This is a genomic window from Streptomyces sp. 2A115 (genome assembly GCF_052245575.1).
GTDB lineage: Bacteria > Actinomycetota > Actinomycetes > Streptomycetales > Streptomycetaceae > Streptomyces.
This window is the reverse complement of record NZ_JBQQCG010000085.1, coordinates 1-51,093: the sequence shown is the minus strand read 5'-3', so window position 1 is coordinate 51,093 and position 51,093 is coordinate 1. Positions and strand designations below refer to the sequence as shown.

The window sequence follows — 51,093 nt, the reverse complement described above, 5'->3', positions numbered from 1 at the left end:
CCGGGATCGAATGGGTGCGTGGAGGCTTCCCTCCGCAGGACCACAAACCGGGGGACCACGGCCTGGACATCCCCCACCCACCAGCCACGACAACCCGGCGAACAACGCCACAACCTCACCGGGACGGGAGTTCACGCGCCTTGACAACCCCGGCCCTCATGGGTGGGTGCAACGATAGGGCTTGCTGAGAGTCCTGTTGGCTGTATGGAGGGAAGCACTTCGCAGGCGAAGGAGCGTACCGGGTTCTATCCGCCTGTCCGGGCGGGGCGGAGGGCGGCGGCCTCGGAGTCGTCTCGCAGGCAGGGGCCGTTTCCACCGGTAAGGGGCCGCTGTTAGGGTGCGGTGCCGCACGGGGCGGAGTAGGGCGGGGGAGCCAGGTTGAACATCCGGTACAGGATCGAACAGGTCGCGGACATGCCGCCCGTGTTGGCGGCAGTCCTCGGGATCTTCGTGCTCGCCCTGTTCGTCGGAGTGGTGTGGGCGCTGCTGTGGCTGCCGGACCACACGAAGCTCAGGAGCCCGGCAGCCCGCGAGCGCGCGCAGCGTCGCAAGGAGAGCCAGAAGCAGCAGAAGAAGCTGCGTTCGCGTCGGGAGTCCCTGCAACGCAAGGCAGGCCGACGCTGATCGGCGCCCCTCATGCCGCGACGAGCCCGCCCTCCAGCCCAATCGCACCGCACCCCGTCCAGTGCGCGACCGGCGGTCGACCGTCGCCGCCGTGATGTCGATGGTGCCGCCGCACTCGCAGGGCCGTGCGGGCTTTCACGGGGTGGGTTGTCCGAGGCTTGGCCAGGACCGCGGCGGTAACGCCGGTGGTTAATCGGGACAGGCAGCGTCTTCTTTTCGTCGTTCCAGACATGCTGGATGATCCTTTCAGGCCCCATCCCGCGAGCTCTCGGCTGTGCATGGCTCCCGGGACGCAGGCTGGTTGGTGGTTGAGGCGCGCCGGGAACCTTCCTACAGGCCGTCGCGTTGCCACTCCACGGGCATCAACTGGGGCGTTCGGCCTGAAGCGCAGGTAGTGGACGTGATGAGGTCGACGTTCAGCGAGGGTTGCCGCGCGGACCGTCCAAACTCTGAGCAGTGGTCGCTGTGGACGTCCACCAACCCGCCTGTGGGAATTCGGCGTCAGAGCTGTGGGTGGTGTTTCCGGGGCGGCGGCTACCGTGAGCCACACGGATGACTCCGCGCACAAATCCCGCCGCCGTACGACTACAGCCGCGCCCTGTCCGCCGAGGCCATGGAGCCGACGCGGCACGGGCCTGGCTCGTGGCCCCGCGAACCGCCGACGACATGGCCGCCTGGCTCTGAAACCCTTGGGCCCAGCTACTGCTGGACACGGCCGTGTGAGCACCTTCCAAGTCTGTCCCCGGGAGCAATCGAGTGCGGGGCGTCAGTCATCCAGGCCCTGGTCCGGAGCTGCGCCGTCCAACGTGTTGCGGTCATGAGCGACGCGGAAACGCAGGTGTGTCACGTGCGGGGAGGCGAGGATCCTGGTCCGCTCCAGCTCGATGCCTTCCGTTCCCAGATGCTCGAACAGCCGGCGTCCGTCCCCCATGAGCACCGGCGCGATCTGGAGGTTGATCTCATCGAGGAGTCCCGCGCTGAGCGCCTGCTGAGCGATGTCCGCACCCATCAGCAAGATGTCCTTCCCGTCCGCCACTGCTTCCGCTTGCTGAAGCGCGTTCTTCACCCCGCTGGTGACAAAGGTGAAGGTCCCGCTCTTCATGGCGCGCCGGTGTTCAGCGCTGTGCGTGAGCACGAAGCACGGCACCGGGTAGGGCGTGTCCTGCCAGACGCCGACGCCCACATCGAATGTCCTTCTGCCCAGCACGACGGCACCTGTAGAGGCCGACACCTCCTGTGCCACGGTGGAGTCGACATCGCTGGTCGGTGTGTTGAGTATCCATTGATGCAGGCGCAAGCCACCCTGGCCCATGGGGTGTTCGGTGCTGATGTTCGGGCCGGCCATGAAGCCGTCGAGTGACATGGTGACGTTCAAAACCACTTTGCTCATGGGGATAAGTACCTTCCGGGCGGTTGTGTCGGGCATGCAGGGAGGCAGACCGTGGGGCGAGGCGAAACTCATCGGTCTCCCGCACAGCGATGAGCGGAGCCGTCGGCTGGCTCCCGCTTCGCGCGGGCTCGCGGACACGACTGAACGGTAAGGACCCTGGGCGGGGCTCGACATGGGCCACCGAGTTCCCCATCGCGCGCAGCAACGCCGCAACTACGCAACGCAGCTCGTGGCGTCCGGACGTTCATGGTCCGCACGGACTTCCGGTCGAAGTCCTCCTCGAGTGAGGGCGACCATGGTGTCGAGGTCCGAAAGTTCGTGCGCGATCCAGCGCAGGTGAATCTCGTGAAGCGGCACCGGGTCCAGGTAGCGCGGCTTCTCCCTGCCACGCCAGGCCGTGGGCCGAGAGGCTGGCTGATTCGAGCAGCGTGAGGTCTGGGTGACCCCCCGGCGGGTCATGCCAACATCACGGCACAGCGCACCCAAGGGCCCCGACCCGGGCCAGGGGCGACTTCCGCCCGGAGTATCCCGGGCAACCGTCGCGCCGTCATACTGTGGCGCATGCATCTCGGGGTGGTCGTAGGAATCCTTTACTGCCTGCAGTTCAGCCGGGAGCTGAGCGACGAGGAAGTCCAGCGCATCGCTGACATGGTCCTGGAGCGGCCGATCCATGACCTCACCATCGAGGAGCAGTACGCAGGGATCGAGGCGTCCCTCGCGGTGGTCGTCTGGGAGGAAGACCTGTCCTGGCAGCCGCATGACGAGCTGTCGATCCGGGACTTCCTGCGGCGTCTGCTGGAGCGTCTGGACGCCCTGCGGCCGTGGCAGGAGCCGCCGTTCCGCAGCCTCGGGTTCGGCCGCTGGGAGGAGTACAAACGCGGGACGCGGCTGGCCCACGTACGGCTGTACTCCCCGTCGCAGGACCCCATGCACGCGCGTTTGCGCACCGTACCCGGGGACAAGGACCGGCTACGGGGACTGGTGCTGCGTCTGCGGTCCGCGGACGAAGTCGCCCTGGTGGCACCGCCCCTGCCCAACGGATACGACGCGGTGCTGGTGGCGGTGCCGCCGCACCGGCCCGCCGCGAAGGTGATCGAGGCGTTCCTGACCCACACGGGGTATGCGCAGGACCGAGTGTCCCCGGCCGTGCGGCGGCCCTTGAGGTAAGAGGCCTGGGCGAGACGGGCGGCGCATCCAGGCAATCGGCGGCGGGGCGCAAGAGCTGAGCAGGGACTGGGGCTGTGGCAGGAGATGGGAGAGCAGCCGGGGCGAAGCAGTGCACACGGTGTACAGGGTGTGCGCGTCGATCGAGCCCACTGGTATGCCCCCGTCGGTGCCGGGCCGTTCGTGCCCCGCGCGCCCCGGTACCGACCTCACGCACGAGTGAGGTCGGCGTCAGCTCTTACGCCCGACGCCGCAGAGCACCGCCACCGCCACGTCGCTGACCGGCCACGGGCCAAGGTCGGGCCGCCACTTTGAGGTGGGCACTACGCCGGGCTCCACGAGGTCCAGCCCCTCGAAGTACGAGCTGATCTGCTCGGGGCTGCGGTTGGGGGCCACGAGGGCCTGCGCATCCTGCTCCGCGAGGAAGGCGTCTCCTTTCAACGCATAAATACCTGGAAGACCTCACGCGACCCCAACTACGCGGCCAAGAAGGCCCGGGTCGGGCACCTGTACGCGGTCGCCGACGGTGAGGTCATACCCGACGAAGGCGTACCGGAAGTGGTGTTCTGCCTGGACGAGTCCGGCCCGCTCAACCTCCAGCCGCACCCGGGACGCCAGTGGGCCGGACACGGCGGCAAACAGGACCCCGACCGCGAGCCCAGGCGTCGGCGGCGGGCGACCTACACCCGCCCGCGGCGTCCGGCACCTGCTCGCCGCCTACGACCTGGCCAAGGACAAGCTCTACGGCCACATCAAGAAGACCAAGAAAACCGCTCCAAATTCCTGAAGTTCTGCCGCTACCTGACACCCTTTACCCGCCGACGGTCCGCCTGGCGATCGTGTGCGACAACTACTCCCCGCACCTGACCACCAAGCGGTGCCGCCGGGTGGCGGACTGGGCTGAGGGGCCTCGCGTTTTCCGGACAGGCTTCTGCCGGGCGGCCTCGCGGTTCAGGTAGGTCACCCTTGATACGTGCTTGTTCTTCAGGGCGCCGAAGAATGATTCGGCCATGGCGTTGTCGAAGCAGATCCCGGTGCGGCCGGCGGATCTGCGGAGCCCGAAGCGATCCAGCGTCCTCCCCAACTCGGCTGAGATGTAGTTACTGCCGCCGGCAGATCGGCCAGCCGCCCTCTGGCCGAGACCTACGAATCTCCCGACGCACGCCGAACCGCGTCAGCAGGTAGGTCTCGCACTGCTGCCGGGTCCGGCCCCAGTCGATGGACCGCCCGGAGTTCAGCGGAACTGAGGCTGCTTCAGTCTGAACCTCAGCCGCCTCGGGCGTTGAGCGGCCGGTGGAGGCGGAAGCCCCCGGGAGCACGCTGGGCGGTTCGGAGGGCGGGGGAGGACCGAAGGGGGCGTGTATTTCGGGTCGTGGGGGTCAGGGGAGAGGTGTTGAGATGGTGCAGTGTGCCCTTTTCTTGAGGGTGTTGGTGGTCTATCTGCGCCAGTTGTGATGACTCTGATCAACACTTCGGGATGACCGGGCGTGACCGCTACGGGAGGAGCGGTACGCGTCGCCAGGGGAGGTCGAAGTCGGCTCGCCCATATCCTTGGTGTTTGAGGAATTTGACCCGATTTTCATGTCCCGCAGCCATCCCGCTGGGATACGGCAGGGGCAGACCGGTGGTCTCCCACGGCGTCGAGCGAAGTGAGCATCTCCGTGTGCGCGTCTATTCCGATTGGCGGCCGGGGTCGGCGGCGCGTTGGAGGAAGAGGTTTCGCTCGGCCTTGTTACGTGTCAGCTCTGCGGCCCGCCCGAACTCGGCGCGTGCCTCGTCTTGCCGGCCCATCCGGGCCAGCATTTCTGCGCGCACCGCCGGAAGCTGGGGATAGTTCTTGAGTGCCCGCTCCCCGGTCAGTTCGTCGACGAGGGCCAGCCCTCGTTCCGGACCGTCCGCCATGCCCACCGCGGCGGCTCGGTTGAGGAGGATCACGGGAGAGGGCTGGATGTAGGCAAGCACCTCGTACAGGGCGGCAATGCGCGGCCAGTCGGTGTCGTCCGCGGAGTGTCCCTGGGCATGGCACGCGGCGATCGCGGCCTGCAGCGTGTAGGGGCCGCCGCCCAGGGTCTCTGCACGGTCGAGGGCTTCGAGGCCGCGGCGGATGAGGAGCCGGTCCCACAGGCGCCGGTCCTGGTCGAGGAGGAGCACCGGCTGGCCGGAGGCGTCGGTTCGGGCCGGCAGGCGGGAGGCGTGCAGCTCCATGAGCGCCACCAGACCGTGTACCTCGGCCTCGTCCGCAAGGAGGGAAGCGAGAACGCGGCCCAGCCGCAGTGCCTCCTGGCACAGCGCGGGGCGTGCCCAGTCCTCGCCGCCTGTGGCGGAATAGCCCTCATTGAAGATCAGGTAGATGACCTCCAGAACCGAGGACAGCCGGTCGGCCATGTCGGCCGGGGTGGGCATCTCGAAAGTGACGCCGGCGTCGGCCAGTGCGCGTTTGGCCCGTACGATGCGCTGGGCGGCGGTGGGTTCCGTGATCAGGAAGGCCCTCGCGGTCTCCCCGGTGGTCAGTCCACCCAGGAACCGGAGGGTCAGCGCCGCCTTCGCCTCGGCGGACAGCACCGGGTGAGCCGCCGTGAACATCAGCCGGAGCAGGTCGTCGCCGATGTGGTCGTCCAACGCGGCGTCCAACTCGGCCCCGGCGTGCTCCTGCTGGATTTCCACGTCGCGACCGAGCAGGTTGAGCTTGGCCGCGTACCGTTCCCGTCGCCGCAGGAGATCGATCGCGCGATGCTTCGCCGTCGCCCTCAGCCACGGGCCGGGATCATCGGGAATGCCGGTCTTCGGCCACTGCTCCAGCGCGACGACCAGGGCGTCCTGCGCAAGCTCTTCGGCCAAGCCGACGTCTCGTACGAGCCTGGCAAGGCCCGCGATCAGCCTGGCCGACTCGATGCGCCACACCGCTTCCACGGCCCGATGGGTCGCGCGCGGGAGGTCTTCGGGATCGGTTGGATCGGCAGCTGCCACGCTGCCGATCCAACCATCCCCGCGCTAGGCGGGCGAGGCGAAGTCCTCGGGCCCCATCACCTTCAGGACCTCAGCGTCGCCTTCCCAACCCGGCCACAGGTCCCGGTGCAACTGCATGAAGCGTGAGGTCCACTCGACGACCTCCTCCTTGGTGCGTACCTCGTACAGCGCGTAGCTGATGATCTCCTTGGCCTCGGCGAACGGGCCGTCCGTCACGCTCAGTTTCCCCTCAGAGAGGCTGACGCGAGAGCTCATCGCTCCTGGGGCCAGGCCCGCGGTGTCCAGCAGGCTGCCGGCACTGGTCGCCTCCTCGCCGAGTTTGAGGATCGCGGCCATCAACTCGGGCGGGGGCGGTGTGGTTGGGCGGGCGGCCTTGAGCAACGCCAGGTATCGCATGATCGAACCTTTCGTGGTGTGGCGGGAGGCTATGCGGTTGCAGTGCGTGGGACGCAACCGTGGAAGTGGATTGAGATCATTGACATCCACGCCCAGGACAGCAGGATCGCCGCCGTGAACGTCAGGTTCGCCCAGCTGCGTCCGCCGCTGGCGGCCAGCGCGAGGAATCCCGCCAGGAACACGGCCCCGGTGGTGAGCGAGAACATCGCCCATCCCCGCAGGCCAGCGTCTGCAAGGTGTCGTGCCAGCACGAAGCACGCCACGACGAGGCAGACGAAGCCGATGCCTGCCAGCACGAAATGCACCACGCCGTGCCAGCTTGTGGAGGTGCCGCTGTCGGGCGTACCGGGGGGAAAGCCCAGCGCCGGGTCCGCGCGGAAGATCCCGGCTCCCATCGTGTTCAGTCCATAGATCGCCCACAGTCGGGGAGCCCAGGTGCACGCTCTGCCCGGGGGCAGGGCGCGGCGCAGGCCACCGGCTCCGGCGGTGACCAGCAGGCCGGTCACGATCAGGGTGGTCATCTGGATCCAGCCCAGGCTGCCGTTGGCGAGCAGGCTCCAGGCGTGCCGGGTGAGGTCGAAGCCCTCCCGGGTCAGTGCCTGGGTCAGCGACACCACGACGTAGAACAGCCCGGCGATGGCACCGCAGACCAGAAGGCTCCTCCCGGCCCGGGGGGCCGGGAGGCGGCCTTGCCCTGCGGCCTTCGCGGCCGTTGTCACCGTATTCGTGTGGGACATCGTCCCTGTTCCCTTCAATCTCCGGAGCTCGCGTATCAGCCCCTCTGACTGGAGCTCGAACGGGAAGACCAGGTTTCGACATCACACACCAAGATTTTTTCCAGACGACGTTTCGCCGCCCGTGTCCTCCTCGTCACCGGGGCCGGTGGGTCTGGCTCAGGTTGCCCACCTGCGACATCAGCTGTGCCGCTGCGAAGTTGCGGGCGCCGGTGGCGAACTTGCGGCACGTCGACAACTCGTCGGCCCAGCCCTCGCAGAGCGCGGAGATCTCACGCTCGGACGGCGGAACCCGGATCAACAGCTGCGTGGAGCACCGCTGCCGGTTCATCTCGTCGAGCGGACACCGCACAACGAGCCCGGTGAGACGGTGGATCTCGACGGCGTGACGGAGTTCCAGGTACTGGAAATAGACGGAAAGGGCATCGGCCTTGACTGCGATCTCCAACGCGCGGCGGGCCCGGGCTACTTGCACGAGCCGGACCCGACCGGCCTGCCGCCCCCGCTGGACTCCCTCGTGTTGGAGCTTGCCCAGCAGCGGCACGGCTACTCGACCCTCGGACGCAGCGACGATCACCCCTGGCTCTTCCCGGGCACGGCCGGCGGACAGCCCATCAGCAGCCGACAGCTCATGCGCAAGCTCACCGCCCTGGGCATCAAGGCATGGCCCGCCCGCAACACGACGCTGATGGATCTCTCTGCCGAGCTCCCCGCCGTCGTCCTCAGCCGCTTCCTCGGACCGCACGTCAACCGGGCCGAGAAGTGGACCAAGGAGGCTGGCTCGACACGTGCTGACTATGCCGCTGAGCTCTCCCGCCGCAAGGCATTCCGCAGGTCCAACAGACGGACTCAAAGTTTGTGACACGATCTTGTTGAGGTGTGTTGGTGGGGCGTGACCAGTAGGACCGGACGGCCCCGGTCCGCAGGTTCAGGACCATGCGCAGCTGAACCAGCTGGTCGCGCTCGGCCGCGCTTGCTGGATCGCGCCGGAGTCGTGCCGAGCCCAACTGCGCGACGATCTCGCCGCCGTGCCGGTGCTGGACGCACCGACGGTCACGACCGTGACTGCATGGCCGCCCCACAGCCGCTCCCGAGCTGTCGCCGGGCCCGTCCAGGCCGCGACACGTCTCTAAAAGGGCTCGAAGCATCCGGTGCTGACCGAGGCGCACGGCATTCCGTTGCGGGTGTCACTGACGGGTGGACACCGTAACGATGTCACTCAGCTCCTGCCGCTGGTCGACGGCCTGCCGCCGGTGGGGGGCAAGCGTGGGCGGCCTCGGCGCAGGCCTGCGGTGTTGTATGCCGACCGCGGCTACGACCACGACGTCTACCGTCGACAGCTGCGCGAGCGCGGCATCGTCTGGAAGATCGCCCGCCGTGGTCAGCCCCATGGTTCGGGCCTGGGCAAGGTCAGGTGTTGACGCCGCGTCGCCGACGAGCGCAGAGCCAAGTCCCGCCTTGCTCAGGCGGCTTGACAAGCACAGAGGCACCCGGGTTCCGTGGAGTCCTGGGCCCTCCAGCCTGTTTCCCACGGGATCACCGATTGTCCTCGATATGCCGCTCCAGAGGCCCCGGCTGTTCCCTGATCGGAAACGTCCAGTTCTTCACGGGTGCACCTGGAAGCGACGCCCGCAGCTACGGCATGCGGGCTCGCATACCGGTGACTACGCAGACCAAACCGACGACGGCGAGCAGCGCTCCTGTGACGCGTTGAACGGCGGGCTGCGCGGGGGGCAGTGTCGTCCGGCGCAGCCGCGCGGCAGTTGATCGCGCTCCGTCGGCAGGAGGTGGTGAAGGCGTGTCACCATCCCTCGGTAGTCCATGGCCCACAAGACTCCGAAGCTCAGCGCGAAGAGCCCGAGCGCGATGAGCACCAACGCTGCCATCGGATCCCGGCCGTCAGACGACACTTCGCAGCCAGCCGTGCGTGTCGGCGACCCGCCCGTACTGGATGTCCAGTATCCGCTCACGAAGCGCCAACGACAGCTCGCCCGGCTTCCCCCCGCCGATCATGAATGCGTAGCCGTCGCCCTTGATCCCCGTGACTGGCGTGATGACCGCGGCGGTACCCGCCGCGAACACCTCTGTCACGGTCCCGTCGGCGAGCCCTGCGCGCAGTTCCGCGAGGGGAACGGCCCGCTCGACCGGCGTCAGGCCGAACTCGGAGGCCAGCATCAGGACTGTGTCGCGGGTGATGCCTTCGAGGATGGTGCCGAGCGCCGGCGTCACCAGCTCGCCTCTGGTGGTGACGAAGAAGAGGTTCATGGCGCCGGACTCCTCGATGCAGGCCTCCTCATCCGCGCCGTCCACGTAGAGGACCTGATCGCAGCCGTGTCGCTCCGCCTCGGTCTGGGCGGCCAGGCTCGCGCCGTAGTTGCCCCCGCACTTTGCGGCACCAGTGCCGCCGACGGCCGCGCGGGTATAAGTGGTGCTCACCCACAGGGTCACACCACCGGGGTTGAAGTACGGCTGCGCGGGACAGGCGATGACCGAGTACACCACCCGCCTGGACGGCCGCACGCCGAGGAAGGCCTCTGCGGCGAACATGAACGGCCTGAGGTAGAGGCTCACCGTTCCCGTGCCCGCCGGCACCCACGGCTCGTCGGCTCGGATGAGTGCCTCGATGCTCGCGAAGAAGTCCTGCTCCGGCAGCTGCGGCAACCTCATTCGCTCCGCGGACCGCCTGAAGCGACGTGCGTTGCTTTCGGGCCGGAACAGCCAGACGCTCCCGTCCGCGTGCCGGTACGCCTTCAGCCCCTCGAAGATTTCCTGGGCGTAGTGCAGGACCGCTGCGCTCGGGTGGAGGGAGAACGGCTGGAGCGCCTGGATTCTGCGATCGTGCCAGCCGGCCTCCGGCGTCCAGCTTGCGAAGGCCATGTGATCGGTGAAGTGCAGGCCGAATCCGGGTGCGTCAAGGATGGCGGCACGCTGGTCAGCGGGCAGTGGGCTGGCCGTGCGCACCAGTGGGAACGCTGAAACCATGATCGAATCCTCTTGTTGACATGCCGCTGGGACCTGTCCGGGGACGGTCGGGAACGGTGATGGCGGGGAGGGTCAGACATTGGCCAGGAACACCGCGGGACGCTCCACACAGTCCGCGACGTAGCGCAGGAATCCGCCGGCGACGCCTCCGTCGCAGACCCGGTGATCGAAGGTGAGGGAGAGCTGGGTGACCTTGCGCACGGCGAGCGCGCCGTCGACCACCCAAGGCTTGTCGACGATGCGGCCGACGCCGAGGATCGCGGCCTCGGGGTGGTTGATGAGCGGCGTCGAGCCGTCGACGCCGAACACGCCGTAGTTGTTGAGCGTGAACGTGCCGCCGGTCAGGGCCTTGGGCGGTAGCCCGCCGGAACGTGCGAGTCCGGTCAGCATGGCGAGTTCGTCGGCCAGTTCGGCCGTCGTCTTCCGGTGGGCTTCACGCACGACGGGCACCATCAGGCCGCGTTCGGCCTGCGCGGCGAAGCCCAGGTGAATGTCGGAGAGGCGGACGATCTCGCCGCGCTCGACGTCCACCGTCGAGTTGAGCTCCGGGTATTTGCGGAGCGCTGCGACGCAGAAGCGGGCCAGCAATGCCAGCAAGCCGATCTGCCGCGTCGGATCGGCGACCCGAAGGACCTCTTTGGCCTCCATCAGAGCGGTGGCGTCCACGTCGACCCAGGTGGTGGCGTGCGGGATCGCGTTGCTGCGGGCCAGCTTCTCCGCCACGGCCCTGCGTAGGCCCCGCAGCGGGACGCGCTCGTCGGTAGTGGCCCCTCCTGCCTTCGTCGCGCGCCGTTCGGCGGGCCGCGCCTTCGCCGCTATGGCCTGCTCGACGTCACGGCGCAGGATCACCCCGTGCGCCCCGCTCGGTGCGACCGTGCTCAGGTCCACGCCGTGTCGCCGTGCCATTGCACGGACCAGCGGGGAGATCACCAACGGCGCGGCCGCCGGGTCGGTGTCGCGGTCCTCGGCCCGGGGGGACGCTGTTGCCGCCGGTGCGGTCGCCACAGCGGCCCGACGGCCGCGCCGACGGCTGCCGGTACCAGCCGGACTCGTCCCGTAGCCGACGAGGACGTTGCCGCTCCCGGCCGGGGCGTCTCCGCCGTGTCGTTCCGCAACTGACGCGGTGGCTGCAGCGCCGCTCACGGAGATCAGCGGGGCTCCCACGGGGAGCACAGCACCGATGTCGGCGTGCAATTCCAGCACGGTCCCGGCGTACGGCACGGGCACCTCGACGACGGCCTTGGCCGTCTCGACCTCGATGACCACCTGGTCGACTCCGACGCGTTCGCCCGGAGCCACCCGCCACGCGACGATCTCCGCCTCGGTCAGCCCTTCACCGAGGTCCGGCAGCCGGAACACTCTGGCCTCACGCACGGTTGTCATGAGGCCTCCGGCGCGAGGTGCAGGACGTCGGGCTGGTCGTCGAACTGCAGCCGGTGGATCGCGTCCAGCACTCGGTCCACACCGGGCAGGTACGCACGCTCCAGCTTCGGCGGCGGGTACGGGACGTCAAAGCCAGCGACCCGTACCACCGGGGCCTCCAGCGAGTGGAAGCAACGCTCCTGCACCCGTGCCACGATCTCGGCACCCATGCCCGCGAAGCCCTGTGCCTCCTGGACGACCACACAGCGGCCGGTTCGCCGTACCGACGCCGTCACTGTCTCGTCGTCGAAGGGAACCAGCGTGCGCAGGTCCATTACCTCGACGTCGATTCCGTCCCGCGCCGCCTCCGCTGCGGCGTCGAGCGCGATCGGAACGCAGGGGCCGTACGCGAGCAGGGTGGCGTCCCGGCCCGGGCGCCGGATCACGGCCCGCCCGGTCGGAGCCGCGCCCCGCCGCGCCAGGTCGGCGTCCTCCTTGGACCAGTACAGCTTCTTGGGTTCCAGGAACACCACCGGGTCCGGGTCGTGCACTGCGTCTCGCAAGAGCCAGTAGGCGTCCTCGACCGTGGCCGGAGTGGCAACCTTCAGGCCGGGGGTGTGGGCGTAGTACGCCTCGCTGGAGTCGCTGTGGTGCTCGACGCCGCCGATCCCTCCGCCGTAGGGGACGCGGATCACCATCGGCAGCGGCACACGCCCGCGGGTGCGGTTGCGCATCTTCGCCACGTGCGAGGCGATCTGCTCGAACGCCGGATACGCGAAGGCGTCGAACTGGAGCTCCACAACCGGCCGGAACCCGCCCATGGCCAGGCCGACCGCGAATCCCACGAGCCCTGACTCGGCCAGCGGCGTGTCGAAGCAGCGTCGCTCACCGAATTCGTCCCGCAGTCCGTCGGTGATACGGAAGACACCGCCGAGGCGGCCCACGTCTTCCCCGAAGGTCAGCACGCGGTCGTCCTCGCGCAGCGCGTCCCGCAGCGCCGCGTTGAGGGCCTGTGCCATTGTCACCGTACCCACGTCAGGCCTCCGTGCTCTCTACTTCGATCTGAAGAGAGCGCCGCTGCTCCTTCAGCTGGGGTGTCGGGTCGGCGTAGACGTGGTCGAACATCTCAAGCACGTTCGACGGGCCGTCCAGCTCGATCCTGGCCCGCAGGTCCGCCGCCAGCGCCTCGGCCTCCGCCTGTGCCACGCCGATCTCCTGATCGGTCAGTGCGCCGCGCGCACGCAGCCACGCCTGGAGCCGGGGCAGCGGGTCCGCGGTGGCCCACCGGCGTACTTCCTCCTCGTCCCGGTAGCGGCCCGGATCGTCGGCGTTGGTGTGGCCGTCCAGGCGATAGGTGTGGGCCTCGACGAGGAAGGGGCCACGCCCGGAGCGCGCATGTTCCACTGCCTCGTCCAGCACCGCCAGCACGGCCACCAGGTCGTTGCCGTCGACCTGCTCGGAGCGCACCCCGTATCCGACTCCCTTGTATGCGAGGGCCGGTGCCGCGGTCTGCTCCGCGAGCGGCACGGAGATCGCGTACTGGTTGTTCTGGATGAGGAAGACCACGGGGGTGCCGAAGACCGCGGCGAAGTTCAACGCCTCGTGGAAGTCACCCTCGCTCGTTCCCCCGTCCCCCACGAAGGCCATCACCACGCCGTCCTCACCCTTGCGCCGCAGGGCGTCCGCCATCCCGACCGCGTGCAGCAGCTGCGTGGCCAGCGGTGTGCACAGGGGTGCCACCCGGGTCGCCATAGGGTCGTAGCCACAGTGCCAGTCGCCGCGCAGCAGGGTCAGGACGTCCACCGCGTCCACGCCGCGCGCCACCACGGCCGCGGTGTCGCGGTAGGTGGGGAAGAGCCAGTCCTGCTGCCGCAGCGCCAGGACTCCGGCGACCTGACAGGCCTCCTGCCCCCGGCTCGACGGGTAGACGGCGAGCCGCCCCTGCCGGGTCAGGGCACTCGCCTGCTGGTCGAACCGCCGTGCCACAACCATCCGGCGGTAGGCCTCACTCAGCCTTTCGTCGGAGGGAGCGGCATACCCCGAGGGTGCGTCGGCCGCAGTTCCCGCCTCGGTGACGAAGCGCACCGGCACGGCCGAGGGCAGCAACTCGTCCGGCGCCGGTCGCGGACCATTGAGGTACGCGTCAGCTGTGATCGACATGGGGATACTCGCTTTCTGTACGGTTCGGGAGCGGCCGGGCACTGTCCTACGGGTGGACTGCGCCGGGCTCAGGTGCTTCCCCGGCCCGTTCGGGCCGCGCTCCCGACACGCTGCCTGGCCTCCTGTTGATCCAGGTGCGCTCCAACTTGGCCACCACGTCGGGGCTGTGCATCCGGGCCGACTGCTCCAGCGCGTACCGGCTCATGTACGTGCGGAAGAGGTCTTCGGACTCCTCGGCCAGGTGCAGCATGCGACGGTTGGCGGGAACCGCGGGGTCGGCAAGGCGCTCGGTTGACGCCGCCACGGCCGCATCGACCGCTTCCGGCTCGACGACCTCGTCGCACAGCTCCCGGGCCTCGGGGCTGGTGGCCGCGACCTTCTCGCCGAAGAAGATCAGCCGTTCCGCCATGCGCCGCCCGACCACACGTCCGAGGCGCAGGTTGGCCGCGCCGGGGATGATGCCCTCCGCGAGCGCGGGAAGCGAGAAGTAGGCGTCGGTCCCGGTGACCACCCGGTCGAGGACCAGCGCCACCTGGGTGGCGCCTCCGATGGCGAAGGTGTCGATGGCGCCCACCCACGGCTTGCCGCCTGGGAGGCGGAGCATGCCGTCCGTCGGGCTGTGGTGCAGCCCGTGGATCAGCTTGCGGATGTACCCCAGCTCGCGGCGGAGCATGAAGTCGACGAACGATATCTGCCCGGTGTAAAGGTGGGTGAGGTTGATACCAGCGCCGAAGGCGCGCCGGCCGCTGTACCGGGGATGGGACAGGACGCTGCCGCGCAGCACGCCCACCGACACCGCATCGTCGAGGAGGGCGAGGTCGACGGCCGTCTCCAGGGCCTCGACCACCGCGTCGTCCTCGGCGTTGAGGACGTCCTGGTTGCAGATGGTCACCTCGGCCACGAAGCCGTCGCGGCGGATCACTGCCTGGCCGAGGTCCACATGGCCGGTCCTGTGGAAGTCGGGGAGCAAGTCGAGCGCGCGCGGGGTCGGCGCCAGCATCGACCGCAGGAGGTGCTCGCCCGTCTCCCGTCGGTCGAGAAGGTGCGCAAAGAGGATTCCCTGGTCGACTTCCCCGCCCGACTTCTCGGCCTGCGGCAGTCGGCGGTCGACGGACACCTGCGCGCGGGTGGGGACCAGGCCCGGGTAGTTCTCCGCCGCAGCGAACGCCAGTTCGTCCAGGCGGACCTGGCGGTTGCGGCCTTCGGTGAGCTCGTCGTAGAGGTGTCCGGCGTGCACTGAGAGGAAGGCGTGCCGGGTGCGCCGTGCGGCGTGCTCGACCCGGTCGACGTCGCCGCGTTCGGCGGGAGAGCGATCGGCCAGCGGCGGCATGGCCGCAATCAACTCGGCACAGGCTTCGGTGTAGGTGCTCAGCAGGCGCGCGTCTGCCGCGGCACCACCGCCGAACAGCGGGGACGCGGGCAGACGGCTGTCCACCATGCCGGACAGCTGCGGCGCTTCAGGTGATCGGGTTGACACGGCTGTGTCCATACCGGGTTGTCTCCTCATCGTTATCATCGCGGCGAGATGTTCCTCGCGCCCGTCATGCACGCTCAGCGATCGGCCAGGCCGTGGCGGGCGATCTCGGTGAAAAGGCCGCCTGACACGTCGTAGACCGCGTAGTGATCGCCAGGGCCCCGCCGGACGTCGAAGTCCCCGCCCGCGTACGCGCGCCAGCCGTCCATGAGCGACGGCGGCACCACGGAGTCGTCATCCGCCGCGAAGACCTGGATCGGGCAGCGCAGTGGCTCGCTGGCAGCGGGCCGGTACTCGGCGGCGATCCGCAGGTCGTTGCGCAGCACGTCGAGGAGTCGGCGGACGAACTCCGCGTGCTTCAAAAGGGGTTCGGCGATGCCGTTGGTCGCGCGCACATGGCTGAGGAGCTCGTCGTGCGGAAGCGTGTGGTACGACTCCTCGGCCGCGACGTGCGGCGGACGGGCGCCCGAGATCAGCAGCGCCCGCGGCAGCGGGTGCCCTCGCTCGTGCAGGTGCTGGGCCACCGCGTACGCCAGCAGACCGCCGAAGCTGTGCCCGAAGAGGATGTACGGCGGGCGCAGCATCGGCAGCAGCGCCTCGATTGTCCGCGCCGCCAGTTCGTCCATCGTGTCCGGCATCGGGTCCGCGACCCGGTTCTCGCGGCCCGGGAGCTGCACCGGGCAACACTGGACCGAGGCGGGCAAGTGTGTCGGCCAGAGGCGGAAGGCGCTCGCGCCGCTTCCCGCGTGCGGGAAGCAGAACAGGCGCTCGCCTTCGGTGCCGGGCTCGACGTGCCCGAGGAGCCAGGGTGTCTTGCCGTGGGTCACGCGACTCCTCGAGATCGCTCGATGAGTGCGGCGATCCCGGCACCCGTGCGGTTCTCCAGGAGGTCCACCAGGCTCAGCCCGCCGTCCGGAACCAGCTTTTCCAGGCGGGTGAACAGCTCGACCAACAGCAGAGAGTTGCCGCCCAGATCGAAGAAGTCCTCCTCGGCGCCCACGGTGCGCAACCCGAGGGTCTCGGCAACCGTGCCGAGGACCTGCTCCTCCAACGAGGTGCGCGGCCCGTCCTCCGGGTCGCCTCCGCCGCCGAACTCCGGTGCGGGCAGGGCCTTGTGGTCCACCTTGCCGTTCGAGGTCAGGGGGATCGCGTCGAGCCACACGAAGGCTGCCGGGACCATGAATGCGGGCACGCGGGACCCGAGGTGCTCCCTCAGCTCGGCGTCACCGGGGTGCCGGTCGCCCACCAGGTAGGCGGCCAACGCCTGTCCGCCGGGGGCGTCGGCACGGAGGACGGTGGCCACGGACCGGATGTCCGGGTGCGCGGCCAGGGCGGCGTCGATCTCGCCCAGTTCGATGCGGTAGCCGCGGATCTTGACCTGGTCGTCGCTGCGTCCGAGGAACTCCAGGTCGCCGTCCGGGAGCCAGCGCGCCAGGTCTCCGGTGTGGTAGATACGGCTTCCCGGCGGGCCGAACGGGTCGGGGAGGAAGCGCTCCCGGGTCAGCTCGGGGCGGCCCAGGTACTCGCGCGCCAGGCCGTCGCCGCTGAGCCACAGGTGCCCGGGGACTCCGGCGGGCAGTGGATTCAGGTCCTCGTCCAGGACGTATGCCTGGGTGTTGGCGATGGGCCGGCCGATGGGAATGGTGGGACGGCTGGTGTCGACTGCCGTGATGGGCTTCCAGGTCGCGAAGAGCGTGCACTCCGTCGGCCCGTAGACATGGAGGAAGCGGGTGTCGTCCAGATAGGGCAGGAGGTGCGCCGCGCTGGCGGGCGAGAGCACGTCGCCGCCCACGAGCAGTTGCCGGACACGCGCCAGCTCCTCGGGGAACTGTTCGGCCGCCACGTGCAGTTGGGGTGAAACGAGAAGCAGGGTCGTGATGCGGTGGCGTTGCAGTGCGGCCTTGAGCTGGTCGGGGAATGGAAGCCTGGAGGGCGGCAGCACCAGCGTGCCGCCGTTGAGCAGCGATCCCCACAGCTCGATCAGCGACGCGTCGAAAGAGAGCGGTGAGAGCTGCAGATGTGCGTCTCCCGGGCCGAGCTCGATGTAGTCCGGGCCCTTGACGAGCCGGGCGAGAGCTCGATGTGTGACGGCGACGCCCTTGGGGGCGCCCGTGGAGCCCGAGGTGTAGATGACGTAGGCGAGGTGTTCCGCCGTGGCCGGAACCTCGGGGTCGGTCCCGGGCGGTTCGACCGTCCCACTTGTGGACTCCGGCTCGTCGCGGAGGAGCACCCGGGCGGCGGTCCCGGTGAACGCGGCCGTGTGCTCCTTGTCTGTGAGCACGATGCGAGCCCCGGCGTCATCGACCACGTAGGCGAGCCGTTCGGCAGGGTAGCTGGGATCGAGCGGGAGATAGGCGCCCCCGGCCTTGAGGATGCCGAGCAGGCAGACGATCGTGTCGACCGACCGGGGCAGGCACAGGCCGACGGGCTGGTCGGGAATCACGCCCAGGCCGATCAGCTGGTGGGCCAGACGGTTCGCCCGTTTGTTGAGCTCCCCGTAGGTAAGCGTCACGTCCTCGTGCTCGACGGCGATCGCCGAGGGATTCTGTAGCACCTGCTCCTCGAAGAAGGAGGCCGTGGTGCGGTCGCGCGGGAAGTCGCGCGCGGTCTGGTTCCACACCGAGACCACCAGCTCGCGTTCGTCGGGCGGAAGCACGGGCAGGGTGGCGACCCGGGCGTCGGGCTGCCGGGCGGCCGCGGTGAGAAGGTGCTCCAGGCGGCGCACCAGCCGCTTCGCCGTGACCGGGGCGAACAGGCCAGTGTCGTACTCCAGCGTCCCGTGGAGTTCGTCGTCGCGCAGGTCGAGAGCGAAGGAGAGGTCGCGGGCGGCCGTGCCGAGGTCCAGGTCGACCGGGTCACACGAGGCTTCCGCATAGTCCGGCAGCCCGGCGGACTGCCTCCGGACGGCGAACTTGGCGGGCGCCGCTTGGCGGTTTGGGTCCCCGCACCGCCCGGCAAGCTCGGCGAGCGCGCCGGGCGGGAGGGTGGAGGAGTGCGCTCGTGCCCGGGCCAGCTCGGCACCGGCCTGAGCGACCAGCTCCCGGAACGTCGGGTCGCCGTCCAGCCGCAGGGTCAGCACAACGTCGGTCTCGGGCCTGCCGACGCGGGGGTCCGGGTCAGCCGGGAACGGGCGCACGGGCACCAGGAGCGGGACCGCCGACTGCGCGGTGTGGCGGGCGAGGAGCACGGCGGCGGCTGCATACACGGCGGCGGTGCCGTCCGGGGTCCCGGACAGCTCGCTCAAACTCCTGGTCAGGTCGGCTGGCAGGAGGAAACGCTCCACCGCGCCGCCGCGGGCGGACCGGGGCCGACGGGGTAGGTCCGTCGGCAGGTCCAGCACGGGGAGCGGCGACTGCGCCTGCCAGTACGCGAGGTCGGAGGCGGCTTGCACGGCGGAGGGCCGCGCCGGCTCCGGCGGCTCGACAGGGGCGAGGGACTCGCCCCGTCGGGCCGCGCTGTAGGCGCGCGCGTGCTCTACGAGGAAGGCGTCCAGCCCAACCGGGTCCAACAGCGAGCGGTGGGCGACGGCGACCAGGAGGCACTCCCGGTCGGCGACGCGCAGAGCGCGGATTCTCAGAAGGGGGTCGTTCGGGAGCGCGAAAGGCGCCGCGGTTTCCCGTACGGCCAGCTCGATCGCCTTGTCGGCCGACACCCGCAACTCGGCGAAGTCGACGGGCATGGCGTCCGGCGGCGACGCCTGACTGTCGTCCGCCGTGACGTGGGCGTCGTGCCACGCCGCGAGACGGACCGCGACCGGGCGGAGGGCGTCGCGTGCGGCCTCGCCGTCGAACTCACCCTCGATCCGCAGGCACCGGACCACGTGGTGGGTCGGGTGCGAACTGAGGCCAGGATCGGCCCCGTTCGGTGCGGTCATCGGGTGTGCCGGGGTTGTCACAGTGCTTCCTCAGTGGTCTTGCCGAGTGGCTGTAGGTCTCGCAGGCCGACCCCGTCAGGCCCCAGGACGGTGCGAACGGGCAGGCTCTTGATGCCCGCGATGAAGGTGGAGTGAAGGTGGCGGGGCTCTCCGGCGAGCTCGATCCGCTCGAAGTTCTTGGCGATCTCCTCGAAGAGCACGGTCAGGGCGAGCCTCGCCACGTGCGCGCCGATGCAGCGGTGTGCCCCGACACCGAACGCGATGTGCCGGTTCGGCTTCCGGTCCACCGCGAAGCGGAACGGCTCGGGGAACACGCTCTCGTCACGGTTGGCCGAGCCCAGCCACGCGGTGACGGGCTGTCCGGCACCGATGCAGGCGTCACCCAGCCGCACCTCGTCGATGGTGTGGCGCAGCGCGTGGTTGGCGGGCGAGGTCCAGCGCAGGATCTCCTCCACTAGGGAACCCGTGTCCCCGGAGGCCCGCCACCTGGCGTACTCGCCGGGGTTCTCCAGCAGCGCCAGGAGGCCGCCGCTGGCCGCGTGCGACGTGGTGACGGTCGCACCGATTAGGAGGCTGTAGGCGTTGAGGATGACCTCCTCGCGGCTCAGCGGCTCGCCGTCCGGCACGGCCCGCAGGAGCGCCCCGATCAGGTCGTCCGCCTCGGCCCGCTCCGGTCGGGACACCTCCGTGGCGAAGTAGAGGAAGATTTCGGAGTGCGCCCGGCTCAGCACCTGGGAACGCGAGGAACCTTCCGGGGCGTAATCCGGATCGGACTCCGCCACCGCCGCGTACGTGAAGTGCTTCAGCCGGTCCCAGGAGGACTCCGGGATCCCGAGCAGCAGACCCGCGATGGCGATCGGGTAGCCCGCGGCCTGGGCCGCGAAGTCCCAGGTATCCTCGCGGGCACCGACGGAGAGCAGCCGCCGGGAGAACTGTCGCAGCGCGGGCTCGTGGTCGCGGACCGCCTGCCGGGACACGTGCGGGGCCAGCGGATCTTTGAGCCGCTTGTGCTCCGGCGGGTCGGTGACCGCGAGCATTTTCCCGCCGGCGATGTCGGTCTGCCCGAGCGTCGTCAGGATGTTGCCCCGCGACGTCGTGAACTCGACGTGCCTGGCCAGCACCCGTGACACGTCCGCGTGTCGCGTGACGGCCCAGAATGCCGGCTTGGCGTCGACGGGGCACTGCCGGTGTACGGGATCCTCGGCGCGCAGCCGCGTCCACACCGGGTGCGGGTCACCGGTGCCGTAGAACTGCGGGTCGGACAGATCCGGTTCGGGACCGTTCTCCGCGGCCGGATCGCCAGAGGTTATGCGCATGCGTCAGCCTCTCTTTGCCACGAGTGGACGTACCTCGACGACGTGCTGGAGCGGCTCAGATGTAGTCTTCGGCGCCGCCGGTGCGGACCGTGTCGAGCGTGAAGCAGTGGAAGCCGCCGCCGAAGAGCCGACGGTGGCGGTGCTGCACCGGGACCACCGTGAAGCGGTGCTCCTCGAGCGTGCGGATGAGGGTCTTGCAGGCGTCGTTGACCATGACGGTGTTCTCGTCGATGGAGAGGACGTTGAGATCGATGTAAGGACTCGGCGGGATGGGGTCGCCGTTGGGGTACTGCGGGTAATCGCTGATCTGCGGGGCCGGCGGCACGATCAGATCCCACTTGCGCAGCGGTTCGGGCAGGAAGTCCGCCACGTCCGCCGAGCGCACCAGCAGGGCGCCCGGCCGCAGGGGGACCACGACGCTGTCGATGTGACTCTGGGTCAGCTTGTGCATCCGGTGCACCCGGAAGCGGCTTTCGAGGTGACGCTCCAGCCAGTCGCAGGCCAGGGCGTGGTTGGCGTTGGAGATGTTGACGATCAGGTCCCGGCCGAGTCGCAGGCAGTTCGCGGCGTCGATCATCAGCTCCACGCCCGCGTCGTACGGAGACGGCTGCGGGTTCTCCGGCATCTCGATGTTGGGCGCGGCGTTCTCGTTGTTCGGGTCGAACGAGGCGTCCGTCATCACCGGCCGGGGCATAGTCGTCCAGCGCGCGCCCTGGTTGAAGTACTCCATGAACACCGGCTTCAGGAACTGGTTCTCGAAGTACCGGTCGCGCAGCGTGGGCGGCGTCTCGATGATCTCGTCGCCCATGATGAGTGTGTTGTCACGGACGTTGAGCGGCGGAACCACCGTAGCGTCCCACGCCGGCGTGGTGACCTTGGTGAGGTCAGGGGCCGGCTCGACCGGGCGGTGGACCTTCACCGAGAGGGCCTTGAGCTGCTGGGCCACTCCCTCCACGTCCTCGACGAGCTCGTCGAGCAGGCGCTTCTTGAGGGCCAGGCGGTCGGGGTCGTTGCGCCGGGCCCGCGCCTCGCTCTCGCGCCACGTCGACAGACTCGGGAAGTACCCACGGGTGCCCGAGAGGTTGTCGCTGATGAACATGTCAAACGATAGGTCCAGGATCCGGTCGACGTACCCGTGTGCGGATCCGACGATGATCTCCTTGAGCGGAGTGAAGTCGTCAAAGCTGTTCAGTCGCATGTCAGAAGGCTTCTTTCTGGGCGGTGGACGTCAGAGATCCATTGTCGAGATCGCCTGCACCGGGCAGCGATTGACGGCTTCGTCCACGTCGTCGTGCAACTCGCGGGGCGGTTTCGCGTCGAGAAGGACGACCAGGCCTTCGACGTCGTCCTGGTCGAACACCTCGGGCAGGGCCAGCGCGCACTGGCCCGACCCGATACAGAGCGTCGTGTCCACGGACACCTGCACTTCGGTCCTCCGTCGTGGGTTGAGGGTCACCAGCCGACGGGCAGGCGGTGCACCCCGTACACACTCATGTCGGTGGAGAGCGGGACGTCCGCGACCGGGACGGCGAGGGCAAGCGCGGGGAACCGCTGGAAGAGCGCAGGCAGGGCCGTGCGCATCTCCATCCGGACCAGGTTCTGGCCGAGGCACTGGTGGATGCCGTAGCCAAAGGCCACGTGTCCGGTAGTGCGCCGGGTGAGGTCCAGCCGGTCCGCCTCGTCCTGAAACCAGCGCGGGTCACGGTTGGCTGCGGACAGCGAGATGGTGATTGAGTCACCGGCCTTGAGCTGCTGCCCCGCGAACTCGAAGTCTTCCAACGGCGCGCGCGGAACCCCGAAGTGAAAGACGGTGAGATACCGCAGCAGCTCCTCCACGGCGTTGTCGACGATGGATGGATCGGCCGTCAGCCGAGCGAGCTGGTCAGGGTGGGACAGCAGCGCGAACACGCTCAGCGCCAACGATCCCGTGGTCGAGTCGTGTCCCGCGGTCAGCAGCAGGACGCCGACTCCGGCGATCTCCTCCGTGTCCAGGGTCCCGTCCTTGGCCAGTGCCTGGAGGAGTCCGGGCGTCTCGCCGGGTTCCCCGCCGCCCGCAGCGATGTCGCGGATGGTGGCGTACAGCCGGTCCAGGGCCGCGGAGGTGTCCGCCGCGGTCGAGTGGAGGTTGAAGAGGATCCGGCTGTTGCGCTGGAACTCCGCACGGTCACCGGACGGGACTCCGAGCAGTTCGCAGATCACCTGGGAGGCCAGGGGCAGCGCAAAGGCCTCCACGAGGTCCACCCCCGGCCCGCCGCGCTCCATAGCGGACAGCAGCTCGTCCACGATCCCTACCAACTGCGGACGCAGCTCGCGCATTCGGCGCGCGGTGAACTGGCCCGCCAGCTGCTGCCGCAGCCGGGTGTGTTCCGGCGGGTCCATGTCGACGAGCCATCCGGGGGCAGCCGGGACGCCGAAGAACGGCTCAGTGCCCGGTCGGTGCACCGGCGCCCGCTTGAACTCCGAACGCGCGCTGAACCGGGGGTTGGTGAGCATCGCGCGGGCCAGCTCGTGACTGGTGACCACCCAGCCGACGTGTCCGTCGGGGTAGCGCATGCGCTGCAACGGCTCGCCGGCCTGCCACTCCATCAGCTCCTGGGGCGGATCGAACGGTTGGCCACGCTCGGTCGGGTACGCGGGCACCGGTTCCGCGGACAAGGGAGACCTCCTTCGGTGGGAAGCGGGCTGCGGAAGGATCAGACGAGGTAGTCCTCGAGCCCGCCGTCGCGCACGGTGTCCAGGGTGAAGCAGTGGAAGCCGCCGCCGAACAGCCGGCGGTGGCGGTGACGGACCGGGACGACGGTGAAGCCGTGCCGCTCCAGCTCGCGCATCAGCTCGGGACAGGCATCGTTGACCAGTACGGTGTCCGGGCTCACCGAGAACACGTTGAGGTCGATGTACCGGCTGGTGAGGATCAGGTCGTCGTCCTCGTACTGCGGGAAGTTGTAGCTCTCCGGCGCCGGCGGGAGGATGACGTCCCACTTCCGCAGCGGCTCCGGCAGGTAGTCCAGCACCGCCTCGGAGCGGCACAGCAGCGTTCCGGGGCGCAGCGCCAGCACCATGCTGTCGATGTGGCTGTCGCTGAGCTTGTGGACGCGGTGGATACGGAAGCGGCCCTCCAAATGCCGCTCCAGCCAGCCGACACCCAACTCGTGGTTGCGCGTCGAAACGTTGGCCACGATGTCATGACCGAGGCGCAGGCACTGCGCGGCGTCGAAGAGCATCTCGACGCCGACGTCGTAGCGTGACGGCTGCGGGTCCTCGATCGGCTCCATCGGACCACCGGCCGTGCTGGAGCGCGCGTACGACAGGTCGAAGGAGGCGTCGGTCATCAGCGGCCTGGGCATCACGGACCAACGGGCGCCACGCCGGAAGTACTCCTGGAACACCGGCTTGAGTAGCTGGGTCTCGAAGTACCGGGACCGGATCATCGGCGACGTTTCGATGATCTCGTCACCGACGATCAGGGTGTTGTCACGGATGTTGAGCGGCGGCACGACCGATGCGGACCAGGCCGGAGTGCGCACCGAGGCCGTCTCAGGGGTGACGTCCGTAGGACGATGCACCGTCACCCCGAGCGAAGTGAGGGTGTCGGCCAGTCCCTGCAGGTCCTCGTTCAGCTCGTCGACGTAGCGCTTCTTGACTGGGACCCGGGTGCCGCTGGCTGCCTGCTCCTCGCCGCGCGAGCGGAGCCGCGGGTAGTACCACTCCAGCCGGGCGGAGTCGTTGTCCCCGGCGATGTTGTCGTGGAAAAAAAGCTCGAAAGAAAGTTCACGCTCATGCGAAACATAGTTTTTCGCCGAGCCGACAATCACTTCCCTGAGCGGCGACCATTCATCAAAGCTATTGAGTGACATCGCCGATCCCCGTACGTATGTCTCGATATGAATTGCGAAAACTGGACAAACTGGCTGCAGACGACATGCAGATGACATGCTTACACGCCGCCCAAGCTGGCGCAATCGGTTTTCGGACATCCATTTTTGGACATGTGAATGTTACGTGCGCCACATCGTGATCTTGTTGACTGGCTACTCCAGGGCTGACAATACTGCCGTTGCGTAGCAGCTCATTTCCTTCACGGGACAGCCCGATACGTACCGAATCGACCGGAACCCACAGGTTCCAGGGATGCGGAGGCTCGAGAAGTAATGCCAAGCCAGCAAAAGAATAGCCCGGAGTACCAGCAGTTCGACTTCCTCATGAATGCGCCGGCCCTGTTCAACGCCGCCGCTACCGCGGCGGAACTGGGCATCTTCATCTTCCTTTCGGAAAACCCGGGCTCTGATTTCGAGGCCGTACGCGAGTTCACGGGCGTACCCTCGCACCAGCTCCGCGTCTTGCTTCAGGGCGTCTGCGCGGCCGGCCTGATGGAGCGGTCCGAAGGTAAGTACCGCAACTCTGCGGTGGCCGAGGACCTGCTGGCCTCCGACGAGCCCGACAGTTGGGCGCACACCCTCATTGGGTGGAAGGAGATCTATTACCCCGCCTTCGGCCAGATGACCAAGGCCCTCAAGGCCGGCACGAACACCGCGCTGGAAAGCTACCCCGGCGACGAGCCCACGCTGTACAAGCGGCTCACCCGCAACCCCGAGCTTGAAGCCGTGTTCCACAAGGCCATGGCGGCGTTCACGCTGGCCTCGATCAACGACCTCGTGGAGCGCGAGGAGTTCGGCACGGTCAAGCACCTGCTGGACATCGGCGGCGGCGACAGCACCACCACCGCCCGGCTGCTCGAGCGCTACCCCCAGATGCGGTCGACCGCCTTCGACCAGCCGAGCGTGTCCCAGCTCGCCCACGGCAAGGAAGCGCAGAAGTACCTCGACCGGATCGACCTTGTCACCGGCGACTTCTTCGACACCCCCTTCCCCGAGGGCGCCGACGCGGTGCTTTTCAGCCACGTTCTCGGCATCTTCTCCCCGGAGCAGATCGTCACCCTTCTCAAGAAGGCCTACGACGTGCTGCCCTCCGGTGGCCGGGTCTTCATCTACGACTACAACGTCACGGATGACGAGACCACCGGCATTTACGGTGCGCGACTTGGCCTCTACTTCAACATCCTCGCCAGTGGCACCGGAATGGCATACCCGGCCGAGGATTTTGAGCGCTGGCTGACCGAGGTTGGCTTCGAGAGGGCCAGCACCGTCTCCGGACTCGACTACGAGCACGGTTTCCACATCGGGACCAAGCCCTAACAAGAAGAATGTGGTGCGGCGCGGCTCCTGTGAATTCATCAGTCGGAGGGCCGTGCCGCTTCTTTGTGGAGAGACAGTCGAGGGGTGTCGAATGTTGATCAATAATACCCTGTCCCGATATTACGAACAGGTCCAGGCGGCACTTCGAGATCTGCTCGGCGGTGGCACGAGCGGGAACCCCGCCGAATTCACGCCCGGCGTCGAGTTGCCTCGCCTCACGTCGGCCGTCCAGAAATACCTTTCAGTCTCCGATGTCGCCGTCACGCCGCTGCCTTCCTACGGTGGCCGAAAACTTTCCCTGCTGGATCTGATGCGCAATCCGGCCACCATGACGACGAAGACATTCGCCTCGCTCGTCATCGTTGCCCGGGCCGTGCGGTTCATTCAGGACACCGGCGAACGCATCACGATCGTCACCCCCTCGTCGGCGAACAAGGCCATCGCGCTGCGCGACGCGGTGCTCCGCGCCATCAACTGCGGTCTGGTGGGGGCCGACCAGCTCAACATCGTGGTGCTGGTCCCGGAGGGCTCCGCCGCCAAACTGCGCCGCACCGAGCTGTTCACCGACGACTACCTGCGCTCACGCAACCCGATCGCGGTGCTGGGCGGCGACCGGACACCCGGCGCCGTGAAGGACATCGCGCGGGGGTTCGTCGACGCCCACAGCGAGGAGCTGGGCAGGGACTACAAGACCCACTTGTGGTACACCCTCCAGCTGGAGAACTACCTCGCCGCCGATGTCGTCCGCGCGCTGGCGGAGGCGGAGTTCTTCCCGGCGGCAGCCGACCGGCCGCGGCTGCACGCGCATGCCGTCTCCAGTGCCTACGGGCTCCTTGGACACGCCTACGGCCGGAGCCGACTGCCCGAGGCCGACCGGTCCGGCACACCCGACGCCCGCTACTTCCTCGTCCAGCACCTCGGCGCACCGGACATGGTGCTGAGCCTGTACCACGACGGCTCTACCGACCCGGGGAACATGCCCGCGTACACCTTCCAGTCCGAGGCCGGGCTGTACACCCAGCAGGAGGACCCGCGCTTTCCGGCCTTCACGTTCGACCCGCACGAGGCGCTCGACCCAACCTTCTACACCCGCAAGCCCCCGACCGCGGCCCGAATGAACGAGCTGATCCAGCGGCAGGGCGGAGGCGGGCTCGTCGTCTCGCTTGCCGAGTGCCTCCAGCGCTACGCGCAGGTGCGCGCCCTCCTGGGCGAGGCGGAGGTGCGGCTGCCGGCCGATCCGAGGGCGCTGCGCGAGTGGTCGCTGGTGATGGCGGTGGCGGGTGTTCTCAACGGAATCGACCGTGGCCTGATCACCGAGCAGGACATCCTGGTGCACGGCTCGGGGAGCTACGCGGCGCCGGACTTCGACGGCGTGAGCCTCCACGACACGCACCCCGTCGAGGACGTCCCTGCGCTGCACCGGCTGGCCCTGACCGCCGTCAAGCTCTGACGGCCCCTGTTCCCGTCCGTCCGCCGTCAGCGCCGAGGTGACGTCTCCTTGTCCGCAGCAACATCCGCCCCGCGCGCCCGTTTTCCGCAACGGGTGCGCATGCACGTCAGCTACCACTGGCGCAACAGTGGCAGCCCGCTCGTCACTGGCCTCCGGGACCGCTGGGACACCCGCAGAACCGCGGTCTTCCCGTCCGTCCGCTCGGACCTCGCCGATCTGTCGGTGGGGTACTCGGGGCTGCGCGAAGGGCTCGCCTACACCCTGGAGTTCACCGAGCTGCGACGGGAGGAAGGCCCGCGGCAGTCCGCGGTGCGCGTCTCCGGCCAGGTGTCGGGGAGCGAGCTGCGGAACCACGGAAGCCTGCCGGCAGCGGACATCCGCATCGTTGGCACGAGTGCCTCGCTCGCCCGCCGGATGCCGAAGGAGGCGTCGCTGCTCATTCCCATGCGCGTGCACTTCGTCATCGACTTCGACGGTGACCCGGAGGCGGCGCGCCGGGCGATCTCCAAGCGGGAGCGCTCGCAGTTCAACCGGGACATGCGACTGCACCACTGGGACTGGGCGTTGAACAGCTCGCCCGAGTGGTTCGACGCCTTCTACGACGACCACTACCGCCCCACCATGTTCCGGCGGCACGGCTCGCGCGAGCGGACCGAGGGCAAGGACGCCGCCTACGAGTGCCTGTTCCGCACCGGACGGCTGTTCATGCTGTCCCAGGACGGAGCGCCGATCGGCGGAGCCCTCTGCCACTGGGACGCAGCCCAGAAGGTGCTGACACTGCGTCTGCTGGGTGTCGAGGACGGTGCCGAGCGCCACTACGAGAGCGGAGCGTTCAAGGCGATCTACCACCTGCTCATCGGCTGGGCCGCCGAGAACGGCGTACGGCGCCTCGACTTTCAGGGCACCGAACCCTTCCTGAGCAAGGGGACGTTCCAGTGGAAGCGCCGGTTCGGCACGCGGGTGGTCATGCCGCCGAACCACTTCGGCGACAAGCGCCTCTGGCTCCAGGTGTGCCAGGACACCCCTGCCGTACGGGACTACCTCGTGGCCAACCCGACCCTCGCCGAGACCGAGGACAGCCTGCTCGAAGCGGTCTACTTCTTCGACGAGCAGCGGCCCCCGCGGCTGGACTACTCCGCGAAGGCCGCGGGCGTGGAGCGGATCCGCCATGTCGACCTCGACGCGTTCCTCGCGCCCCTGCTATGATCCAACCAGTCCTGGTTCTCAGGATCAGCTGCCCGAGATGAGTGGATCGGCGGACGTCACCGTCCTGTCGGCCCCGGGTTTCAGCGCGACGACCCACCTCCCCATACAGGGAGTTCGGTCCTTCCGGTCGACACCCCCCGGTCACCAGCCGGACAGGGTGTCGACCGTTTTCACGTTCCACGTCCGGCTCCCGGTATCCCGGGGCCGTGAAGCCAACTGCCCTGCCGCAGCAGCCCTGCAGCACACCGGACCGACGGGTCACCTCACCCGTCGGTCCTTCGCCATGGAGTCCGCTATGACCTCTTCTTCGCCGGAGAAACCGCCTCAGTCAATCGAGATCGCACGCGAACAGGCCCATCTGGACCTGCTTCACCACAGGATCGGCGTCCTGCGCGAGGACATCGGCCGGGAACTGCGCACTGTCCTGCGCGAGTCCGCCGGCACCGCCCAGGGCCAGGTGGAGCGCGGAGCCGCGGCGGGGCGGCTTGCCCGGCAGCTCTTCTCCCTGGGGGCGGCCGAGAACGGACTGTGCTTCGGCCGCCTGGACCGGACCGACGGTGACCGGCTCTACATCGGCCGAATCGGCGTTCCGGGCATCGGGCCGGACGACGACCCCCTGCTCATCGACTGGCGCGCCCCCGCCTCCCGGCCGTTCTACACCGCGACCGCGGCGGCACCCCAAGGGGTGCGTCTGCGCCGCCATCTGCACACCCGCGACCGGCGCGTACTGCGGGTGGACGACGAACTGCTCGCCGACACCGCCGCTGTGCCGGACGACGTCCAACTCTCGGGCGAGGCCGCCCTGTTGGCCACCCTCCGGCAGAACAAAACCGGCCGGATGCAGGACGTGGTCGCCACGCTCCAGGCCGAGCAGGATCGGATCATCCGGTCACCGCACGCGGGCATCCTGGTCGTCCAGGGCAGTCCCGGCACCGGCAAGACCGTCGTCGCCCTCCACCGCGCCGCCTACCTGCTCTACACCCACCAGCGGCTGGAGCGCAGCGGCGTCCTGGTCGTGGGGCCGAATCCGGTCTTCCTGGAGTACATCGGCCAGGTCCTGCCCGGCCTCGGCGAGACCAGCGTGCTGCTGTCCTCCGTCGGTGGGCTGTACCCCGGCCTCGCGGCGTCGGCCGAGGAGCCGTTGGCCTCCGCCGAGATCAAGGGGCGCCTGGCCATGGCGGATGTCCTCGCCGCGGCCGTACGGGCGCGCCAGGCGGCCGTCACGGCCCCGGTCGACGTGCCGATCGGCGGCGAACTCGTCCGGCTGGCACCGGACTTCCTGGCCGACGCGGCAGCCCGGGCCACGGGGGAGGGCCTGCAGCACAATCTGGCCCGGCCGGCGTTCCGCAAGATCCTCTTCGACGAACTGGCCGACCGGCTGGCTCGCGTCATCGGCGACATCGAGGCCGGCTTCGAGGAGGATCTGGCCGGCCAGATGGACGTCGGGGCCCTCGACCGGGCCGTGTGGGAGGACCTGGCCGGCATGTACGGGCAGGACGTCGCCATCTTCGACATCAAGGCGCGGGAGCCCGCGGAATTCGCAGAGCGCAAGGCCAACTGGCTGGAAGCGTTGCCCCGCGACCCGGTCGCCCGCCGGCTCCTTGACGCCCTGTGGCCGCTCCTCACCCCGGAGCGGCTGCTCACCGACCTGTTCACCGACCCCGCACGCCTGGCCGAGGCCGCGCCCGAACTCGGCGCGGACGAGCGGGCACTGCTGCTGCGTGAACCGGGAGCTGCCTGGACCGCGTCCGACGTACCCCTTCTCGACGAGGCGGCCGAACTGCTCGGCCATGACGACCGGGTCGAGACCGACCGGGAGGCGGCGCGCCGCGCCGCCCAACGTGAGTACGCCCAGGGCGTCCTGGACATCGCACGCGGCTCCCGGGACGAGGACGGCGCGGAGGAGCGGTTGCACGCCGCCGACCTGATCACCGCCGAACAGCTCGCCGAGTGGCATGTGGAGGCGGATCTGCGGACGGTCGCGGAGCGCGCGGCAGCCGACCGGACCTGGGTCTTCGGCCATGTCATCGTCGACGAGGCGCAGGACCTCTCACCAATGGCCTGGCGCCTGCTGGTCCGCCGCTGCCCCACTCGTTCTTTCACCGTCGTGGGCGACGCGGCCCAGTCCAGTGACGCCGCCGGAGCGACGTCCTGGCAGCAGGCCCTCGAACCGTTCTTCGGTACGCGCTGGCGACTGGAGCAGCTCACCGTCAACTACCGCACGCCTGGCGAGATCATGGCGGCGTCCGCCCGGGTGCTGAAGGCAATCGCACCCGAACTCGAACCGGCGCGCGCGGTCCGCCACGGCGCCGAACCGGCGCGCTGCGAAGGCACCACCCCCGAGGAGTTCCCGCTGCGGCTGGCCGCGATGGCCGCCGAGGCGGCCCGAGGAGCGAAGGGGCTCCGCACCGCGGTGATCGTCCCCTCCGCCGACCTGGAACGGCTTGCCGCCGCCGTCGCCGTACGGCTTCCCGCCGTCTCCTGGGGCATGGACGCCAACCTCGAGAAGGACGTCGTCGTGCTGAACGTCCGGCAGGCCAAGGGGCTGGAGTTCGACTCCGTGATCGTGGCCGACCCTCAGGGCATCCTGGACGGCTCCCCACGCGGACTCAGCGACCTCTACGTGGCGCTGACCCGGGCCAGCCGGACCCTGCATGTGCTCCACCCCGGCCCGTTGCCGGAGGTGCTGTCCGACCTGGCACAGGAGCCTTCCTGAACCGCTTCGCCCGGCCTCGCACGCGGTCCTCTCAGCCCGCCCGACCACCCGCATGCATGCGGGCAACGCAGAGAAATGACAGATAACGCTATGTCAACTTCGCAAGCCCTTCCCCTCCGACGGAGCGCCGGATTCCGGAACTTCTGGCTCTCCCGCGCCGTGTCCGGCCTCGGATCCGCCATCACCACCGTCGCCTTGCCCGTCCTGGTGTTCCAGGAGAGCCGCTCCCCTTTCCTGGTCTCCCTGGTTGCGGCCGCCGGAACGCTGCCCTACCTGGCGTTCGGTCTGATCGCGGGCGCTATCGCGGACCGCGTGGACCGGCGCGTCTTAATGATTGTGACCGACTGCCTGAGCGCCCTGTGCCTCGGCTCAATCCCGGTTGCCTGGGCCCTGGACGTACTGACGGTCGCCCACGTCGTCGTGGTCGCGTTCCTCTCCTCCAGTCTCTCGCTCTTCTTCGACGCCGGTGTGTACGGATTCGTCCCCGACATCGTCGGGAAGGAGAAGCTCACCGAGGCCAACAGTGCGATCTACGGCGCGGAGACCGTCGTCCGCATCGCCGGCAACGCCGTTGCAGGCGCTCTCATCGCGCTGACGAATCCCGTGGGCACGCTCGCCCTCGACGCCCTGAGCTTCGCCGGCTCCGCCCTGTTCATCCGGGCCGTCACCAACGTCCCTCCGCGGGTTGCCCGTTCGGGTGTGCGACCGGGCTTCCGGGAGTCCGTCAGCGAGGGGCTCCGCTTCCTGGCCGGCCATCCGACGCTACGGGTCATGACCGTGGTCGGCACGCTCCAGTCGTTCTCCGGCGGCGCCATCGTCGGCCAGCTCGTCGTCTTCGCCGACCGCGTCCTCGGCATCCACGGCTCCGACGGCCGCATCGGCCTGCTCTACATGGCGTGGAGCGCCGGCGGCATCGGCGGATCCCTGCTGCTCCCCAGGCTGCGGCGACGCTTCGAGGCCTTCCCGCTGCTTCTCTGGGTGCTGCCGGTCGGCGCACTCCTCGGACTCGTGGTCGTGCTCACCACCGACTGGCGGATCGCGCTGGTGGCGCTGGCGGTATGGGGAACCGCCTATCTGATCGTGCTGGTGAACACGATGACCTACTCCCAGGAGGTCACGCCCTCCGAGCTGCAGGGCCGGGTCAACACCACCCGCCGCATGATCTCCTCCGGGCTGGGAGTCCCGCTCGGCGCCCTGGTCGCCAGCAGCATCACCGTGTCCGTCGGCATCCGCGCCGGCATGGCCACGGCTGTGGTCTCCATCGCCCTGGCCGCGATCGTAGTCTGGGTGGTACAGCTGCGCCGCCTCCTGAGCCCCGCAGCCAAGGCATAGGTGGCCCAACGGCTCCGCGCAGCCCCGCCGGTCGGGCAGGGCGGCGCGGAGCCGTTGTCACTCATGGATCAGGCCCGGTCGACCAGCACCGGCCCGTCGAAGACCGCCGCGCCGTCCGCGCGCCGCGCCACGGTGACCTGGCCGGTCATCGCGACGAGGGTCCGCCGCTCCCCGGTGTAGGGGCGCCGTCCGTGGGACTGCAGCAGGTTGTTGACGACCATGAGATCGCCGCGCTGCCACGGGAAGGCGTACGTGCAGGCGTCGAAGGCCTCGCGGACCGGGTCCATCTCCTCGTCGGAGATCGGCGAGCCGTCGCCGTACGTGGCGTTGCGGGGCATCTCCTCCTCGGGGAACAGCTCGCCAAGCGCCTCCCGGGTGGCGGCGGGCAGGTTCGAGACATGGAAGAGGTGTGCCTGGTTGAACCAGCACTCCTCACCGGTGCCGGGGTCCGTTACCAGGGCCGGGCCGCGCTGCGAGGTGCGCAGTCCGTGGTCGGTCCAGGTGAGGTCGATGCCGCGCTCCGCGCAGTACCGCTCGACCTCCGCGCGGTCCTCGGTCTGGAAGGTCTCCTGCCAGGTCAGGCCCATCCCCTCGCGGTAGGACCGCTGGTACGCGATACCGAGCTTCCGGAAGCGGTCCAGCAGGTCGGACGGCAGGCGCCGGGTTACCTCGCGCACGTCGGCGAGCGGGGTCTCGCCCCCGGTCTCGGCAGACTGGAAGCAGGCGAAGAACAACCGGTGCGGGAAGACGCTGGCGTAGGCGCTCTCGTTGTGCTGGGTGATTGTCTCGGACGCCGGGTACTCCGTGGAGGTGTATACGCCTCCGCTGACGGCGCTACGGGGTGTCGAGCGCTCCATGTAACTGAGCAGCTCGCCGCCGAAGCGCCGTGCCACCTCGGACAGTTGCTCGGGGCTGTGCACGCAGTCCCGCACCAGCACCGCGCCGACGGTATCGAGCAGGCCCGTCAGCGCGGCGCCGTGCTCGACCACCCAGTCCTCGGTGCGTCCCAGCGCCGTCCCCGGTTTCGTGCAGGAGGCCTCGTAGACGATGAGCCGGGTACCGCCGGATCCCTCGATCCGGCCCGTGTAAGGCCCGAGCACCGGCGGCGGTGCCGTGTCCTGTGGCACGGTGGTTCTCCTTTTCCTCGTGAGTGGTGGTCAGCTCCGGTCGGCGGACGGCGCGGTCGTGTCCTCCGCGCGGGAGGCCATCGCCCTGACGCTTCCGGACCGGAACACGTCCGTGGGCGTCAGCGCGAGGCCGTTCCTGCGGGCTCGTGCCGACAGCTGGATGCCGAGCAGCGAATTGCCGCCGAGCGAGAAGAAGTTGTCGTCCGGGCCCACACGCTCGACGCCGAGCAGCTCCGCGCACAGATCGGCGAGCAGCTTCTCGGTCGCCGTCATCGTGGTATCCGCCGCAGCAGCCGTTGCGGCCAGCCCGGGCTTCGACGGCAGAGCAGCGACCAGGGCCGCGCGATCCACCTTGCCCTGGGGGGTCAGCGGCATCCGGTCGACAAGCACCACGGCGGACGGCACTAGGTAGGACGGGAGACGGCTCGCGGCGTACGCGCGCAGCCCTCCGGCCAGGTCCGTCCTCTCCCCGGTGGCATCGGCCTCCGGTACGACGTGCGCCACCAGGTGCAGCCCGCCAGGGCCGGACACTGGGGTGACGCAGACCTGAGCGACGCGGTGGTCCGCCAGCAGCGCGGTCTCCACCTCGCCGGGCTCGACGCGGTGCGAACGGATCTTCACCTGCTGATCCCTGCGCCCGACGAACACCAGGTTGCCGTCGGGGCGCATCCGGACCAGGTCGCCCGTCCGGTACATCCGCGTACCCGGCGTGTCGAACGGATCGCTGACGAAGCGCTCCTCGGTCAGGTCCGGCCGGTTCAGGTAGCCGAGGGCCAGCTGGTCTCCCGCGACGAAGAGTTCACCGGTCGCCCCGTCGGCCACCGGCCGCAGCTGTTCGTCCAGCACGCGGACGCGCACTTCGGGCGCGGGCCTGCCGATCGGGACGGGCCCGCCGGGCAGGTCGTCCTTCGGGTCGACACGGTAGGTGACACAGCCCACGGTTGCCTCGGTGGGACCGTACTCGTTAGTCACTGCTGCACCCGGCGCCCGACGGCGCCACGCGTCGAGCTGCTCGCCGAGCAGCTGCTCGCCACCGACGACCAGGTCAACGGTGGCGAGAGCCGACGGCGGCAGCCCATCCAGGACAGCGAGGTGACTGGGAGTCACCTTGAGGAAGGTGACAGGGCCGTCCGCCCCAGCGTCGTCGGCGGCGCCGTCCGGGTCGAGCAGCTCGGCGACGAGGATGGAGCCACCCGCCGACAGCGGTCCGAAGAGCGTGGTGACCGTGAGGTCGAAGGAAACCACCGAGTGCAGCAGGGCGGTGCCGGCAAGGCCGGGGTAGGCCTTGAGGGCCCACCCCAGATAGGCCGCCAGGCCGCGATGGGGCACGACGACACCCTTGGGCGTGCCGGTGGACCCGGAGGTGTGGATCACGTACGCCGGGTCCACCGCCCGTACCTCGCGCCCGCGTTCGTCGTCCGTCACCGCATCACCGGGTAGTGCTTCCAGGGCGTGCAGCGTGTCCGGGTCATCCATTTCCACCCGGGCGACCGTTGCCGCCGGTGTGTAGGAGCCGGTGGTGAGCAGTACGGCGGGCCGGGCGTCGTCCAGGACAGCGGCGACACGCGCCGCCGGATGGTCCACGTCCAGGGGAACGTAGGCGGCACCCGCCTTGAGTACCGCGTAGAGCGTGACGATCAGCTCGGCAGAGCGGGGCAGCGCGACGGCGGCGATGCCGCCGGGGCCGACACCTCGGGCCAGCAGGTGGCGTGCGAGCCGATTGGCCCGAACGTCCAATTCGGCGTAGGTGACATTTCGTTCACCCTCCCGCACCGCGAGCGCCGAGGGGTTTCGGGCCACCTGCGACTCCAGCAGTTCGTGGGCGAAGAGGACATGGTTCATGAGCTTGCCTCTCGGACTCGGACCTATCCCCCAGGGAAGGCGGCCGTCCGGCACGCGCGGTCTGTGTCGGGAGTGCGCGGCAACCACCCGCACGCGTCACCTGCGAGGGATGACGCCCCGCCGAGCGCCCGGGCGTCGGACGATGCCGTGCGGGCAGACGCACGACGGTGACGGACAACCCTTTTGGGTATCGGCGGGCAGCACCGCGGTGGAGTAGCAGCCTCATCTCCACGGCAGCTCGGCGAGCGCCTCAACACATAGGTCGCCCGCTATTAATGGCAGACACACGCATCCTTGGCAAGGGGTTATTTTCTGCCAACCCGATGGACGCACCGTAGGGGCGGCCGTACAGAGTACCTCGGGCCCCGGCGGTACGAATGGCGCTAGCCGGTCAAAAACGGAAATTGCCGACCGCGCGAGACATGGAGCGCGCAAGGGCGATCTTGCCTCCGGCGGATCTATGGTGTTCTATAGTCGGCGAAGGCTGTAGTCGCAGGTTCACTCCGGGGAGGGTCCTCTTGGCTAGCGTCATCAATTGGATATACCAAGAGGACGATCTAGAATTAGATGAGATTCTCGGATTCGAAGAAAGCCTCTCGAAGCGATACCTTCCCCTGGCTCAGAAGATAGGCTTTGACTTCCGCCTGATCAGGGCTGGCGAGATCATACTGTCCTGTATCGACAAGCCCGTGATGCGTTATCGCGGCGAGGATCTGCTGGAGGCCCGGCAGTGCTACATCGCCGAGGACATCAGCATGGAGCCACAGGGCCTCCAGCACATGCGTGCGATCTACCGGACGATCCACGCCAGCAACTCGGTCCTGCTCAACAGGTCGATCAGCGGCCCGGATTACCTGGAACGGGACAAGCTGGCGCTCCTCCAGCACGCCGCCAACCTGGGCTTGCCGGGCCTGAAGACCATTGCGGTGCCCGCCAAGAAGTACGCCCGAAAGGTCATCCCTGAGGTGGAGCGGGAGCTCGGCCCCGGCCCTTATATCGTCAAACCGCGCGAACTCGGCATGGGCGTGGGCGTCCTCAAGGTCGAGACGGACCAACAGCTCGCCTCTACGATCGATATCGTCTCGACGACCGGAACGGGCTATATCGTCCAGCAATTCCTTCCTCATTACGCAGATATGCGCGTGTTTGTTGTCGATGGCCGGGTGGTCACTTCGCTCAGCCGAAAGCCCCGGCCCGGTGGATATCTCGCCAGTATCAGCCAGGGCGGCTCGCTGGAAGTGAACGACGATCATCTCCAGGTCGAGGAATGGTGTAACAGGATAGCCAAGAGCCTGAATGCGGAATTCCTTTGCATCGACTGGCTCATGACAGATTCTGGGCCGATTCTGAACGAGTGGAGTACGGCCAGCGCTGGCTTCACACTCCTGCCAGAGCCGCAACTCACTCTGCTCGCCGACGCCTTTTTCGGCTGGATCAAGCGAAAATTCGAGGAAGGGAACTGACGGCGTGGCCGACGAGACCTGGTTCGGCACCGCGAAGCTGCCGGAGAAGTCGCGACTGGCGGTTCCGGAACTCACCGAGCACCTGGCTCGTACGCTGGACGACCTGGACTACCCGGTCAACAGCACCTCCATGAACCCGGTGGTCCTGCCACAGGAGCGCTACACGGAACTTTTCGACGCCACCCGGCAGTTGCTCCGGCTGCTTCGTCGCGCGCTCTTCGGAATCGCCCCGGACTTCCACGGAAGACTCCGCGCGCTCGGCGCGGTGGAGGAGAACTATCCGCTGTGGGTCCAGGGACCTCTCGAAGAGGCGTACGCGACGTGCATGACCCGCCCGGACATCGCCATCGGCCCGACAGGTCCCAAGTTCCTCGAGTTCAACATCGGTTCCGGTATCGGCGGCGTCGTCGAGACCTCCGTGCAGTCCGCAGTCTGGAAGGCCGCGTACGGTGGCGCCGACGCGGCACCCTTCCGCGCCACGCCGGACCCGCTCTCCGTACGAGACCAGATCTTCGTGCGCGCCGTGCGCGATCTGGGCACCCCTCCCGCCGTGGCCATCGTGGGGGCACTGCGCGAGTTCAACGCCGTACGCACCACACGATATTTCGATATTCAGGTCCAGTCGCTGCGCAACCAGGGCCTGCACGCGGAGTACTTCGAGCCCGAGCAACTGCTCCAGGGGCTCGGCCTGGGCGGAGGCCGCTCGACTTCCCGCTACCGGCTCGGCCTGCGGCACTTCACCATCTTCGACTGGACGCGGCTCGGGATCGATCTCGCACCGATGCGTTCCGCCCTGGACGCGGAGTGCTTCCTGATCGCCTCTCAGAGCGCCTACCTCGTCGCCAACAAGAAGGTGCTCGGCTGGGTCTCTGAAGGACTGCCGTGGATGACCGCCCAGGACCATGCACTGATCGAACAGTACTTGCCCTGGACCAGGACCGTTTCCGACCGGCCGGTGCGCTGGCGCGGTACCACCCGGCCGCTGCCCGAACTACTGCTGTCGGAGAGGGAGAACTTCGTCCTCAAGCCTGCCATCGGACTGGGCAGCCACGGTGTCGTCCTCGGCCGCCACGTCGACGATGCCACCTGGCGCACGACCTTGGACACCGCGCTGGGCACCGGCCAGTACATCGCGCAGGAATACATCGAGCCCGTGCCGTACCGCGTGGAACTACGCGAAGAGGGCAGCGAGGACACCTACGAGACGGACGTCCACCCGGTGCTGAGCCCCTTCCTCTTCGACGGGCAGCCCGGTGGCTGCCTGGTGCGCTACCTGCCGCCCGGCCGCGCGGGTGTCACCACCATCCAGGGCAACGGCGCGTTGCCATCGGTCGCGCTGCCCGTCTGATCCGCCAGGTCGCCCTCCCGACAGGAACGCGATATGACCACGCCTTTATCCGACCGCGCTGCCCGGTGGCTGCGCACACCCCGGCCGAGGCCGTCGGCGTCCGTCCGCCTGATATGCCTGGCGCACGCCGGGGGAACCGCCAGTGCCTACCAGGACTGGTCGCCGTACCTTCCCGACGGCATCGAGCTGTCCGTCGTCCAGTACCCGGGCCGCCACGACCGCATCGCGGAGCCCTGCGTGGACTCGATGGACGAGATGGCCGACGAGATCGCGGCCGCCGTACGGCCCCAGGGCCGGCAGGACATCGTGCTGTTCGGCCACAGCATGGGTGCCGCCGTGGCCTACGAAGTGGCCTTGCGCCGCGCGGAGCACGGACACCCTCCGCGGCAGCTGATCGTCTCCGGACGTGTGGCTCCGCACCGTCATCCGGGGGGCGACCTGCACACCAAGGACGACGACGCGCTCGTGGCCGAACTGCGCAGCATGTCCGCCACCGACCAGGCCGTGCTCGACGACCCCGAACTCATGGCCCTGCTGTTTCCGATGATCCGGGCCGACTACCGGCTCATCGAGCGCTACCAGCGCGAGGCACCGCCCCGGATCGACACCCCCATCACGGTCTTCCTCGGCCGTGCGGACGACCGGTTCCCACTTGAAGAGGCCGATGCCTGGAGGGAACTGACGAGCCGTAGCTTTGACCGCCGGGTGTTCGAAGGCGGCCACTTCTACCTCCGCGACCGTGCCCATGAGGTGGTGCCTGCAGTCGTTGAGGCCATCGGCACGACCACGACAACGCTTCAGGCGACGGACGGCGGCGCCCGAGGAGCCGACACATGAGCGACAGTACCGCAGCCACTGCCGTCTTCGACGCTCTCGTCGCCCACGACATGGGTCCTTACTTCGCCACTCCGTGCGGTGTGCTGGCACCACTGCTGGCCCGCTTGCAGGAGCGCGCCGACTACCACGTGGTGGCGCGCGAGGACAACGCCGTCGGGATGGCAGCCGGCGTGGCCCTCACCGGAGGCACTGCCACCGTGCTAATGCAGAACTCCGGGTTCGGGCAGTCCGTCAACGCCCTGGCTTCTCTGGTGGTCCCTTACCGCATCCCCATGCTCCTGATCATCAGCATGCGTGGAACTCCGCCGGACCCAACGCCCGAAAACCTCGCGATGGGGCGGCTGACCGCGCCAATCCTGGACGGCCTCGGTATCGAGCACGACTACCTCTCCGCCGAGACGGCCGACGATCAGATTAGGGACGCCCGACGCACGGTCGTGGAGAAGCGTCACAGCCATGCCTTGCTGGTACGACCCGACGAATTCGACTGGGAGGCGTGACCGTCGTGCCGTTCGACAAGTCCACGGCCATCGCCGAGATCCTGGCCACCGCGCCCGGGATCCCCACTGTGTTCACCACTGGCTTCGCCTCCCGGGTGGCCGCGTCCTTGGACGATCGGCCGAACCACTTCTACATGACCGGCTCCATGGGCCTGGCCCTGGCTCTGGGGACCGGTGTCGCCATGGCCTCGCAGCAGCCGACGATCGTCGTCGACGGGGACGGCAGCCTCCTGATGAACCCGGCCACGCTGCTCGCCGTGGGAACGGCACCGGACCTGTCCCTGGTGCACATCGTTCTGGACGATGGCCTGTACGCCTCGACCGGGGGTCAGCCCACCCCGGGAAGACACGCCCATCTGGCTGGGTTTGCCACTGCGAGCGGTTACCAGTCCGTGTGCGAGGCGACCAACCCGTCCGCTCTGCGGGCCCGGCTCGCGACTGCGCTCGGGGCTCCCTCGGCCGTCTTCATTCACTGCCCCGTCCAACCGGACGCGGCCCCGCCTCTGAGGCGTGTCACGCCGGACCTCCCAGGCGTCGCGATGCGCTTCTCGCAGTTTGTCAGGAGGGCCGCTGCACCACGCTGCTCTACACAGGATCCTGTCCGATCGACCTCTACCAGAGCCTGATCAGACCCCGCATGCACCTCCAGCACCGCAGCTTCAGCCGGACTTGGCCCTCGGACTTCGTCCCCGTGCGCGGCCTGTTCCGGGGACGGGGCATGGCCCCGGAAGCCGCCGGGCTCGCCCGCGCCGTGGACATCCACAAGACCATCCACGACGGCATCGCCACACGCCTCGTACCCAAGGGCCAGTCCCTGCTGCAGCAGACCATGAAGGAGACCGTCGTTCGCCCCTCGGAGCGCACGGCGACCCTGTACGACACACTTCTTCATGACCCTGCGCGCCTGTGGACGGTGACGGCATCACCAGCCAACTCCTGCGCAGACTGGACGCGGTGGCGTCGGACGTCGCCCCCCGGGGCCTGTACCCGCTGGGGCACGGCGGCGACGAACTGACCGATGAGGTATGGGAGTTCATCGGGCCGTACCTGCCGATCGGCGAGTACGGGCCGTTCCCCGAGCGGCTGCGGCAGCAGTCCGAGGGTGTGATCTGGCGGTTCAAGACGGGCGGACAGTGGCGGGAGATGCCGTAGTTCGGTGCCTGGTCGACTGTCCACAGCCGCTCCCGGCAGTGGCGTGACGCGGGTGTCTTCGAGGCCCTGCTGCTGGAGGGCGTGATCGCCCAAGCCGCGCAGCGGGGTGAGGTGGACCTGTCGTTGGTCAGCGTCGACTCCACCCGCGCGCGCTCACCACGACGCGGCTGGGATGCACCTGGGCGAGGACGTCCTCACCGCCCCGGAGAAGGCTGCCGCCGAGGCGGAGAAGGCCAGGCCCAAAGGGGCGTCGACCTGCGAGCTTGCACTGGTCTATAACACGTACGGTCATCACGTTGTCGTCACGGCTGGCGGAACCCGGCCACCGGGGTGGAGCCGGCATCCTGGTGAAGCCGTATTCATGCGCGCTCTTGAGCAGTGGCCGTCGCTTCCACGGAGACCTGCCAGAGCCGTGCAGCGGCTTCGGGGTCCATGGCATGGGCGGCTACGCCGCGACGCGTACCGGGCTGAGCGGGCCCGGCAACGTTGCAATTCTCGAAGTACCGGCCGCTGATGCCGTCGAGCAGTGGTGAGGTCGCTACCAGTACGGAGGTCGCGGCGCCTTGCCCGGGTGATTTCCAGGTCCCCGGCGTCCCGTTGCGGCCCCGGGCGCGCATCTGGTCGAGGTCCTCGCCAGTGACGTAGCGCCCCAGATTTGTCCGGACCGCGCCTGGCATCAGGGCGTTGACGGTGATGCCGTCACCGGCCCAGCGGCGTGCCGCATCGACCGCGAAGAGGATGTTGGCCGTCTTGGACTGACCGTAGGCGCCCCAGGGGTGGTACGGGCGCTTCAGGAAATGGATGTCGTCAAAGATCAGCGGTGAGCGTAGGTGAGCGTTGGAGCTGACCGCCACGACTCTGGCGCCATCCGCTGCGAGCGCCCGGTGCAGTCCGACGGTGAGCGCGAAATGGCCGAGGTGGTTCGTGGCGAACTGTAGCTCCCAGCCTTCAGGAGTACGCATCTTCGGCGTTGCCATCACCCCGGCGTTGTTGACGAGGATGTGCAACGGCCCGCCCCACGCGGCTGCGAAGGTAGAGACTGATGCCTGGTCGGCGAGGTCCAGCGCGGCGACGAGGACCTGCTTGCCGCCTGTCGTCGCGGCGATGTCCTCGGCGGCGCGATGCCCTGCTGCCAGGTTTCGGACTGCCAGTGTCACCTCCGCGTCTGCGACAGCCAATGCCCGTGCGGTCTCAATGCCGATGCCTGACGCACCGCCAGTCACGATGGCGCGGCGGTCGCTCAGGTCGATGCCGTTCACGACCTCAACCGCGGTCGACCGGGCGGTGAACGGGGTGCGGACGGGCGATGGCATGGCTCTGGTGTCCCCGTCTTGCTCCGTGTCGTGGGTTGGGATGGGTTGTTCGCGCGGGGCTTCGACCGGGCCGGGCATGATGCTCAGATTAGTCTCGATCTCGGGCCGACACTAGAAGGCGTTGGACGGGCGAAGCCGTCTTGATCGGGTCAAGTTTGTGTGATGGAGCAGGCTTCAGCTGTTCAGGTGGCTGGTCCGGCTCGTCGGAGGTAGCCGTCCGGGGTCTTGTCGTAGGCGCGGGTGGCGGTGCGGAGAGCGGTGGGCTGGTCGGGGTCGGTGAGGTCGGCCAGCTCGGTAGGGATCAGCCGGTCATGGACCCGGGTGAGGAAGAGGGCCTGTTCGTGGCCGCTGGGGGTGAGTTGGCAGCGGTGGGTGCGCGGGATGCGTTGGATGACTCGGTGGGCGCAGGCGGCGCAGGTCGTAGGACATCTGCCCGGCGGTGATGGCCTCGGGCGGTTTCCCGAGCCGGGGCGCGAGTAAGGCGCGCAGGTCGCGGTTGGCGAAGCCGCGGGGCAGGAGCTTCACATGCTGGGGGAAACCGGCGTCGTCTATGTCCTGGCTGTGCCGAAGTCCCAGCATGTCCTCGCCCTGGACCGCATCGACTTCGCCGTCGCCCAGGCACCCGACGACGCGTGGGACGCCACTCTGACTTCGACCGCGATCACTCCACCCACGACCCGTGGGTGCTGGCCCGCCGCAGCCCGGTCCGCCCGGACGAGATCGCCTATTACCTCGCCTACGCACCTGTCGGCACCGCCGTCACCGAACTGGTGCGCATCACCGGGATCCGCTGGGGGGTTGAGGAGGCCTTCCAGCCCGCGAAGAACGAGTGCAGCCTGGGTCAGTACGAGGTCCGCCGCTACCGGGCTGCTACCGGCACATCTCGCTTGCAATGCTCGCCCATGCCTTCCCTGCTGCGATGGCAGCCGCCGCGGGGGAATGGAAGGAGGGTCGCAGAAACGGTTTCCTGCGCTCTCGCACCACTCACCGTGGCGGAGTTTGGAGACTCCTGGCAGCTGGCCGCTTCCGGCCAACACCTGCGGCGCACCGGCCACGCCTGAACTGGTCCTGTTGGCGACGCCGCCACCAGGCCACCGCCTGACGCTGCCATTACTACCGCCGTACCCAAGGTTACGAAGTCCCGCCACCTGACGCGACATCAGCCGAGTGCACACACGAACACGGTGCTGACCAGCAGGAATAGCGAACTGCGACTGCAGTACTAAGGCTTGACTTATGCGAAATGGCATGAACATGATGTCCTGGGGGGACCGAGATGGCACGGCAGTGCAACAGCCGTATTACCCGCAAGGGAGGCGCAATCACATGACACCAACAAAGGCCTATTCAGCAGATCCGCAGACCGATGATTCGTACCAGCACATCAATGTCACAAAAGTCGGTGGTGTAATTGGCGCTGTTATAGGCGGCGTCCGGGTCGGTGATGATGTTCCCCCTGAAGTGGTAGCCGAGTTACGTACGGCGTTGCTGCGGCACCGGGTCGTCTTCCTGCGCGATCAACAGCATGCGACCGAAGCCGATCACGCGGTCTTCGCGGGGTTACTGGGCAGCCTGACGAAGCCTCACCCGACGGTCGAAGGGGACGGCCCGGCTGCCCTGGCTGTGGACTCGGAGACGGCCAAGGCAAACCGCTGGCACACCGACGTGACCTTCGTCGACCGGATTCCGGCGATCAGCGTGCTGCGCGCGATCGTCCTACCCTCCTATGGCGGGACGACCGTCTGGGCCAACACCGTCCAGGCGTACCAGCGACTGCACCCGGGACTGAAGGCGCTCGTCGGCGAACTACGCGCTGTGCACACCAATGTGTACGACTACACGGCTGAGCGCACACAGATCGGTGACATCGATATTAAGAGGCAAGAGTTATACAACGAACTCGGCCACCTCGAGTACGAAACTGAGCATCCGGTGGTCTGCGTTCACCCTGAGACGGGCGAGCCTTCTCTGCTGCTCGGCCACTTCGCCCGGTCGTTTGTGGGACTGAACTCCGCCGACTTCCATGACCTGTTCTCCCTTCTGCAGCGGCACATCACCCGGCTGGAGAACACCGTGCGCTGGACGTGGCGCGATGGCGACATCGCGATCTGGGACAACCGAAGCACCCAGCATTGCGCGGTCGCCGACTACGACAATCAGCGGCGGCTGATGCACCGCATAACCGTGGCCGGCCATTTGTCGGTCGGCATCAAGGGCGACAGGAGCACGGCTCGCAAGGGCGATGCGAGCCACTACTCCCAACTCGTCTGAAACGAAAAAAGAAACAGTCATTCGGAACTGCAGAGCGAAGATCAGGCCGCGCGTCCCGGTGGGTCAGACAAGAAGTCGTCGATCAGCCCGGCCAGCTCGACTGGGCGGTCACCCTGGACGGAATGTCCGGCACCATCAATGGTCTCTACCCGTGCGGCGGGCTGGCGACGGCGGAACTCTACGATATCGCTGTCGCTGACCGTGTTGGACAGCGAGCCCCTTACCAGCATCACCGGTACCCGCAGCGCGGAGAGATCAGTCCACTGAGCCGCGTAGTCAGCCCCCTTGCCGGGTGGGCTGGGCCGGTCATACCGCCACGCCCAGCGGCCGTCGGGCCGCCGCCGGGCATTGTGCAGCAGCCCGCGACGAAGTGAGCTCACCAAGCGGTGCGGGTGGTACCGGACTGCGCGATCGAGCATTTCATCGAACGATTCGAAGGTCTCTGGGCCCTGCACGAACGCAGTGATCGCCCCGTAGGTACCGGCCGCGGGGGTGATGTCGATCACGACCAGGCGGCTCACGAGGTCCGGACGGCTCGCGGCGAGCCGGATGGCGGTCAATCCGCCGAGGCATACGCCTACCACGGCCGACGCATGCGGGGCGCACCGGCTGATGATGGCGGCCACGGCCTCGGCATTGCGGGGAGGCCGGTAGTCCCGGTCAGCGCGCCAGCTTGAATGCCCGTGCCCCGGCAGGTCGACCGCGATCAGCGGACGGCCTAGTGCCAGCGCGAAGGTGTCCCAGGTGTGCGCATTCTGGGCGCCACCGTGCAGTAGTACGACCTCCGGATCCCGCTCGCCCCAGACCAGAGCGCTGGCCAGCAGGCCTGACCCGAGCTCGATCATCTCCCGGCGGACGGGAGGCGATCCGGTAAAGGGCAAGCCCGCCTCTTTCGCGTTCTCCTCCAGCAGCCCGAACTCGTTCAACCCGTCGTAATCCACCGTCATATCGGCCATGGCCCGCACCCGCCGTCCGCTCGCGCATCGATCTGGCGCTTTTCATATATACGCCGTTGGCCGGGACGAATGCGATACTCGCGACCAACATCCACCTCGCACCCGAGATCAGACAGTATTTGGTGCGGATCAGGTCAGCAGGTACTTTCAACCCGATCTGCATGGTGGGCCCGGTGCACCGTCAGCGATGCCCTGCCGATAGGTGAGCGAGCCGTCGCGACAGGCGACCTCGACACCTGGATGTTCACGCAGTCATCGGCTCAGCTGTTCGGCGTCTCTTCCTCCCGGAGTGTCAGCGGGAGGCGGGTGGTGGCATCAACCAGGAGAGTGCCGTAGGTGTCGGCATACAACGCGAAGTCATCCACCCCCAGCACCCGGGGCGTGACCAGCGACGGAAGCGGCACCCGCATCAGCTGGGAGAGCACGGTGCACCGCGACAGCGTGACGTTCAGGACGCGCGGCATCCTGGCCCCGCCCCTGCCCGCCAGCACCACACCGACCGCCTCGACCAGGTGCTGCAAGAGCGGTCGGCATCAGGGACGATCGAGTGCAGCATGACCTGGGACTTCGTCGCCCGGATCTCGACCAGCTCACGCGGGCGGGAACCGAATAGAGGTTGCCGCCGAAGGCGACCAGGCAGTCCTTGCCGACCGGCCGCAGATGCCGCTCGGCCACCAAGTAGTCTTTGCCCAGGTCGGGGCGAATCGCCTCTGGTTCTAGCTGTCCTACCGCACTGGGTGTCGGTACTCAGCGCTAGATTCTGCTCGCAGGGGCCGTCATTGTGGCGGCCACCGTGCGGGGAGGGCCGATTGATGAACCGGGGACCTGACGTGAACGGGCTGCGTTGGATAGCCGATGCCTACAACATCAGCTTCACGCTCACCCTCAGCGAGGGTCTCTCGTCGTACGAGCTGCTGCGCCGCGTCGGCGCCGAGGAGCACCACATCGTCCCGCTCAACCGCTCCGCGGCGTACGAGCTGCTGCTGAGGGATGAGGAGGACCACATCAGTGACCTCGACTTCCTGGACTGGGAAGACGAAACGGCGGTTGCCCAGCTGACAAGCGCCGGCTTTCTGCCCGCCCCGCCGGAGACCATCGTCCGAGCGGGCTCGGTGGCGGGCTGGGCGTATGCACTGGAGGAGTCCCACTGCCGGACAGGCACGTACCTCGCGGCGCTGTCCGAGCGGGGACGGGCGTTCTGTGTGCACCGCAACGCAAAGGGCTTCAGCCGCGTCGACTATGCCTGCCGCGGCGATGCGGTGACGTCCTTCGAGCCTGGCCTGCCGCACCTTACGAACGGCACCCCGGCCGAGGTGGCGCTCGGCTTCGTGCACGCCGGTGACGAGCCGGGCGATGTCGCGTTCCTGCGGTTCCTGGAGGGCGAGCTCGCCATCAACCTCCGCTGGGAGGAGACGGAGGCAGAGCTTCCGGCGGCCGCTTTCACCTGACACCCCGGGGCGGCAAGGGGCCGCCCTCTGCAGCTGCTTGGTGCCGTCCTCCTCCAGGCGCTGCCACAGCCTCTCCAGCTCCCGCAGCAGCCCGTCCACGTCGGTCGGCTTGCCCGAGGTGCGGCCGTCGCGCTGCATGAGCAAGCTGGGTGTCGACCGGCCGGGAATCTTGGTATCGATTGCCATGGTGGCCGTCACAGACTGAGCCATTCCGCACGCTGGATGCCGTTCCGATTGCGGATCTGCCGCGCCGGAGCCTCGCTCAATCACCTCTCTTCCCATAGCGGACACCTCCTCTCTCCCATCAACCGGGCTGGTACGTAAGGTGAGTTGTGCTACTTCCTGCGCAATCTCAGTTCGGTGCAACACCTGAACTGTCCGCGCCCTGGGCGGCCCGGCGCAATGCTGGGGTGCCAGGCAGACCTTCACGAAGCCGGTAGGTCTCCGACACGGACGACCGGGGGAGTGAAGGTGGCACTGCAGGCTTCGGCCTGATCCCTCGTAACGCATTGGACCCGTCCGGAACCATCCGGGCTCTGAGTTCTTGGTGTCGGCAGGAAGTCAGTTCTGTCCACTATCTGGTGGTCGAACTGCACCTGTCATGCGCATCGGTTTGACCACCTGCTAGGGAAAGGTCATGAACCGGTGGGCGATGCGGCCGTTCTTACCCTCCTCGCTGCCGCAGGCGTGGTGTCGCTTCTCCTCTTCGCGGTCAAAGGCATCCTTGATCAGCTGCCCGAGGTCTTTCGCTCCTGGCATAGGGCGCGAAAAGCCTGGCGAGAGGGGAACCGTTTCGCACGGCGGGCGCGTACGCCGGCGATCAGCTCATCTCGCCGGCTGAGAACGCATCAGCCCTGCGGCCCTGAGCGTCGTACGCGGTGCTGGCCGGTGGCCGGGAGGATCTGCATGCGGTGTGCCGTGACGTGTCCCCACGTGGGTACGCGGTCGAGGGGCACTGCCGGCCTGTTACGCGTGCCGGTGGATCGCCGCCGTGAGCGTCGTGGCGGGACCCGTCAGGCTGCCGTGGACGAGTTCGGTGCGGTGGACGAGGTGGGGAGTCGAGAGTGGGACACCGGTCACATCGGGTTCGCCCTCTCGATGGTGTTGCACGGCGGACGCGGGAAGCAGGGCGAGCCCACCGCCGGCCGTGACGAGGGCCAGGAGACTGCGCACATCGGTGCCGTCGTAGTGCAGGCTGGAGCGGAACCCGTCGGCGCGCGCGAGGGCCCGCAGCCGGTCCAGCGGTGTGGCGACGGCGGGTGCGTCGATCCAGACAGCGTCGACGAGGTCCTCCAGACGAAGCAGGCTACGGCTTGCCAGGGGGTGCGTGCCGGGCAGGGCCACGACGACGGATTCCTCGGTCAGGGCGACCGTGGTGAGCGGACCGCTGTCGAGCAGGCGGAGCGGGTCGCTGGAGGCGGTGACTCCGTCGACGAGACCAAGGTCCGCGTCGCCGTTGGCGACGGCCTCGAGGACACCATCACGGCCCATGGTTCTCACGACGATCGTCAAGCGCGGCATCGAGCGCTGCAGTTCGGTGAGTACGGCGATGGTGTGCCGGACCTCGGCGAGCGGCGACGCCCCGAGGGTCAGACGGGTCGGCGGTTCGCCTGACAGGCGTTGGACGTCGGTCCGGGCGGCGTTGAGGCGCAGCAGGATCGGCGTGGCGTGCTCCAGCAGTCGGTGCCCGGCCTCGGTCGGGATGACCGGGCGACGGTGCAGCAGTTGCACCCCGAGGTCCTTCTCCAACGCGGCGACCTGCTGGGAAACCGCGGACTGGGTGTAGCCGAGGCCGCATGCGGCGGAGGAGAAGGACCCTTCACGGGCTACCGCCACGAAGGCGCGCAGGAGGTTGACGTCCATGACTATAAGTATCTCTGATACTTCAACGACGATTTCTCGTTGGACTAATAACTGCGGGCTGCGCACGATGAGCCCATGGAGAGCAACGACGAGACGCATACGGCGAAGGTGGCACTCGTGGGCGACCGGTCGCCGCACGTGCGGTCCCATACGCGGATACCCCTCCTGCTGGAAACCCTGCGGCAGCGGGACGGAATCGCCTTGGACGCCTACTGGGTACCGACCGAGGAGGCGCACGCCACCAGGCTGGACCGGTTCGACGCCATCTGGCTGCTGCCCGGCAGCCCGTACCGCAGCGAGACCGGCGCGCTCCAGGCAGCACGTACCGCCCGGGAAAACGGCATCGCCTACCTCGGTACCTGCGGCGGGTTTCAACACACACTGCTGGAGTTCGCGCGCAACGTCTGCGGGCTCACCACTGCCGGCCACGCCGAGAACACTCCGCACGCAGAGAGCCCGCTGATCGCACCCCTGGCCTGCTCCCTCATCGGGCACGAGGGCATGGTCAGCATCACCCCGGGCTCGGCGGCCGAACGTATCCTCGGCGTGGACCGGACCGTGGAGCGCTACCACTGCGGGTACGGGCTCAATCCCCAGTACCTGGATGTCCTGTCCGCGCACGGCATGCGGTTCACCGGTCACGACGGCCCCGACGTACGCATCGCCGAACTACCAGGACATCCCTTCTTCCTGAGCACGCTCTTCCAACCCGAACTCGCCATTGATGACGGGCGGCGTCATCCGATCGTGCGCGCCTTCGCCTACGCCGCCGTCGCACACGCTGCGGGCCGGGCCACCGTGCCTGTCACAACCGGCAGAGGGTAAGGCGATGCGACCAGGAACGCTGGCCGCGATCGGCAACACGCCGCTCGTGGAACTGCAGCATCTCGCGCCCTCAACCGGTGCCCGGGTGCTGGTGAAGCTCGAATACCTCAACCCAACTGGCGCCATGAAAGACCGGCTGGCGTTGGCGATGGTCGAGGGAGCCGAACGTGACGGCAGGCTCATGCCGGGGATGACGATCGTCGAGTACACCGGCGGCAGCACCGGCCCGGGGCTCGCGCTGGTCTGCGCGGTCAAGGGATACCGGCTCAAAATCGTCACGTCGGCCTGCTTCAGCGACGAGCCGCGGCGGCTGATGCGGGCACTCGGCGCCGACGTGGAGGTGCTCGACGCCGCCATCGCACCCGGTACGGTCACGCCGACCGACATCGACGGGATGCGCGCCCGCGCGGCCGACCTCGCCCAACAACCGGGCCACTACTTCACCGACCAGTTCAACAACCCGTATGTGGTCGCCGGTCTGCGCGACGGACTCGGCATGGAGATCCTGAACCAGAGCACGCACCTGCCGGTGACAGCGTTCTGCACCGGTATCGGCAGTGGCGCGTCCCTGCTCGGTGTGGCAGCAGCGATCCGTCGGCGCGACCCGCGCCCCCGAATCGTCGGCTTGGAGCCGGCCGGATCGCCAGGTATCACCGCCGGCGCCCGGGGCGTCTTCGCGATGCAGGGCTGGAGTGGCTTCGCCCCACCGCTGTTCGACATTGACGCCGTCGACGCGGTCGACATCATCAGCGACGACGACGCGTTTGCGACGACGTCCCGCCTGGCCGAGGAGGAAGGCATCTTCACCGGTGTCTCAGGCGGTGCCAACGTCTATGGGGCGGTGCGCCTCGCGGCCCAGCTGCCGCCAGAGGCGGCCGTCGTCACGCTGGCACCCGACTCCGGCTACAAGTACCTGGGTAGCGGCCTATTCGGATAAGCCATTCGTCAACGGGTGCCGTTTCTTAACTCTCCCTTGGGGAGACTGGCTGAGCTGGGAACTTGAACCTCTGGCTGCGGTTCTGGCGGGTGTCTCCTACGGTGTCGTTACGACCTCGGGCGGCGATGGGCTCGTTGTTCGAGGAACTGGACACGCGGGAGGCGGCGCTGGCCGCGGCCGGCCACGCGGTCAGCGTCCAGGGGCGCCGCCGCGTCGAGCGCGCACGAACGCCGGCTGGCCACCGTGGTCGGCACGGTGACGGTGCGCAGGCTGGCCTTCCGCGCACCAGGGCAGTCGAATGTCTATCCGGCGGACGCCGCTTTATCGCTCCCGAAAGAGCGGCACAGCCTGGGACTGCGCCGCCTGGCGGTGACCGAGGCGGTGCGCGGCTCCTACGATGCCGCGAAGACGGCGATCGAGCGGCAGTGCGGGCCCGTGGCGGGCAAGCGGCAGCTCGAACACCTGGTCCGCGCCGCGGCGGTGGACGTCGCCGCCTTCTACAGCGCCCGGATTCCGATGCCCTCCACGCGTGAGGTGCTGCTGGTCATCTCCGCCGACGCCAAGGGCATCGTCATGCGGCCCGGTTCCCTGCGCCCGCACACCGCGAAGGCGGCGGCGGGCAAGAAACGGGGCCGGGGCGTCTTCCGCACCCGGCTCGCCTCCGGGGAGAAGCAGTGCCGCATGCGGATGGCCGCCGTCGCCTGCGTCTGACCGCCGCGAGGGCGCTCTCGGCCTCCTGTACGGAGGCGAGGATCCGGTCGGCGTGGTCGAGGAGTACCCGGCCCGCCTCGGTCAGTGCCACGGTTCGCCCGTCGGGGCGCAGCAGATCGACTCCCACGTCGTGCCGCAGCGCGGACAGCTGCTGGGACACG

The 51,093-nt window shown here is 68.4% G+C and carries 42 protein-coding genes and 5 pseudogenes; 23 read left to right on the top strand and 24 right to left on the bottom strand.

Translation table 11 applies throughout. The features are described 5' to 3' along the window. Positions 1-378: 378 nt before the first annotated feature. A complete protein-coding gene (locus ACTWQR_RS44995; protein WP_443233099.1) occupies positions 379-624 on the top strand; it encodes a hypothetical protein in 246 nt (81 codons plus the stop codon). Between the two features lie 766 nt (positions 625-1,390). Here ACTWQR_RS44995 and ACTWQR_RS44990 read toward each other — a convergent pair. Beyond that, positions 1,391-2,014, bottom strand: a complete 624-nt coding sequence (locus tag ACTWQR_RS44990; RefSeq protein WP_443233098.1) for a dihydrofolate reductase family protein — start codon at positions 2,012-2,014, stop codon at positions 1,391-1,393. A gap of 561 nt (positions 2,015-2,575) precedes the next feature. Here ACTWQR_RS44990 and ACTWQR_RS44985 point away from each other — a divergent pair. Continuing rightward, complete coding sequence (locus tag ACTWQR_RS44985; protein WP_443233097.1) at positions 2,576-3,181, top strand: hypothetical protein; 606 nt, start codon at positions 2,576-2,578, stop codon at positions 3,179-3,181. Positions 3,182-3,409: 228 nt separating this feature from the next. Here ACTWQR_RS44985 and ACTWQR_RS44980 read toward each other — a convergent pair whose 3' ends face one another. Then, positions 3,410-3,574, bottom strand: coding sequence for an SAM-dependent methyltransferase (locus ACTWQR_RS44980; RefSeq protein WP_443233101.1), 165 nt, complete (start codon positions 3,572-3,574; stop codon positions 3,410-3,412). On the opposite strand from ACTWQR_RS44980, the pseudogene ACTWQR_RS44975 reads away from it, so the two are divergent. Beyond that, positions 3,572-4,095: pseudogene (locus tag ACTWQR_RS44975) on the top strand (IS630 family transposase); the annotation flags it as partial. The gene ACTWQR_RS44980 and the pseudogene ACTWQR_RS44975 overlap by 3 nt on opposite strands. A gap of 754 nt (positions 4,096-4,849) precedes the next feature. Here the strand turns inward: ACTWQR_RS44975 and ACTWQR_RS44970 are convergent. The 4 genes from ACTWQR_RS44970 to ACTWQR_RS44955 form a co-directional block, all read right to left on the bottom strand. Then, positions 4,850-6,145 carry an RNA polymerase sigma factor gene (locus ACTWQR_RS44970; RefSeq protein ID WP_443233096.1) on the bottom strand — a complete coding sequence of 432 codons (1,296 nt, stop codon included), beginning with the start codon at positions 6,143-6,145 and terminating at the stop codon, positions 4,850-4,852. A 24-nt stretch (positions 6,146-6,169) separates the two neighbouring features. Next, entirely contained in the window at positions 6,170-6,541 is a 372-nt protein-coding gene (locus tag ACTWQR_RS44965; RefSeq protein WP_443233095.1) for a YciI family protein, read from the bottom strand. 29 nt (positions 6,542-6,570) lie between these two features. Further along, a complete protein-coding gene (locus tag ACTWQR_RS44960) occupies positions 6,571-7,278 on the bottom strand; it encodes a DUF998 domain-containing protein (protein ID WP_443233094.1) in 708 nt (235 codons plus the stop codon). A gap of 133 nt (positions 7,279-7,411) precedes the next feature. Beyond that, complete coding sequence (locus ACTWQR_RS44955) at positions 7,412-7,606, bottom strand: hypothetical protein (protein ID WP_443233093.1); 195 nt, start codon at positions 7,604-7,606, stop codon at positions 7,412-7,414. A gap of 39 nt (positions 7,607-7,645) precedes the next feature. Here ACTWQR_RS44955 and ACTWQR_RS44950 point away from each other — a divergent pair, with 39 nt between their 5' ends. From ACTWQR_RS44950 to ACTWQR_RS44940, 3 genes and pseudogenes are all read left to right on the top strand, one after another. Beyond that, a complete protein-coding gene (locus ACTWQR_RS44950) occupies positions 7,646-8,137 on the top strand; it encodes a hypothetical protein (protein WP_443233092.1) in 492 nt (163 codons plus the stop codon). Positions 8,138-8,180: 43 nt separating this feature from the next. Further along, positions 8,181-8,408 (top strand): annotated as a pseudogene (locus ACTWQR_RS44945) (LysR family transcriptional regulator); the annotation flags it as partial. A 3-nt stretch (positions 8,409-8,411) separates the two neighbouring features. Further along, positions 8,412-8,690, top strand: a pseudogene (locus ACTWQR_RS44940) (transposase); the annotation flags it as partial. A gap of 484 nt (positions 8,691-9,174) precedes the next feature. Here ACTWQR_RS44940 and ACTWQR_RS44935 read toward each other — a convergent pair. The 12 genes from ACTWQR_RS44935 to ACTWQR_RS44880 all read right to left on the bottom strand — a co-directional run bounded on the left by ACTWQR_RS44935 (position 9,175) and on the right by ACTWQR_RS44880 (position 24,297). Continuing rightward, entirely contained in the window at positions 9,175-10,257 is a 1,083-nt protein-coding gene (locus tag ACTWQR_RS44935) for a branched-chain amino acid aminotransferase (protein WP_443233091.1), read from the bottom strand. Positions 10,258-10,329: 72 nt separating this feature from the next. Beyond that, positions 10,330-11,640 carry a dihydrolipoamide acetyltransferase family protein gene (locus tag ACTWQR_RS44930; protein WP_443233090.1) on the bottom strand — a complete coding sequence of 437 codons (1,311 nt, stop codon included), beginning with the start codon at positions 11,638-11,640 and terminating at the stop codon, positions 10,330-10,332. Then, entirely contained in the window at positions 11,637-12,653 is a 1,017-nt protein-coding gene (locus tag ACTWQR_RS44925; protein ID WP_443233089.1) for an alpha-ketoacid dehydrogenase subunit beta, read from the bottom strand. The genes ACTWQR_RS44930 and ACTWQR_RS44925 overlap by 4 nt, the downstream gene beginning before the upstream one ends. Position 12,654: 1 nt before the next feature. Beyond that, on the bottom strand, positions 12,655-13,779 hold the full coding sequence (pdhA, locus tag ACTWQR_RS44920) for a pyruvate dehydrogenase (acetyl-transferring) E1 component subunit alpha (RefSeq protein ID WP_443233088.1): 1,125 nt from the start codon (positions 13,777-13,779) through the stop codon (positions 12,655-12,657). A gap of 46 nt (positions 13,780-13,825) precedes the next feature. Further along, entirely contained in the window at positions 13,826-15,268 is a 1,443-nt protein-coding gene (locus tag ACTWQR_RS44915; RefSeq protein WP_443233087.1) for an enoyl-CoA hydratase/isomerase family protein, read from the bottom strand. Between the two features lie 62 nt (positions 15,269-15,330). Further along, complete coding sequence (locus ACTWQR_RS44910) at positions 15,331-16,080, bottom strand: thioesterase II family protein (protein WP_443233086.1); 750 nt, start codon at positions 16,078-16,080, stop codon at positions 15,331-15,333. Continuing rightward, the gene (locus ACTWQR_RS44905; RefSeq protein ID WP_443233085.1) at positions 16,077-19,148 is read right to left on the bottom strand and encodes a non-ribosomal peptide synthetase; all 3,072 of its coding nucleotides are present in this window, start codon (positions 19,146-19,148) and stop codon (positions 16,077-16,079) included. Before ACTWQR_RS44905 ends, ACTWQR_RS44910 begins: the two co-directional genes overlap by 4 nt. Then, a complete protein-coding gene (locus tag ACTWQR_RS44900; RefSeq protein WP_443233084.1) occupies positions 19,145-20,443 on the bottom strand; it encodes a cytochrome P450 in 1,299 nt (432 codons plus the stop codon). The genes ACTWQR_RS44905 and ACTWQR_RS44900 overlap by 4 nt, the downstream gene beginning before the upstream one ends. Before the next feature lie 55 nt (positions 20,444-20,498). Beyond that, positions 20,499-21,641, bottom strand: a complete 1,143-nt coding sequence (locus ACTWQR_RS44895) for a glycine amidinotransferase (RefSeq protein ID WP_443233083.1) — start codon at positions 21,639-21,641, stop codon at positions 20,499-20,501. 30 nt (positions 21,642-21,671) lie between these two features. Continuing rightward, positions 21,672-21,869 (bottom strand): ferredoxin, encoded by a 198-nt coding sequence (locus ACTWQR_RS44890; RefSeq protein WP_443233082.1) that lies wholly within the window; start codon positions 21,867-21,869, stop codon positions 21,672-21,674. A gap of 26 nt (positions 21,870-21,895) precedes the next feature. Further along, positions 21,896-23,098, bottom strand: a complete 1,203-nt coding sequence (locus ACTWQR_RS44885) for a cytochrome P450 (RefSeq protein WP_443233081.1) — start codon at positions 23,096-23,098, stop codon at positions 21,896-21,898. A 38-nt stretch (positions 23,099-23,136) separates the two neighbouring features. Beyond that, positions 23,137-24,297 (bottom strand): glycine amidinotransferase, encoded by a 1,161-nt coding sequence (locus ACTWQR_RS44880; protein ID WP_443233080.1) that lies wholly within the window; start codon positions 24,295-24,297, stop codon positions 23,137-23,139. A gap of 294 nt (positions 24,298-24,591) precedes the next feature. Here ACTWQR_RS44880 and ACTWQR_RS44875 point away from each other — a divergent pair, with 294 nt between their 5' ends. The 5 genes from ACTWQR_RS44875 (at position 24,592) to ACTWQR_RS44855 (ending at position 32,339) form a co-directional block, all read left to right on the top strand. Further along, positions 24,592-25,635, top strand: a complete 1,044-nt coding sequence (locus tag ACTWQR_RS44875) for a methyltransferase (RefSeq protein WP_443233079.1) — start codon at positions 24,592-24,594, stop codon at positions 25,633-25,635. A gap of 91 nt (positions 25,636-25,726) precedes the next feature. Next, positions 25,727-27,085 carry a DUF6002 family protein gene (locus tag ACTWQR_RS44870; protein WP_443233078.1) on the top strand — a complete coding sequence of 453 codons (1,359 nt, stop codon included), beginning with the start codon at positions 25,727-25,729 and terminating at the stop codon, positions 27,083-27,085. Positions 27,086-27,133: 48 nt separating this feature from the next. Continuing rightward, positions 27,134-28,291, top strand: coding sequence for a hypothetical protein (locus ACTWQR_RS44865; RefSeq protein ID WP_443233077.1), 1,158 nt, complete (start codon positions 27,134-27,136; stop codon positions 28,289-28,291). A 295-nt stretch (positions 28,292-28,586) separates the two neighbouring features. Beyond that, the gene (locus ACTWQR_RS44860) at positions 28,587-31,007 is read left to right on the top strand and encodes a HelD family protein (RefSeq protein ID WP_443233076.1); all 2,421 of its coding nucleotides are present in this window, start codon (positions 28,587-28,589) and stop codon (positions 31,005-31,007) included. Positions 31,008-31,097: 90 nt separating this feature from the next. Continuing rightward, positions 31,098-32,339, top strand: coding sequence for an MFS transporter (locus ACTWQR_RS44855; RefSeq protein ID WP_443233075.1), 1,242 nt, complete (start codon positions 31,098-31,100; stop codon positions 32,337-32,339). A gap of 68 nt (positions 32,340-32,407) precedes the next feature. On the opposite strand, the gene ACTWQR_RS44850 is transcribed toward ACTWQR_RS44855, so the two are convergent. Together ACTWQR_RS44850 and ACTWQR_RS44845 are read right to left on the bottom strand one after the other, a co-directional pair. Beyond that, positions 32,408-33,466, bottom strand: coding sequence for a TauD/TfdA family dioxygenase (locus tag ACTWQR_RS44850; protein WP_443233074.1), 1,059 nt, complete (start codon positions 33,464-33,466; stop codon positions 32,408-32,410). A 30-nt stretch (positions 33,467-33,496) separates the two neighbouring features. Further along, on the bottom strand, positions 33,497-35,308 hold the full coding sequence (locus ACTWQR_RS44845; RefSeq protein ID WP_443233073.1) for a non-ribosomal peptide synthetase: 1,812 nt from the start codon (positions 35,306-35,308) through the stop codon (positions 33,497-33,499). 518 nt (positions 35,309-35,826) lie between these two features. Here ACTWQR_RS44845 and ACTWQR_RS44840 point away from each other — a divergent pair. The 6 genes and pseudogenes from ACTWQR_RS44840 to ACTWQR_RS44815 form a co-directional block, all read left to right on the top strand. Next, a complete protein-coding gene (locus ACTWQR_RS44840; RefSeq protein WP_443233072.1) occupies positions 35,827-36,771 on the top strand; it encodes an ATP-grasp domain-containing protein in 945 nt (314 codons plus the stop codon). A 4-nt stretch (positions 36,772-36,775) separates the two neighbouring features. Further along, complete coding sequence (locus tag ACTWQR_RS44835) at positions 36,776-38,119, top strand: hypothetical protein (protein WP_443233071.1); 1,344 nt, start codon at positions 36,776-36,778, stop codon at positions 38,117-38,119. A 33-nt stretch (positions 38,120-38,152) separates the two neighbouring features. Further along, a complete protein-coding gene (locus ACTWQR_RS44830; RefSeq protein WP_443233070.1) occupies positions 38,153-38,956 on the top strand; it encodes a thioesterase II family protein in 804 nt (267 codons plus the stop codon). Next, positions 38,953-39,456: a thiamine pyrophosphate-binding protein gene (locus ACTWQR_RS44825; protein ID WP_443233069.1), complete on the top strand. Its 504-nt coding sequence runs from the start codon at positions 38,953-38,955 to the stop codon at positions 39,454-39,456. The genes ACTWQR_RS44830 and ACTWQR_RS44825 overlap by 4 nt, the downstream gene beginning before the upstream one ends. Further along, positions 39,453-40,082: a thiamine pyrophosphate-dependent enzyme gene (locus ACTWQR_RS44820; RefSeq protein ID WP_443233068.1), complete on the top strand. Its 630-nt coding sequence runs from the start codon at positions 39,453-39,455 to the stop codon at positions 40,080-40,082. Before ACTWQR_RS44825 ends, ACTWQR_RS44820 begins: the two co-directional genes overlap by 4 nt. 364 nt (positions 40,083-40,446) lie before the next feature. Continuing rightward, positions 40,447-40,852, top strand: a pseudogene (locus ACTWQR_RS44815) (transposase); the annotation flags it as partial. 115 nt (positions 40,853-40,967) lie between these two features. On the opposite strand, the gene ACTWQR_RS44810 reads toward ACTWQR_RS44815, so the two are convergent. Then, positions 40,968-41,921 carry an SDR family NAD(P)-dependent oxidoreductase gene (locus ACTWQR_RS44810; protein WP_443233100.1) on the bottom strand — a complete coding sequence of 318 codons (954 nt, stop codon included), beginning with the start codon at positions 41,919-41,921 and terminating at the stop codon, positions 40,968-40,970. A gap of 504 nt (positions 41,922-42,425) precedes the next feature. Here ACTWQR_RS44810 and ACTWQR_RS44805 point away from each other — a divergent pair. Continuing rightward, positions 42,426-42,947, top strand: a pseudogene (locus ACTWQR_RS44805) (IS701 family transposase); the annotation flags it as partial. A gap of 300 nt (positions 42,948-43,247) precedes the next feature. Further along, a complete protein-coding gene (locus ACTWQR_RS44800) occupies positions 43,248-44,192 on the top strand; it encodes a TauD/TfdA dioxygenase family protein (RefSeq protein WP_443233067.1) in 945 nt (314 codons plus the stop codon). Positions 44,193-44,233: 41 nt separating this feature from the next. Here ACTWQR_RS44800 and ACTWQR_RS44795 read toward each other — a convergent pair whose 3' ends face one another. After that, positions 44,234-45,148 carry an alpha/beta fold hydrolase gene (locus ACTWQR_RS44795; RefSeq protein ID WP_443233066.1) on the bottom strand — a complete coding sequence of 305 codons (915 nt, stop codon included), beginning with the start codon at positions 45,146-45,148 and terminating at the stop codon, positions 44,234-44,236. 260 nt (positions 45,149-45,408) lie between these two features. Further along, the gene (locus ACTWQR_RS44790) at positions 45,409-45,669 is read right to left on the bottom strand and encodes a hypothetical protein (RefSeq protein WP_443233102.1); all 261 of its coding nucleotides are present in this window, start codon (positions 45,667-45,669) and stop codon (positions 45,409-45,411) included. A 291-nt stretch (positions 45,670-45,960) separates the two neighbouring features. Here ACTWQR_RS44790 and ACTWQR_RS44785 point away from each other — a divergent pair, with 291 nt between their 5' ends. Further along, complete coding sequence (locus ACTWQR_RS44785) at positions 45,961-46,596, top strand: DUF6461 domain-containing protein (protein ID WP_443233065.1); 636 nt, start codon at positions 45,961-45,963, stop codon at positions 46,594-46,596. 966 nt (positions 46,597-47,562) lie between these two features. Here the strand turns inward: ACTWQR_RS44785 and ACTWQR_RS44780 are convergent. Next, positions 47,563-48,459 (bottom strand): LysR family transcriptional regulator, encoded by an 897-nt coding sequence (locus tag ACTWQR_RS44780; RefSeq protein WP_443233064.1) that lies wholly within the window; start codon positions 48,457-48,459, stop codon positions 47,563-47,565. 75 nt (positions 48,460-48,534) lie between these two features. On the opposite strand from ACTWQR_RS44780, the gene ACTWQR_RS44775 reads away from it, so the two are divergent. The 3 genes from ACTWQR_RS44775 (at position 48,535) to ACTWQR_RS44765 (ending at position 50,932) form a co-directional block, all read left to right on the top strand. Further along, the gene (locus ACTWQR_RS44775; RefSeq protein ID WP_351413919.1) at positions 48,535-49,284 is read left to right on the top strand and encodes a CTP synthase C-terminal region-related (seleno)protein; all 750 of its coding nucleotides are present in this window, start codon (positions 48,535-48,537) and stop codon (positions 49,282-49,284) included. 4 nt (positions 49,285-49,288) lie between these two features. Beyond that, positions 49,289-50,221: a PLP-dependent cysteine synthase family protein gene (locus ACTWQR_RS44770; RefSeq protein WP_443233063.1), complete on the top strand. Its 933-nt coding sequence runs from the start codon at positions 49,289-49,291 to the stop codon at positions 50,219-50,221. Between the two features lie 243 nt (positions 50,222-50,464). After that, on the top strand, positions 50,465-50,932 hold the full coding sequence (locus tag ACTWQR_RS44765; RefSeq protein WP_443233062.1) for a hypothetical protein: 468 nt from the start codon (positions 50,465-50,467) through the stop codon (positions 50,930-50,932). Positions 50,933-51,093 lie beyond the last annotated feature (161 nt).

Excerpts from the sequence above, each read along its gene's own strand:
- ACTWQR_RS44855 (WP_443233075.1), top strand. The coding sequence starts at position 31,098 with ATGTCAACTTCGCAAGCCCTTCCCCTCCGACGGAGCGCCGGATTCCGG.
- ACTWQR_RS44960 (WP_443233094.1), bottom strand. The coding sequence starts at position 7,278 with ATGTCCCACACGAATACGGTGACAACGGCCGCGAAGGCCGCAGGGCAA.
- ACTWQR_RS44785 (WP_443233065.1), top strand. The coding sequence starts at position 45,961 with ATGAACCGGGGACCTGACGTGAACGGGCTGCGTTGGATAGCCGATGCC.
- ACTWQR_RS44795 (WP_443233066.1), bottom strand. The coding sequence starts at position 45,148 with ATGGCCGATATGACGGTGGATTACGACGGGTTGAACGAGTTCGGGCTG.
- ACTWQR_RS44880 (WP_443233080.1), bottom strand. The coding sequence starts at position 24,297 with ATGTCACTCAATAGCTTTGATGAATGGTCGCCGCTCAGGGAAGTGATT.
- ACTWQR_RS44780 (WP_443233064.1), bottom strand. The coding sequence starts at position 48,459 with ATGGACGTCAACCTCCTGCGCGCCTTCGTGGCGGTAGCCCGTGAAGGG.
- ACTWQR_RS44955 (WP_443233093.1), bottom strand. The coding sequence starts at position 7,606 with ATGAACCGGCAGCGGTGCTCCACGCAGCTGTTGATCCGGGTTCCGCCG.
- ACTWQR_RS44875 (WP_443233079.1), top strand. The coding sequence starts at position 24,592 with ATGCCAAGCCAGCAAAAGAATAGCCCGGAGTACCAGCAGTTCGACTTC.
- ACTWQR_RS44870 (WP_443233078.1), top strand. The coding sequence starts at position 25,727 with ATGTTGATCAATAATACCCTGTCCCGATATTACGAACAGGTCCAGGCG.
- ACTWQR_RS44845 (WP_443233073.1), bottom strand. The coding sequence starts at position 35,308 with ATGAACCATGTCCTCTTCGCCCACGAACTGCTGGAGTCGCAGGTGGCC.
- ACTWQR_RS44985 (WP_443233097.1), top strand. The coding sequence starts at position 2,576 with ATGCATCTCGGGGTGGTCGTAGGAATCCTTTACTGCCTGCAGTTCAGC.
- ACTWQR_RS44895 (WP_443233083.1), bottom strand. The coding sequence starts at position 21,641 with ATGCGACTGAACAGCTTTGACGACTTCACTCCGCTCAAGGAGATCATC.
- ACTWQR_RS44770 (WP_443233063.1), top strand. The coding sequence starts at position 49,289 with ATGCGACCAGGAACGCTGGCCGCGATCGGCAACACGCCGCTCGTGGAA.
- ACTWQR_RS44930 (WP_443233090.1), bottom strand. The coding sequence starts at position 11,640 with ATGACAACCGTGCGTGAGGCCAGAGTGTTCCGGCTGCCGGACCTCGGT.
- ACTWQR_RS44965 (WP_443233095.1), bottom strand. The coding sequence starts at position 6,541 with ATGCGATACCTGGCGTTGCTCAAGGCCGCCCGCCCAACCACACCGCCC.
- ACTWQR_RS44800 (WP_443233067.1), top strand. The coding sequence starts at position 43,248 with ATGACACCAACAAAGGCCTATTCAGCAGATCCGCAGACCGATGATTCG.
- ACTWQR_RS44860 (WP_443233076.1), top strand. The coding sequence starts at position 28,587 with ATGACCTCTTCTTCGCCGGAGAAACCGCCTCAGTCAATCGAGATCGCA.
- ACTWQR_RS44810 (WP_443233100.1), bottom strand. The coding sequence starts at position 41,921 with ATGCCATCGCCCGTCCGCACCCCGTTCACCGCCCGGTCGACCGCGGTT.
- ACTWQR_RS44900 (WP_443233084.1), bottom strand. The coding sequence starts at position 20,443 with ATGCGCATAACCTCTGGCGATCCGGCCGCGGAGAACGGTCCCGAACCG.
- ACTWQR_RS44990 (WP_443233098.1), bottom strand. The coding sequence starts at position 2,014 with ATGAGCAAAGTGGTTTTGAACGTCACCATGTCACTCGACGGCTTCATG.
- ACTWQR_RS44935 (WP_443233091.1), bottom strand. The coding sequence starts at position 10,257 with ATGGTTTCAGCGTTCCCACTGGTGCGCACGGCCAGCCCACTGCCCGCT.
- ACTWQR_RS44830 (WP_443233070.1), top strand. The coding sequence starts at position 38,153 with ATGACCACGCCTTTATCCGACCGCGCTGCCCGGTGGCTGCGCACACCC.
- ACTWQR_RS44825 (WP_443233069.1), top strand. The coding sequence starts at position 38,953 with ATGAGCGACAGTACCGCAGCCACTGCCGTCTTCGACGCTCTCGTCGCC.
- ACTWQR_RS44775 (WP_351413919.1), top strand. The coding sequence starts at position 48,535 with ATGGAGAGCAACGACGAGACGCATACGGCGAAGGTGGCACTCGTGGGC.
- ACTWQR_RS44915 (WP_443233087.1), bottom strand. The coding sequence starts at position 15,268 with ATGGACACAGCCGTGTCAACCCGATCACCTGAAGCGCCGCAGCTGTCC.
- pdhA (WP_443233088.1), bottom strand. The coding sequence starts at position 13,779 with ATGTCGATCACAGCTGACGCGTACCTCAATGGTCCGCGACCGGCGCCG.